This is a genomic window from Lysobacter sp. MMG2, from assembly GCF_016735495.2.
Classification (GTDB): domain Bacteria; phylum Pseudomonadota; class Gammaproteobacteria; order Xanthomonadales; family Xanthomonadaceae; genus Lysobacter_J.
On record NZ_JAERQY020000001.1, the window covers coordinates 859,337 to 915,321 of the forward strand.

The window sequence follows — 55,985 nt, forward strand, 5'->3', positions numbered from 1 at the left end:
CACGACCACCCGGCGCGGCCCGCTGTTGTGCGGGCTCCGAGTGATCGAACGACGAGTCAGCCCACCGCCAACCCACCCCACCCGCGCGCGAAGTCCTGCCACGCCGTCGTGCGCGGCAGCACCTGCATCAGTGCGAAGTGGATCGCGAACAACACGGTCAGCACGATGAACGCGCTCTGGCCATGGCGGCCACGGTCGCGCCAGATCAGCACGCCGAGGATGAGGAACAGCAGGCCGAAGCTGATCAGCGGGATCGCCGGCCCGAGGCCCGGCATCGTGGTGGCCAGCAATCGTGCCAGCGCCGGATCTAGCAGCGTCAGCGTCGTGCCGACCATGTAGCGCGCGTGCAGCGCGGTATCGCGGCGGTGGTAGATCGCCAGCGCCCAGGACAGCAGGAGGATCGTCGCGGCGCCGATGGCGAGGTACAGGATGAACGTCTGGAAGCCGAAGCTCTGTGGCGTCGCGGCGGCCATGCGGATGCGCGAGAGCCACAGGCAGGTCAGCACGATCGCCGGCACCAGCGCATACGAGAACTTGCCGACCTGCCGGTGCAGGGCGAGACGTCGCGTGCGCACCAGCCACGGCTGCACGAACAGCATCGCGAACCACGACATCATCAGCGCGGCGTGCAGGTGCGTGACCGCGTCGGCCTCGCCAATGCGCCGCACGTAGCTGGGCCAGAAGCCCGCCACCGCCAAGGCCAACAGGGCCCAGATCCAGATCGTGCTGCCCGTGCCCCACAGGCCGGGGCGGCGCGTCGCGCCTGCATTCGAGATCACCGCCATCGTGGCCGCTCCATTCACCGTCGCTGGGAGAACGACGGACCGCGCTGGAAGCGGACAATCTTGTCGTCAGGACGCGGGCTTGCCCTGCATGCGCACCGCGAAGGCGCGCGCCGGGTTGTCGACGAACAGCGTGCGGATCGCATCCTCGCCCAGGCCGCTCTGCCGCAGCGCCGGGATCAATGCCGTGAACAGCGGATCGAACGGCTTGAACTCACCGCCACGGGGCTGGCCGGCGTTGTACCAGCCCGCGTCCTGCGAGACGAGCACGCGCGCCAGCAGCCCGGCCTCGCGCATGCGCCCGATCAGCGCCGCATAGTCGGCCTCCTGCCCGGGACGAAAGCCATCGAACGACACCCACGCGCCGCGTCGCGCGGCCTCGACGTGATGCGCGCCTTCGGCTTCATTCTGCGCATGGACCCAGATCCACGCGGAAGGGGCGACGCCCGAGGCTTCCAGCAGATCGAGCTGCGCGAAAGCGCATCGCGCGTTGCGCCCGGGCGCCACCTCGCTCCACGGCCCGGTGTGCGCGGCGATCACCAGTCCCGTTTGCAACTGCGTCCGGGCCGCGGCGCGCAGGACCTTGCGTTCGATCCCGGTCAGCGGATCGCCTTCGATGCCCAGCTTGATGAGGCCCGGCCGCACATCGGTGCCGCCGATGCCGTCGCGCCACTCGCCGATCCAGCGCGCGGCCAGCGCTTCGTCCGTGTCACTGTGCACGTAAGGTGGAATGAAGCGACCGCCGGCGGCGACGTAGGCGCCGGTCACCGTGAGCATGTGCAGGCCGCTTTCCTGCGAAAGACGGCGGATCAGCGCCGGATCGCGACCGAGCGTCGTCGCGGTGCAGTCCACGAGCGTCCGGCAGCCTTGGCGCCGGATCTCGCGCAGGTAAGGCAGGACCACCTCGACGACCTCGTCGATGTCGGGCGTCAGCGGTTGCGCCACTTGCTCGGCATGCGGGCGCAGATCGGCGTAGAGGTGTTCGTGCACCAGCGTCATGCCGAGTGCGTCGGCATCGACCGGACCGAGTACGGTCATCACCGTGCCGCCGTCCGGCCGCACATCACGACCGCTGCGGACGCAGCCCGGCAAGGCCATGGCCAACGACGACGCCAGCGCGCCGAGGAACTGCCTGCGATGCATCGGGCGACTCCGTGCGACAAGGCCCGCCGATCTTACGCCCGGGATTTCGTTACCGCCGAAACGAAACGGCCCGGTTGCCCGGGCCGTTCGCGGCGTGCCAGCGGGCGTGAAACTTCACGCCATCGGCAGCTTGAGCCCCTGCTCCTTCGCGCACTGCTGGGCGATCTCGTAGCCGGCGTCCGCGTGGCGCATGACGCCGGTGCCCGGGTCGTTCCACAGCACGCGCGCCAGGCGCTTGTCCGCTTCTTCCGAGCCATCGCAGACGATGACCACGCCGGAGTGCTGCGAGTAACCCATGCCCACGCCGCCGCCGTGGTGCAGCGAGACCCACGTCGCGCCACCGGCGACGTTGAGCATCGCGTTGAGCAGCGGCCAGTCGGACACGGCGTCGCTGCCGTCCTTCATCGATTCGGTCTCGCGGTTGGGCGAGGCGACGCTGCCGCTGTCGAGGTGATCGCGGCCGATGACGACCGGCGCCTTCAATTCACCGTTGCGCACCATCTCGTTGAACGCGAGGCCGAGCTTGTGGCGCAGGCCCAGGCCGACCCAGCAGATGCGTGCGGGCAGGCCCTGGAAACTGATGCGTTCGCGCGCCATGTCGAGCCAGCGGTGCAGGTGCTCGTCGTCGGGGATGAGTTCCTTCACCTTCGCGTCGGTCTTGTAGATGTCCTCCGGATCGCCACTCAGCGCGACCCAGCGGAACGGGCCGACGCCGCGGCAGAACAGCGGCCGCACGTACGCCGGCACGAAGCCCGGGAAGTCGAACGCGTTCTCGCAGCCTTCGTCCTTCGCCATCTGGCGGATGTTGTTGCCGTAGTCGAACACGGGGATGCCCATGTCCTCGAAGGCGAGCATCGCTTCCACGTGCACGCGCATCGACTTCATCGCCGCGTCGCGCACGCGACCCGGGTCCTCGGTCTGCATGCGCTGCCACTGCTCCACGCTCCAGCCGATCGGCAGGTAACCGTGCACCGGATCGTGCGCGGAGGTCTGGTCGGTGACGGCATCCGGACGCACGCCGCGGCGCACGAGCTCGGGCAGGATCTCCGCCGCGTTGCCCAGCAGCGCGATCGACTTCGCCTCGCCCGCTTCGGTGTACTTCTCGATGCGCGCGAGCGCGTCGTCGAGATCGGTCGCCTGTTCGTCGACATAGCGCGTGCGCAGGCGCATGTCGATGCGGCTCTGCTGGCATTCGATGTTGAGCGAGCACGCGCCCGCCAGCGAAGCCGCCAGCGGCTGCGCGCCGCCCATGCCGCCCAGGCCGGCGGTGAGGATCCACTTGCCCTTGAGGTCGCCGCCGTAATGCTGGCGGCCCATCTCGACGAACGTCTCGTAGGTGCCCTGCACGATGCCCTGCGAACCGATGTAGATCCACGATCCGGCCGTCATCTGGCCGTACATCATCAGGCCCTTCTTATCGAGCGCGTTGAAGTGCTCCCACGTCGCCCAATGCGGCACCAGGTTCGAGTTGGCGAGCAGCACGCGCGGTGCGTCCGGATGCGTGGGGAAGATGCCGACGGGCTTGCCGGACTGCACCAGCAGCGTTTCGTTGTCTTCCAGTTCGCGCAGCGACTTCAGGATCGCATCGAAGCTTTCCCAATCGCGCGCGGCGCGGCCGATGCCGCCGTAGACGACCAGTTCGGTCGGATTCTCCGCGACCTCGGCGTCGAGGTTGTTCTGGATCATGCGGTACGCGGCTTCGGTCAGCCACGACTTGCAGGTCTTGTCGCTACCGCGCGGTGCGCGGATGACGCGGGAAGGGTCTTTGCGGGTCGACATGGAACGCTCCGTCGGCAGGGGCGTCGCGTTCGCGACGCGCGGGGGTGCATGCCGGGAATTATCGCGCCGTGCCCGCCGCGCGGCAGCGCCCGTATCAACACTGGCCGGCGATTGCGTGCGATTTTCCGCCGTACGGCGCCATTTTGTATACGCTGTATACATGAGCCGCCGCCCCGCCACTGCCGACCGCATCCTGCGCGCCGCGCGCACGCTGTTCGAACGCGAAGGCGCGGCCGGCGTAAGCATGCGCCGCGTGGCCGCCGCGGTGGGGCTGACGCCGATGGCGATCTACCGGCATTTCCCCAATCGCGAGGCGCTGCTCAAGCGCATCGGCGACGACAGCTTCGATGCGATCACGCGTCACTGGGACGCGCGCGGCCGCGGCGGTGACGTGCTCGAGCGCCTGCTGGCGGTGCAGCGCATCTATCTGGATTACGCGCTGGCGCATCCGCACCTGTTCGACCATGCGTTCTCCACGGCGCGCGACGATGCGCGGCGGTTTCCGGACGACTTCCACGCGCGGCGCTCGCCGACGCTCAACGTCGTCGCCGACGCAGTGCAGGACGCGATGCATGCCGGCGTCCTGCGCGAGGACGATGTATGGGACGTGGCGATGACGTTGTGGGCGCACACGCACGGCCTGATCGCGCTGTATCGCGCGGGACGTTTCAACTTCGACGATGCCGCATTCCGGCGCTATTACGAAGCGTCGCTGCAGCGGCTGCTGCGGGGATTGCTGACGTAGCGGTCAGCGCCCCGGCTGGATCGCCGGCGCCTTCACTTCGTTGGGCGGCGGCGGCGGCGGAATGCCCTCCACTTCCAGCCGCTGCACCTGCTGCTCCTTGCCGGCACGCCAGGCCTCGTGGTTTGCCACGCGCGCTTCGAATTCCTGGCGCAGTCGTGCGGATTCTTCCGGCGACGCCGCGGCACGGCGCGCGTCGGTGCGCGCGCGATCGGCATCCATCAGCCGATCCTGGCGGTCGACCTGATTGCGCAAGGTGTCGGCCTGCACGCGCCGGCTGGAAACATCGAGCTGCCGGTTCAACTGGTTGAGCGATGCGTTGTCGCGCGAGGTGTCCACGCCCACCGGCAAGGACGGCGGCGTGGCGGGCGAGATCGGCGCCACGCGCGGCGGCTGCAGCGTGTTGGCCTGCTGCGCGAACGCGACCGGCGCCAGCCCGAAGGCCAGCGCGATGACGATCGGCAGACGACGCATCGTCTTCATGCGATCAGTGGATCGATGGATCCAGGCGGCGCAGGGCGTCGGCGAGATCGGTCTGGCCGGTACGGTCGATCTGCTCGCGCGTATAGGAACGGCCCGGGCCGATGCACACCGGCTTGCCGGTCTTCGGATCGCGCGTTCGGATGTTGCTGCCGGTTTCCTTCAGGCAGCCGGCGGTGGGCCGCTTCGTGTCGTTGCGACCGTCGGGGGAGACCTGCGCATCGGAGGCGGCCTGTGCGTCCACGGCAGCCTGCGGAGCATTGGCCTGCGCCTGCGCATCGGCCGACACGGCCTGCGCGGAAGCACTGCCCAGCCCGAGCACGAACAGCCCGGCGGCAAGGAGAGCAGCGCGGTGGTGGGACATGCGGTCCATGGCATCACCAGGAGGAAGGCGGCGTCAGCGCCGCAGGTCCACCATACAACGCCCCGTCTTTGCCGAAAGTGAGGGCGGCGGCGTGATTTAGGGAGTCGTCAGGCTTGTGGACACGTGGCCTGGCGGCCTTCGCGGAAGGCCAGCGCTTCGGCCTGCGTGGCCGGGCGCGGATCCACGCCGTCGTCGAACAGCACGCGCCAGACACCGTCCGCGCCCCGGTGCCAGACCGAATGGAACGCGCCGATGCGGTAGCGCTGCGTGGTCTTCGGGTCCAGGTCCTCGAACAGCGACGGCCCGCTGGACCAGGCGATGTCGCCGACGCCGCCAATCGTGGTGCGGGTGGGATACCACGACAGCTTGAATCGCTTGCCTTCCACGATCCCGGTCCAGCGCTTGGCGATGGCATCGCGGCCGCGCGTCGGCTGCGCCTGACTCGCGCCGAAGGCGGCGTCGGGTTCCAGATGCGATGCGAAGGCGGCGCCGTCGTGGTCCGCGACGGACTGGGCGAAGCTGAGTTCGCGCGTCCACACCTCGCATTCGGCGCGGGTCATGCGCGCCGGCTCGGGTTTCGGCGGCGTCTGTGCCACGGACGCGGCGGACAGGCTCGACAACAGGGCGGCGGCGACAACGGTCGTGACGGTCTTCATGACGGGCTCCCGTGCCGGCGGGGACGTCCCGTCGGGTTGCGGCCACTATTGGCACGGCCGTGCGCAATCGCCAGCGACTAAAGTCATGCCGCAACACACGCTCGTTATGATCGACCGATGCGCTTGCTCCGAATCGCGGCCGTTGCCGCCTGCCTCGTCCTCTCCGCCTGCAGCACCCCTGCCCCGCGCGCCTTCGCTCCACCGCCGCGCGCGCAGGCGGTCATCCTCGTTTCCATCGATGCCTTCCGCGCGGATTACCTCTCGCCGCAGGCAACGCCGAACCTGGCGCGCATCGCACGCGAAGGCGCACACGCGGACTGGATGAACCCGTCCTACCCCTCGCTCACCTTCCCCAATCACTACACGCTGGTCACCGGGCTGCGTCCGGACCATCACGGCGTCATCCACAACCGCATGAGCGATGCCGGCATCGGCGGCTTCGCCGTGGCCGATCGCAACGCCGTGGACGACAGCCGCTGGTGGGGCGGCGAACCGATCTGGGTGACCGCCGAGAAACAGGGCGTGCGCAGCGCCAGCTGGGCCTGGCCGGGCAGCAGCGCGGCCATCGGCGGCGTGCGGCCGAGCCAATGGGTCGCCTACGACGAGCGCGTGCCGCCCGCCCGCCGCGTGGACGACGTGCTCGCCTGGCTCGGCGCACCGCAGGCGCAGCGGCCGCGCCTGGTGTCGCTGTATTTCGAACAGCTCGACAAGGCCGGCCACGACTACGGCCCGGACTCGCCGCAGGTGCGCGCGACGCTGCGCGACCTCGACGCGGTGATCGGCCGGCTGTACGACGGACTGGCTGCGCGCGGCATGCTCGATCGCACCGACCTGATCGTGGTATCCGACCATGGCATGGCGAAGGTCGGCCCCGGCCGCGCGATCGGCGTGGTGGACATGATCGATCCGGCGATCGCGACCGTGGTGTCGGACGGTCAATCGATCGGTGTTGCGCCGCGTCCCGGTCGCGAGCGCGAGGCGGAACAGCGCCTGCTCGGCGCCCACGCACAGTACGACTGCTGGAAGCGCGAGGACCTGCCGGCGCGCTGGCACTACGGAACCAATCCGCGCGTGCCGCCGATCGTCTGCCAGATGCATGAAGGCTGGGACGCGCTGTATCCGGAGAAGCTCGCCAAGCGTCCGCCCGAAGCGGCGCGCGGCTCGCACGGCTTCGATCCCGCACTGCCGTCGATGCGGGCGTTGTTCATCGCGCGCGGCCCTTCGTTCGTGCCCGGTGCGCGCATCGCGCCGTTCGACAATGTGGATGTGTATCCACTGCTCGCGCGAGTGCTCGGGGTGATGCCTGCGGCGAACGACGGTGACGTGGCGCCGCTGTTGCCTGCACTGCGCGAGGCGGCGCCTTAAGGCAGGCCCCCGGGCGTCACGACGGCCTTGCACATTCATGTCCGAATCCGGCGAGTCCGCCTCTGTGCGCGGTGTTAGCCTGACCGCATGCCCAGCCCCGTCCCCCACGTTCACGCCGACACTCTGCCCGCCTGGCAGGTGTGCGAACAGGCCCGCCGCACGCGTGATCCGCGCTTCGACGGTCTGTTCTTCACCGCCGTGCTGAGCACGCGCATTTATTGCCGCCCGGTGTGCCCGGCACCGACGGCGCGGCGCGTCGTCTATTTCCGACACGCCGCGGCGGCCGAGGCGGCGGGCTACCGTCCCTGCCTGCGCTGCCGGCCGGAACTCTCGCCCGACGACGGCAGCTGGCGCCGCGGCGATGCCGCGCTGGCGCGTGCGTTGAAGCTGATCGACGACGGCGCGCTCGCCGAACAGCCACTCGCCGCCCTGGCGCAGCGCGTGGGTGTGGGCGAGCGCCAGCTGCGTCGCCTGTTCGTCGAACGCGTCGGCGTCGCGCCGATCGGCGTGCACGGAACGCGCCGGCTGCTGTTCGCCAAGCAACTGCTGACCGAAACCACACTGCCGATCACGCAGGTCGCGCTGGCCGCCGGCTTCGGCAGTCTGCGCCGCTTCAACGACGCGTTCCGTACCGCGTACCGCCTGGCGCCGCGCGATCTTCGCAAGGGCCGGCGCGAAACCGCTGCGCACAATGCGGGTGACGTCCTCACGCTGCGACTGGGCTATCGCCCGCCCTACGACTTCGCGGCCATGCTGGATTTCCTGCGCGGGCGTGCGCTGCCGGGCGTGGAGGTCGTGGACGAACACGCATACGCGCGCGTGATCGGCCCCATCGAACAGCCCGGCTGGCTGCGCATGAGCGCGTGGCCGAACGGCGAGCACGCGCTGAAACTGGAACTGCACGGCGTGGCCACGGCACGACTGCTGGAGATCGTGCAACGCCTGCGGCGCATGTTCGATCTGGACGCGGACCCGCAAGCCATCGCCGGCGCGTTGTCGTCGGATGCGCGCCTTGCGCCGCTCCTCGCGCAACGTCCCGGGCTGCGTTTGCCGAGCGGCTGGGACGGCTTCGAGATCGCGGTGCGCGCCATCATCGGCCAACAGGTGAGCGTGGCCGCGGCGCGCACGCTGGCTTCGCGCCTGGCGCAGAAGTACGGGCGCGCGTTGCCGCAGCCGTTCGCGCCGGGCCTGGCGCATCTGTTCCCCACGCCCGAAGCGCTGGTCGATGCGGACCTGGAAACGATCGGCCTGATCCGTTCGCGCGCGCAGACCGTGCGCGGCGTTGCCAGTGCGCTGATCGAAGGTCGCGTGGATTTTCGCGCCGAACGCACGCTGGAGGATTTCACCGCACGCTGGGTCGCGTTGCCGGGCATCGGCCCGTGGACGGCGCAGTACATCGCGCTGCGGGCGCTGGGCCATCCGGATGCGTTTCCTGTGGAGGATCTCGTCCTGCAGAAGGCGCTGCCGGCCGACGGCACGCGCATGACCGCGAAGGCACTGGGCGCGCGTGCGCAAGCATGGAGCCCGTGGCGCGGCTACGCGGTGATCCACCTGTGGCGCGACTGCGTGCCGACACCGGTCGCGCGCGCGGAGAAGCCCGCGCGCAAAACACGCACGGCGCGCAGCGATACCCGCGTAGAGGCGACCGCATGACGATCCGCTACGCGCACGTGCCCAGCCCGGTCGGCCCGTTGCTGCTCGCGGCGAGCGACGAAGGGCTGCATCTGATCGAGTTCCAGAACCCGCGTCATCCCATGGCGCACTGCGCGCAATGGGAGGCACGCGAGTGCGACGTGATCCGCCTGGCGGCGCATCAACTGGGCGAGTATTTCGACGGCGCGCGACATGCGTTCGATCTTCCGCTCGCGCCGCGCGGCACGCCGTTCCAGCTTTCGGTGTGGCACACGCTGGACTCGATTCCCTACGGAGCGACGATCAGCTACGCGCAACTGGCGCAGCGCGTGGGCCGTCCGTCGGCGATGCGCGCCGTGGGCGCGGCGAACGGCCGCAATCCCCTGCCGATCGTGCTGCCCTGCCATCGCGTGATCGGCAGCGATGGCAGCCTGACCGGGTTCGGCGGCGGATTGCCGACGAAGGAGTATCTGCTGCGGATGGAAGGGGCGTTGCCGGTGGCGGTGGATCTGTTTGGCTGAGAAGTTCCCTTCTCCCCTTGCGGGAGAAGGTGGCGCGCAGCGCCGGCTTCGGGCACCTTCTCCCGCAAGGGGAGAAGGAAAAGCGCTCTGCGATCACTCCGCCATCAAGCGCGCCATCGCCTCGCGATAGCGTTGCGCGATCGCGTGGCGTTGCAGGTGCGCACCGCCCTCCACCACGCGCCTGCCGCCCACGTACGCCTCGCGCACGAGCGGACGATTGCCGCTGAAGATCCAGCGGTCGACCGCATCTTCGGCCTTCAATCCGTACAACGCCGGTGCATCGGTGTCGAGCACCACCGCATCGGCATACTCGCCCGTCGCGAACGTGCCGATCGCATGGCCCGTCGAATTCCTAGCGCTGCGTGCGACATCGCGCAGCAGCGTTTCGCCCACGCTCGGCGAGTCCGCGCGCACGGCGATGTTGCGATGGCGCGTGGACAGGCGCTGGCCGTATTCCAGCCAGCGCAGCTCCTCCACCGGGGAGACGGAGATGTGCGAGTCCGAACCCACGCCCCAGCGGCCGCCTGCATCCAGGTAATCGCGCAGCGGGAACAGGCCGTCGCCGAGGTTGGCCTCGGTGGTCGGGCAGATCGCCACGGTCGCGCCGCTGCGCGCGATGCCCTGCGTTTCCGCAGCCGTGAGGTGCGTGGCGTGAACCAGCGTCCAACGCGCATCGACCGCGGCGTTGTCGAGCAGCCACTCCACCGGACGGGCGTTGCGCAGGGCCAAGCAGTCCTGCACTTCGCCGATCTGCTCGGCGATGTGGATGTGCACCGGCATCGCGGGCGGCAGGGCGTCGAGCACCGTGCGCATCGCCTGCGGCGGCACCGCGCGCAGGCTGTGCAGCGCGCAGCCGACATGCAGCGACGGGCCGACGTCCTCGCACAGGGTTTCGATCAGGCGCAGGTAGGCGTCGACGTCATGGCCGAAGCGGCGCTGGCGTTCGCCCAGCACGCGGCCGTCGAAGCCGCCGGTCATGTAGAGCACGGGCAGCAGCGTCAGCCGGATGCCCGCATCGCGGGCGGCGGCGATCAGCGCGCGCGACATCGCGGCCGGGTCGTCGTAGGGGCGACCGTCGGGCGCGTGGTGCAAGTAGTGGAACTCGCACACCGTCGTGTAGCCGGCTTCCAGCATCTCAACGTAGAGCTGCGCAGCCACCGCCTGCAGCAGCTCCGGCGTGAACCGCGCGGCGAAGCGGTACATGGTCTCGCGCCAGGTCCAGAAGGAGTCTTCCGGGTTCGTCTGGCGTTCGGCCAGACCGGCCATGGCGCGCTGGAACGCATGCGAGTGCAGGTTCGCCACCCCCGGCACGATCCAGCTGGCGCTGGCGGTGGGCTCGGCCGACTCGATGGCGCGGATGCGGCCATGGTCGTCGATGTCGAAGCCGGCGTCGGGGCGCCAGCCGTCGGGGGTCCAGAGCATCGCGGCGTCGAGGGTCTTCATGCCGGCATTGTCGCCCGAGGGCGCGCTCGTGACGATCCTTCCGCCGATGCCCGGCGGCGATCCGGCCGGCCCGTGGCCCGGCTAGAATCCCGTCATGACCTCCAACGCGCATACAGCCTGGGACGGGCTGATCCTCGGTGCTTCGCTCGCCACGCTCGATGCGCCGCAGGGGTATGCGGACGTCCTGGATGGCGCGATCGCCTGGAAAGACGACACGCTGACCTTCGTCGGACCGCGCTCCGCCCTGCCCGACACGCCGCAGCGGCTGGCGCGCGAGGTGATCGAGAGCAAGGGCTGGATCACGCCCGGGCTGGTGGACTGCCATACGCATCTGGTCTTCGCCGGCGATCGCGCACGTGAGTTCGAACTGCGCCTGCTCGGCGCCAGCTACGAGGACATCGCCCGCTCCGGTGGCGGCATCCTCTCGACGGTGCGCGCCACGCGAGCGGCCGACGAAGGCGAACTGCTGCGACAGTCGCTGCCGCGCGCGCATGCGCTCATCGCCGACGGCACGACCACGCTGGAGATCAAGTCCGGCTACGGCCTGGACTTCGAGAACGAACGCAAGATGCTGCGCGTGGCGCGGCGCCTGGAGCAGCTCGGGATCGGCGTGCGCACCACGTATCTGGCCGCGCACGCATTGCCGCCGGAGTTCGCCGGTCGCGCCGACGACTACATCGATGCGGCGATCGAATGGCTGCCGCGCCTGCATGCCGAAGGGCTGGTCGATGCGGTGGACGCGTTCTGCGAGGGCATCGGCTTCACGCCGGAACAGACGCGCCGCATGTTCGACGCCGCGCGTGCGCTGGGTCTGCCGGTGAAGCTGCATGCCGACCAGCTCAGCGACCTGGGCGGCGGCGCGCTGGCGGCAGCGTTCGATGGGCTGTCGGCGGACCATGTCGAACACACCAGCGACGAGAGCGTGCGCGCGATGGCGCAGCGCGGCACCGTCGCGGTGCTGCTTCCCGGTGCGTACCACGTGCTGCGCGAAACGAAGCTGCCGCCACTGGACACCTTCCGTGCGCACGGCGTGCCGATGGCGGTGGCCACCGACTGCAATCCGGGCACTTCGCCGCTGCAGTCGCTGCGCCACGCGATGCAGCTGGCGTGCACGCACTTCCGTCTCACGCCCGAAGAAGCCCTGCGCGGCGCCACGGTCAACGCCGCGCGCGCCCTGGGCCTGCACGATCGCGGCGTGCTGCGCGTGGGCGCGCGCGCCGACTTCGTGCTCTGGAACATCGGCCACCCGGCCGAACTGTGCTACTGGCTCGGCGGCCGCCTCGCGCAGGCCGTCCATGCCGGCGGGCATCGCGTCACTTGAAGCTTCACTTTCCACGGGGAAACAACATGCGTTTTCGCTTCGCCGCTCTGGGCCTGTCGCTGTCGCTGGCCGCCATTCCCGCCTCCGCCGCAAGCGACGCCGCGCAGCGGCTCGCGCACGACGCGATCATCGTCGACACGCACATCGATGCGCCGAGCATGCTGCTCTCGCATTGGGACGACCTGGGCGTGGCGACGCCGGGCAAGGAGTTCGACTACCCGCGCGCACGCCAGGGCGGGCTCGACGTGGCGTTCATGTCGATCTACACCTCGCCCGACGAAGACGCCGCCGGCACCGCGTGGCAGAAGGCGAACACGCAGATCGACGCGGTCGAGGCGATGGTGGGACGTCATCCGGACAAGTTCGCGATCCTGCGTTCGCCCGCCGATCTGGAGAGACTGCGCAAGGGCGGCCGCGTGCTGCTGACGCCGGGCATGGAGAACGGCGCGCCGATCGGCGACGACCTTTCCAAGCTGGCAGCGCTGCAGGCGCGCGGCGTGCGTTACATCACCCTCGCCCACAGCGCGAACAACCGCATCGCCGATTCGTCCTACGCGCGCGACAAGAAGTGGGGCGGACTGAGCCCATTCGGCGAGCAGGTCGTGGCCGAGATGAACCGGCTCGGCATCATGGTGGACGTCTCGCACATCTCCGACGACGCCGTGCGCGACGTGCTACGCGTCACCGACGTGCCGGTGATCGCCAGCCATTCGGGCATGCGCCACTTCACGCAGGGCTTCGAGCGCAACATCAGCGATGAGCTCGCGCTCGCGGTGGCGAAGGAAGGCGGCGTGGTGCAGTTGGTGTTCGGCACCGGCTTCGTCAATCCGCAGGCGGCATCGGACACGCAGGCGTACTTCATCGCGGAGGCGGCGTTCGACCAGGAGAACGCGAAGCTCGCCGCCGCGGGCAAGCCGGTGAAGTCGAAGGACGCGTTCGACAAGGAATGGGAGCTCGCGCATCCGTCGCCGGAAACGCACATCGATGCGGTGCTGGACCAGATCGACTACGCGGTGAAGCTGATCGGCGTGGACCACGTCGGCATCGGTTCGGACTTCGACGGCGTCAGCGGCCACCTGCCGGTGGAGCTGCGTTCGGTGGCCGACTATCCGAACCTGGTCGAAGGCCTGCAGAAGCGCGGTCATTCCGACGCGGACATCCGCAAGATCCTCGGCGGCAACCTGCTGCGCGTGTGGACGCAGGTGGAGAAGGCGGCCAAGCGCTGACGGGCCGCCTCCCGGCGCCGGAAAAACAAAAGCCCCGCCAAGGCGGGGCTTTTTTGCGGCACAGGCGGGAGGTCCCGCCGGAGCGCTTACTCCTTGGTGGCAGCCTTCTTCACCGCGACCTTCTTGGCGGCCGGGGCCTTGGCCACGGTCTTGGTCGCCTTCTTCGCGACCGGGGCGGCGGCGGTGCCGGCGGCCTTGGTCGTGGCCTTGCGGGCATTGCCGTAGCTGGAGTTGTAGCGCTTGCCCTTGGCGGTCTTGCGGTCGCCCTTGCCCATGTTCTGCTCCTGAACTGTCCAAATCCGCACGGGGTGCGGGGGTTACGAGATTACTGCGGTCGCTTCGCGCGAGGCCGCGCAGTCTACCACGCGGGAGCCTCTGCCCGTTCCGCCGCACACACCTCTCCCACTGGGCCTCGCCTGGAACGGCGAATCAGTGCGCGCAGGTGGCGTCGTGCACGTGGCCGTGGTTCAGGCGCAGGTTCGCCAGATGGGCCAGGCCCACGAGCGTGCCGCCGAAGGTCATTGCGATCGCATGCGGAATCACGCTCTGGTGCAGTGGCTGGTACAGCACGCCGAACCACAGGATCGCCAGCCCCGGCACCATCAGCGACAGCGCTTGCACGGCGCGATGTCGGCGGTAGCCCCAGAACATGCTGAACAGCCCCAGCCCAGTGGCGAACAGAACGAAGGCTTCCTCGAACCCCGTGCCCAGCCATGCCGCGACGCCCAGCGACGGCAGCACGGCGATCACCAGCGGCAGCAGCGCGCAATGGATCGCGCACAGCAAGGAGCCGAAGGCACCGATGCGGTCGAGCAGGCTGCGGGGGCGAAGAGGCGGCATGGAGGCGTGACTTTCGGGAGGGTGCGGAATCCGTTTCGTTATAATATAACATTACGCAACTTCCGCCACCCCACTCTACCTCGACCGATGCCAAAGCGCTCGCTGACCCGCCGACTTCCCCTGGTGCTCGCCCTCGCCGCCGCGCTGCCCCTGGCCGCGCAGGCCGATGACCAGGACCACGCCCATCAGCCCACCGACCTGGCCGGCGTGGAGGTCAAGGCGACGCCGCTGGTCGGCACGGCCGAGGATCTGGTCCGGCCGGTCGAGGTCCTGGCCGGAGAACGGCTCGACGAAGTCAAGGCGAACTCCCTGGGCGAGACCGTCGGCAAACTGCCCGGCGTGCAGTCCTCGTACTTCGGTCCTGGCGTCGGGCGGCCGATCGTGCGCGGCTTCGACGGCGCCCGCGTGCAGGTGCTGAGCGACGGCCTGGGCTCGGGCGACGTCTCCACCGTCAGTGTCGATCACGCGGTCACGCTGGAGCCGTTCCTGGCCGACCAGATCGAAGTGCTCAAAGGCCCGGCCACCCTGCTCTACGGCAGCGGCGCGATCGGCGGCGCCGTGAACGTGGTCGACGGCCGCATTCCCGAGGCAGTGACCGACCAGCCCCTGCAAGGCCGTGCCGAACTGCGCGGCAACACCGTCAACGACGAAAAGACCGGCATGTTCCGCATGGATGGCACGTCGGCTTCGGGCAATTTCGTCTTCCACATCGATGGCCTGCATCGCGAGACCGGCGATTACGACATCCCCAACTACCCGGAAAGCCGCGAGCTGATGGCGCGCGAAGGCGAAACGCCGGACCCGGCCACGAAGGGCACGCTGCCCAACAGCTTCGTGCGCACCGACAGCGGCGCGCTGGGCGTGAGCTGGATCGGCGAGCGCGGTTTCCTGGGCGTGGGCGCAAGCCTGTTCGACACGCGCTACGGCGTGCCCGCCGGCGCCCACGAACACGGGGACGACCACGCCCACGAAGGCGAGGAACCCGCGCACGAGGAAGAAGGCCCGGTCACCATCGGCATGACGCAACACCGTTATGAAGTGCGCGGCGGCCTGGACGACCTGGGCGTGTTCAAGTCGCTGCGCGCCAAGGTCGCCCATACCGAGTACACGCACACCGAATACGAGGGCGGCGAAGCCGGCACCGTCTTCGACAACACCAGCACTGAGGGTCGCCTGGAACTGGTGCACCAGCCGCTCTGGGGCTGGAACGGCGCCGTCGGCCTGCAGTGGGCCCAGCGCGATTTCGAGGCCATCGGCGAAGAGGCGTTCGTTCCTCCGTCCAAGGGACGCGATGCGGGCCTGTTCTGGCTGGGCGAGCGCACCTTCGGCGCGATCAAGACCGAGCTGGGCGCGCGCGTGGACCAGAACAAGATCGACGTGAACGAAGCCGAGGCGATCGGGCCGGATCGCGATTTCCATACGACGAGCCTGTCGGCGGCGTTCAAGTGGGACATCAACGAAGCGTTCCACCTTTCGTTCGGCCTGGACCGCGCGCAGCGCGCGCCAACGGCGGAAGAGCTGTATTCCAACGGCCTCCACGTCGCCACTTCGAGCATCGAACTGGGTTCGCCGCTGATGGACGAGGAAACCGCGAACCGCGCGGAGATCGGCCTGCATTGGCACGGCGGCCCGTTCAAGGCGAGCGCGTCGGTCTATCACGTGAAGTACGACGATTTCATCTACCTGGCCGACACCGGCGTGACGGAGGACGGCAACCCCGTGCGCCTGTGGACGCAGGACGACGCGCGCTTCAACGGTGCCGAAGCCGAGGTCAACTGGAACTTCGCCGACAACGACAGCGGCAGCTGGAACCTGCGCGTGTTCGGCGACGTGGTGCGCGGCGAACTGACCGGCAGCGGGACGCGCGAAGTGAGCTTCGCGGTGCCGCATGGCGATCATGCCCACGACTACACCGTCGATCTTCCGCGCGGCGGCAACCTGCCGCGGATCGCGCCGCAGCGCCTGGGCGGCGAGGTGCGCTGGGAGCTGGGTGCTTGGCGCGCATCGCTTGGCGCGATCCGTTACGCACGCCAGGATCAAGTCGCCGCGAACGAAACGGAAACGCCCGGGTACACGCTCGTCGACGCGCACGTCGCCTGGCACAAGGACACGCCGAAGGGCAACGCGTGGGAAGTGTTCCTCGACGGCAGCAACCTGCTCGACGAGGAGGCGCGCGTGCACACCTCCTTCCTCAAGGACGTGGCGCCGCTGCCGGGGCGTGGCGTGGCATTCGGCGTGCGGGCGTTCTTCTGACGCCCCTGCTGCGAGCGCCCTTCCCCACCTGAACAGCGCCGGCCCATCGCCGGCGCTTTTCTTTTCCGGAAATGGGTGTATATACACGCTTATGGAAACCCCAGCCGCCCCCCACAGCCTGTGTACCTGCTTCCGCCTGCGCAAACTGGCGCGACAGGTAACGCAACGCTACGACCGCGAGCTGGCCCCTGCCGGCCTCAACCTCAACCAGTATTCGATCCTGCGCCGCGCCTCGCGCACGCCGCAAACCGTGAGCGCGCTGGCACGTGAGATCGGCATGGACCGCACCACGCTCAGTCGCGACCTCAAGCCGCTCGTCACCGCCGGCTGGATCGAACTGGCCAGCAGCGACACCGACGCACGCCAGCGCCTAGTGCAGGTGAAGCCCGCCGGCAAGCGCGTGCTCGAGCGCGCGCAGCCGCTCTGGCGCAAGGCGCAGGACGACATCGACGCACGCCTGGGCGCCACGGGCGTGAACGCATTGCACACCCATCTCGACCGCGCGATGGCGCGACTGGACGCCGAATGACCACTGCGCCCCACCCCACCGCGCGCTACTGGCCGCTGGTGCTCGCCGCCACGGCGATGCTGATGATCACCATGGGCGTGCGCCAATCGATGGGCCTGTTCGTCGCGCCGATCGGCCGCAGCACCGGACTGGGCATCGCACAGATCAGCTTCGCGCTTGCGATCGGCCAGTTCGTCTGGGGCGCCGTGCAACCGGTGTTCGGTGCGATCGCCGACCAGCGCGGGCCCGGCCGTGTGCTCGTGGCGGGCGGCATCCTGCTGGCCGCGGGCATGGTGCTCGCACCCACGCTGCCTTCCGAATGGGGACTGCTGCTCACGTTGGGCGTGCTCAGCGCGGCGGGCGCGGGCGCGGGCAGTTTCTCCATCCTGATCGGTGCGACCGCGCGGCAAATGCCAGCTGAAAAGCGCTCGATGGCGGCCGGCGTGATCAATGCCGGTGGTTCGTTCGGACAGTTCGTGTTCGCGCCGCTGGTGCAGGCCGTGATCAGCGCCGCCGGCTGGGCGGCGGCGATGTGGACGCTGGCGGCATCGGCGCTGATGACGCTGCCGCTTGCCTGGCCGCTGCGACGCCGCGCGGACGACGCGCCGCAGGCCGTCACGCCTTCCGCGCCCGGTATCGGCCTGCGCGAACAGCTGCGCATCGCGGTGCGCGATCGCAGTTACTGGATGCTGCACCTGGGCTTCTTCACCTGCGGCGTGCACATCGCGTTCCTGGTCACGCATCTGCCGAGCGAGATCGCACTGTGCGGGCTGCCGGCCAGTGTGTCGGCGGTGTCGCTGGCGTTGATCGGCCTGTTCAACGTCGCCGGCAGCCTCACCGCGGGCTGGCTCGGCCAGCGCTGGCGCATGAAGTACCTGCTCGCGGCGATGTATGCCAGCCGCGCGGTGATGATCGCGATCTACCTGGTCTCGCCGCCGACGCCCCTCACCTTCTTCATTTTCTCCGCGGGCCTGGGCCTGACCTGGCTGGCGACCGTGCCCCCGACCGCGGGCCTGGTGGGCAAGTTGTTCGGGCCGCGTTACCTGGGCACGCTGTTCGGACTGACGCTGCTGTCACATCAGCTCGGCGGATTCTTCGGAGCATGGGTAGGCGGGTTGGTCCTGGAGCGCTTCGGCGACTACAGCTGGATGTGGTACGCCGACATGGTGCTGGCCCTGCTCGCGGCCGCGGCGAACCTGCCGATCCGCGAAGCCGTTCCCGCACTGGTTCGCCCGCAGACGCAGACGGAGCCGACATGAGCACGCAATCCGACGGAGCAATCAATCTCGCGCGCAAACTGGCGACGTTCGACGAGCATTGGCAACCGCGAACGGTTGCGACGTTCAACGGCCACGACATCATGGTCGTCAAGGTGAAGGGCGAGTTCATCTGGCACCATCACGACGACACCGACGATCTGTTCCTCGTGCTGAGCGGGCGCATCCGCATCGAGCTGCGCGATCGCGTCGTGGAACTCGGCCCGGGCGAACTGTTCGTCGTACCGCGCGGCATCGAGCACCGGCCGGTGGCGGTGGAAGAAGCGCACTTGATGCTGATCGAACCGACAGGCACGCCGAACACGGGCAACGCCGCGACCGCGGCTCGGCGGCGTGTCGTCTGACAACGACACGCGGACGCAACGAAGGGATGCGCCGAGCAGCGGATGAGATCGCGCCTATCACATGCACTTCTATTGTGAAATGCGATTTTTTCTCATGCGATTCACATGCATGACGCTAAGACTTTTTCGCAGTATGGCTCCGCGGCGACGTGCCGTGTCTCAGTGGAGCGTCAACATGAACAGCGCCATTCTCCGGCCCTTCGCTTCATCGGATGTGCGGCGGCCGTCGTTCCGCTTGCGTGACGGCCGCTGGCTGTTGGCGACCGCACTTCTTCTGGCCGGCACGCAGAGCTGGGCACAATCCGGGACGATCACGATCCAGGGGGTGATCGTCGACGGAGTCACCGCGAACCACAACGAACAGGGCGTCGCGCCCGCGGGTTACCAGACGCCGCGCGTCACCTCGACGCAGGAGTTGAACGACATCGCAGCGCCGCGTGGGGAGATCCTGGACTACTTCGCCGAACGCTCGAACGAGGCCGGCATCTCCACCGACCGTCTGCGGCTGGTGAAGGTGGATTACCTCTAGGCGGCGGAAGGTGCCGCCGCGCAGCTGGCGCAGACGCCGTGCACTTCCAGCGTCTGCGCCTGCGGGGTGAAGCCGAGTTCGCGCGCGCGGCGGTCGAGCGTCTCGACGATGCGTTCGTCTTCCAGCTCCGTCGCCGACTGGCAGCGGTCGCAGATCAGGAACGGCACCGCATGCTGCGCCGAGCCCGGGTGGTGGCAGCCGACGAATGCGTTGATCGATGCAAGCTTGTGGATGAAGCCGTTCTCGAGCAGGAAGTCCAGCGCGCGATACACCGTCGGTGGGGCGGCGGCATCGTGCGTGGTCTTCATCTGATCGAGCAGTTCGTAAGCCTTCACCGGACGGCCGGCGTCGGCGATCAGACGCAGGGCGTGCGCGCGGATCGGCGTGAGCCGCAAGCCACGCGCCTCACACGCGCGCTCGACCTCGTGCACGAAGGCGTCGCCGTCGTGGACGTGATGCGAGGGATCGGTGCAGGCGTGACCGTGGCTCATGGCGATTCCGTTTGCGGACAGTCCCGATTTAGGCCCCGACCGGCACTTTTGCAAGGGCCGCGTCGATGCGCACCAGCGCTTCGGCCTGCCCTGCCAGGTACACGGTGTGGGAGATATCGGGCGAGACCTGCGTGCCGGTGATCGCCACGCGCATCGGCTGGGCGACCTTGCCCATGCCGATGCCCAGGGCCTCGGCGGTGGCGTGCAGCGCGGCCGACACCGACTCCGCGCTCCATTCCGGCAACGCGGCCAGGCGCTCTCGCGCGTCGGCCAGCGGCGCGCGCGCGGCGGCGGTGAGGTGCTTGGCGACTGCCGCGTCGTCGTATTGCGTGAGCGGGCCGAACCATACGGCGGCGCGTTCTGCCATTTCCTTCAGCGTCTGCACGCGATCGCGCAGCGCAATCACGATATCGGCCGCCTTCGGTCCCTTCGCCAGATCGAAGCCCTGCGCGAGCAGGTGCCATTCCAGGTGCTTGCCCACTTCGACCGGCTCGTCGCTCTTGAGGTACTGCTGGTTGAGCCAGCCGAGCTTGGCCGGATCCAGGCGCGAAGCCTTGGCGTTGACGTCCTTCAGGTCGAACAGCTGCGTCATCTGCGCGATGGAGAAGATCTCCTGGTCGCCATGCGACCAGCCCAGGCGCACGAGGTAGTTGAGCAGCGCGTGCGGGAGATAGCCCATCTCGCGGTACTGCATGACGTCCGCCGCGCCGGTGCGCTTGGACAGCTTGGCGCCTTCCGGGTCCAGGATCATCGGCAGGTGCGCGAAGTGCGGCACGGTCGCGCCGAGTGCGCGGTAGATGTTGATCTGCCGCGGCGTGTTGTTGACGTGGTCGTCGCCGCGCACGACATCGGTGATGCCCATGTCCAGGTCATCGACCACGACGGCGAAGTTGTAGGTCGGGTAACCGTCGGAGCGGAAGATCACCAGGTCGTCGAGCTCGCTGTTGGCGATCTCGATGCGTCCCTTCACCTTGTCGTCCCACGCGACCACGCCGTCGAGCGGGTTCTTGAAGCGGATCACGCGGTTGGGATCGTCGCGGAAGCCTTCATTGCGATCGCGATAGGCGCCGTTGTAGCGCGGCTTGTCGCCGGCGGCCATCGCCTTCTCGCGCATGGCCTCCAGTTCGTCCTTGGTTTCGTAGGCGTAGTACGCCGTGCCGGCGGCGACCATCTGCTCGGCCACCTCGCGGTAGCGGTCCAGGCGGTGCGTCTGGTAGATCGGGCCTTCGTCGTAGCCCAGGCCCAGCCACTCCATCGCCTGCAGGATGGCGTCGATGGCGGCCTGCGTGCTGCGCTCCTGATCGGTGTCCTCGATGCGCAGGATGAACTGCCCGCCGCGGCGGCGCGCCTCCAGCCAGCAGTACAGCGCGGTGCGCGCACCGCCGATGTGCAGGTAGCCGGTGGGACTGGGGGCGAATCGGGTGCGGCAGGTCATGCGGGCGGCTCGGAACGGCGGAACCGGCAATTTTACCGGACCCGGGCGCCAGACCGCGTCGACCCGGCCGCCACCCCCTAGAATTGCCGGCATGACGACCCTCTTCATCTCCGACCTGCACCTGGACGACGAACGCCCCGGCATCACGGATCTCTTCGTCCGCTTCATCCGGTCGGAAGCGCGCGGCGCGGACGCGCTCTACATCCTGGGCGACCTGTTCGAGGCCTGGGTCGGCGATGACGATCCGTCCGAGGCCGGCGCCATCGTCGCGCGCGAGCTGCATGCGCTGCAGGCCTCGGGCGTGCCCGTGTCGTTCATCCGCGGCAACCGTGATTTCCTGCTGGGCGAGGACTTCGCGCGTCGCGCGGGCATGCGCATCCTGCCCGACCCGGCGGTGGTGGTGCTGTACGACGAGCCCACGCTGATCATGCACGGCGACACGCTGTGCACCGACGACGTCGCCTACCAGCAGTTCCGCGCGCAGACGCGCAATCCGCAGTGGCAGGCGCAGTTCCTCTCGCAGCCGCTGGTGGCGCGCGTGGCGTTCGCGCAGCAGGCCCGCGCGGCCAGCAAGGCGCACCAGAGCGGGCTGAAGCAGCAGGGCACGATGGAGTCCATCACCGACGTCGCGCCCGCAACGGTGGACGGCACGTTCAGCCGCTTCGGGCTGGATCGCATCATCCACGGCCATACGCACCGCCCGGCCGTGCATGAACTCCATGTCGACGGCCGCCCGCGCGAACGCATCGTACTGGGCGACTGGTACGACCAGGGGTCGGTGTTGCGGGTGGATCGCAAGGGGTTCGACCTGCGCGGCCTGCCGCTGTAAACGCAGGCCGCTTTTCAGCCTCGAATCAGGTCGACGCCAGGTCCGGGTGAAACGCCGAGTGGGCGGTTTTCCACGCCCACGCCGCATCGTCTTCGCCTTCTTCAACGGTGATCGTCAACAGCAACAGACGGCCGTCCACGGCGACGCTGGTCATCAGATGGCGGGACGTTTCCAGTTCGCTCTCGTCCCAGTAGGCCGCGCCCATGACGTGATGATCGGACCACCGTTCGGCCTGCGTGTCGCCGATCACCTTGTCGATGGCGCTTCCGGCGTCGAGGCCGTCCACCTTCAACGCGCTTACGTAGACCGCGCGCCGGCCGTCGTGAAGCTGGAGGTTGCCTCCGTCGTTGAGCACGTCGGTCTGGAAATGCCCGGGCAGCTCGACCGTCCAGCCACCGAACAGGGGATACGTGCACGTGCCGCGGCGATAGCCGATCGGGCCGGCGCGAGGCGCGTCCGCCGCCGGTTCGCGCAATAGAAGCTCCCGCAGTTCTTCGCGTTCGGGCGACTCGGTGCCGGCGCGCTCGTAGCAGGCCTGGACGAAAGCCATCGTGCGGCGTTCGGACTCGTCCCGCGGCGGAACCCACGCCAGTTCGCACCAGGCCAGGACGTCGGCGATCCCTTTCCAGAAGGCGGCGTCGCGGTCCATGCCCCACCAGGGGAAGAACGTCATCGCCGCAGCACGGCGCACCGAAGCGTCGGTGGCGAAGTCCGCGAACCACTCGCGCGTGCGCGCGCCCATCGGCGTGGCGATCATCCCGGCCAGGCGCGGCGATCGCTCTGCGATCGGCATGCACACCGAGCAGCGAGATTCACTGTCTGCGGCCGATTCATCGTCGGCGACGTGGGACGACAGCGCCGCCAGCCACTTGACCATCTCGTCCTGCAACGCATCGAAGTCACGCGACAGCGCGAAGCCGGATTCGTCGCCTTCGTCTTCTGCGGCCCAGTCCCATTCGACGGACATGTCCTGCGCCATGCGATCAAGCAGACGCACCAGGAGCGCGTGATAGCCCGGGCCGACCGTGCTCGTCTTGGCCTGGGCCTGCAGACGTCCGTCGTCGAGCAGTTCGATGTAGAGCCCTTCCTCCGCGGGATGCCACACGGCCCACACACCGGCGTCGTCCTTGGTGACGGTCAGGCGCTCGGACAACAACGGATCACCCAGGCAATCCCGGTAAATCCGCGTCAGTTCCTGCGCCAGCGCCGCGATCGTGGGCTTCGCCCACGTACGTCGCTTCCACGGTGTGCTTGTGACCAGAAATCCGACGCCCATCTGCCCCTCCTCCTGAAAGGCGATCTTCGCCGCGCGCCCTGTGTCTGGCAATCACCGGGGCGGAGCGTCGTTCCCCGTCAGCGCTTCGAGCGCCGCAAGTTCTTCCGGTCCGAATCCCGCCGCGCCGCGCGCTTCGTGATTGAACGGACCATGGAGAACCGCACGCGCATATTCGGCCAGCAACTCGCGAAAACGCGGCACGGGATCCACGCCCGCGCGTTCGCAATACCAGCGGTACCAGCGCGAACCGGCGGCGACGTGGCCGACCTCCTCGCGCAGGATCACTTCCAGGATGTCGGCCGTGGCGTCGTCGCCCAACGCACGCAGCTTCACGATCATCCCCGGCGTGACATCCAGCCCGCGCGCTTCCAGCACGCGCGGCACCAGCGCCATGCGCGCCAGGCCGTCGTGCGCGGTCTTCTCGGCCATTTCCCACAGGCCGTTGTGTGCGTCGAAATTGCCGTAGTCATGGCCGAACTCGCGCAGGCGATCGCGCAGCATGACGAAGTGTCGCGCCTCATCGTGGGCGACGCCGACCCAGTCGGCGTAGAACGCGCGCGGCAATCCACGGAAGCGGTACACCGCGTCCCAGGCCAGGTCGATCGCGTTGAATTCGATGTGCGCAATCGCGTGGATGAAGGCCGCCCGCCCATCGTTGGTGCCGAAACCGCGACGCGGCAGGTCGCGCGGATGCACCAGCAGCGGGCGCTCCGGACGGCCGGGCATGCGGATGGGTTCGGGTTCGGGCGCATCGTCGGGCATCGACAACTCGCCACGCGCAAAGGCCTCCGCCGCGGCGAAGGTGAGCACCACCTTCTCCTCCGGCGAGGCCGCGTCGAGGCACGCGCGCGCGGTGTCGAACAGCGAAGCGGTCACGTCAGTGCGTGTCGGTGGCCGGATCGCAGCCCCAGCCGTCGGGATAGCCGCGGTACTGCTCCGCAAGCCGGGCCAGCGCGCTTTCCAGCTCGGTAATCGCCTTGTGCTGCGGCGCCATCACGCGCGTCGCGCTGACTTCCCAGATGCCGTCGTCATCGTCGAAATCCGGGCCTTCGACCACCAGGTCGGGCTGCGCCGCTGCCGCGGCGGCGAAATCCTGCGCATCGGTTTCCTCCGCGAACACGTGGAAGAAATCGATCGGGCGCGGTTTTTCGAGGTCGTCGCCGTCCTCGATCATGCGCTTGAGCAGCTGACCGTTTTCGTCGCCCGGAATCAACGCCAGCCGCAACTCGCGCACGTCACGCCCTCCGCGTCTTCTTCGCTTCATCCGAGCGCAGCTGCTTGATGCGCTCGAAATAGCCCGGCTCGATGCCGGTCACGTACTCGCCGTTGAAGCACGAGGAGTCGAAGTGGTCGATGCGGTGCTTCGGGCCCGACACGGCTTCCTCCAGGTCGGACAGATCCTGGTAGATCAGCCAATCCACGCCGAGCAGCTTCTCGACTTCGTCGTCAGTGCGATCGTGTGCGACGAGCTCGTCGGCCGAGGGCATGTCGATGCCGTACACGTTCGGGAAGCGCACCGGCGGCGCGGCGGAGGCCAGGTACACCTTGCGCGCACCGGCGTCGCGCGCCATCTGCACGATCTGCTTGGAGGTGGTGCCGCGCACGATGGAATCGTCCACCAGCAGCACGACGCGATTGCGGAATTCCAGCGGAATCGGATTGAGCTTGCGACGCACCGACTTCGCGCGCTCGCCCTGCCCCGGCATGATGAAGGTGCGGCCGACGTAACGGTTCTTGATGAAGCCTTCGCGGTACTTCACGCCGAGCACGTTGGAGATTTCCAGCGCCGCGTCGCGCGAGGTGTCGGGAATCGGGATGACCGTGTCGATGTCGTGGTCCGGGCGCAGGCGCAGGATCTTCTCGCCGAGCTTCTGGCCCATGCGCATGCGCGCCTTGTGCACCGAGACCTCGTCCATCATCGAGTCCGGGCGCGCGAAGTACACGTACTCGAAGATGCACGGCGTGTGCTGGCGCGGTTCGGCGCACTGGCGCGTGAACAGTTCGCCGCGCGGCGTGATCACGATCCCCTCGCCCGGACGCACGTCGCGAACGCGCTCGAAGCCGAGCAGGTCGAGTGCGACCGACTCGGAGGCGACCGCGTACTCGTCCTGGCCGCCGCTGTGGCGCTTGCCCAGCACCAGCGGGCGGATGCCGTTGGGATCGCGGAACGCCACCAGGCCCAGGCCCAGCACCGTGGCGACCACGGCGAATCCGCCGACGCAGCGACGGGTCACGCCTTCGACCGCGCGGAACGCGGCCTCGGGGTTCAGCGCCTTCTGCGTGTCCAGTTCGTGCGCGAAGACGTTGAGCAGCACTTCCGAATCGGATTCGGTGTTGACGTTGCGGCGGTCCTGCTCGAACACCTCGCGACGCAGCGCATCGGTGTTGATCAGATTGCCGTTGTGCGCCAGCGCGATGCCGAAAGGCGAGTTCACGTAGAACGGCTGCGCTTCGTCGGAGCCTTCACTGCCCGCCGTGGGATAGCGACAGTGGCCGATGCCGACGCGGCCTTCCAGCAGCAGCATCGATGCTTCGTCGAACACATCGCTGACCAGGCCGTTGCCCTTGTGCACGCGCAGCTTGCTGCCGTTGGCCGTGGCGATGCCGGCCGCGTCCTGGCCGCGATGCTGCAGCACCGTCAGACCGTCGTAGAGCTGCGCCGCGACGTCGTTGTGGCCGACGATTCCGAGAATGCCGCACATGGTGATGAGTCCTGCTGTGAAGTTGTGTGTTGCGTGGAGGCCGTCAGGCCTCGCTGACCGGCGCCGGCAGGGCCGGTCCGGTGTCCGGCGTCGCCGCCGGGGATGATTCCTCGTGGCCCGGCGTGCCGCGACCGTCGAGGTCGACATGCTCCGCGGCCCACTCCGGCAGCCATGCGCGCATCCACTGCGCACCGAAAACGAACACCGGCACCACCTGCGAGCGCTGCCATTCCGGCTCGCGCGGCAGGGCCGTCAGGCCCAGCAGCAGCACCAGCGCGCAGGCGACGAACGCGCCGCGTGCGATGCCCAGTGCCAGACCGAGCGCGCGGTCCAGCCCCGACAGGCCGACCGACTGCACCAGCTTGCGCACCAGCCAGCCGACCAGGCCGACCACCACCAGCACGCCGATGAAGCACAGCGCATAACCGCCGAACAGCTCGCCCGCGCCGACGTCACCGTCGCCAGAGAGCATCAGGCCGACGTCCGCACCGAAGCGGAACGCTGCCCAGCCGGCCAGGACCCAGGCGATGAGCGAGGCGAGCACGCCGACGAAGCCGCGCATCAGCCCGAACACTGCCGACATCGCGACCACCGCCAGCAGCACCCAGTCGATCGCGCCCATGTTCCGCCCGGCCTAGATGGGGTCAGGGATGCGGGCGGACAATGCCGCTCACACCCAGCCGGGACGCCACCTGGGCCTTGAGCTGGTCGGCATCGGCGCGGCTGGAGACGGGGCCGACGCGGACGCGGTTCAGGACGCCCTTGTCGGTGCGGACCTGTTCTACGAAGGCGCTGAAGCCGGCGCCGCGTGCGCGGTCGCGCAGCTTGTCGGCCTCCGAGGCGCTGCCGAAGGCACCCAGTTGGACCGCGAACCCCACACCGGCGGCGGCCGGCGTGCTCGGACGCGCGGCGGGCTGCGATACGGGGGTCGCGGGCTTCTCGACCTTCGCGACCGGCTTCTCGGGTGCCGGAGCGGGTTTCGGCGCGGCGGGCTTGGTTTCGGCCGGCAGCGGCTTCGAGGCCACCGGGGCGGGCTGAGATTCGGCCAGCGGGACCGGCGCCGACACGGCGGCGGCCTGGGCCGGCGCCGGCTGCGAGACGGCCGCGACCGGCGCAGCGGTTTCGGCGTCCAGCACCACGACCTTGGCGCCGACGTCGCCGCGCACGCGACCGGACTGCAGGCGCGCGGCTTCGGCCTCGGCCTGCGTGGCGAACGGGCCGATGCGCACGCGGTGCAGCGTGCGGCCATTGCTCGGCACGGGTTCCTGGTAAGCCGCGAGCTGGGCGCCCTGCAGCGCCTTGATGACGCGGTCGGCGTCGCCGGCGCTGGCGTAGCTGCCGAAGCTCACCGCGAAGTTGCCGCCCGCGGTGGCGGCCGGCAGCGCGCCTTCGACCGGCGCAGCCTGCGGCGCGACGGTCGTGTCCACCGTGGGCAGCGTGTCGTTGGCGTTCGCGTCGGCGTTCATGCCCAGTGCGCCGCCTTCCGGCGCCTGGCCCGGGCTCACCAGGGGCAGTTCGCGGGTCTCGAAGTCGCCCTGCGGCGCCTTGGGAAGTTCGAGCGGGACATTGGACGCCCCGCTTTCGGGCGCCGGCCCCTTGATCAGCATCGGCAGGAAGATCACCGCCAGTGCGATCAACACGACCGCACCGATGACGCGCTGTTTCAGGGCAGGTTCCATCGGTTCTCGTTTACCGCAGGCGGATTGCCGCGCGAATTATACCCTCGCGATCCGCCGCGACTGGCACGGCGTCCGCAACGTTCAGTCGCGGGCGAGCGATTCCAGCGCCGCCGCCACGGTGTGGAAGGAACCGAACACGAGCACCCGATCACCCGGTGCCGCCGCCGCGCGGGCCGCAGCGAGGGCCTGCGCGACCGTCGCATGGCGTGCGCCCTCGCCCGCCGGCGTGCCGCGAAGGCGTGCGGCGAGCGCGTCGACGTCGGCGCCGCGCGGGCCGGCCTCGGTCAAACCGGCCAGGTGCCAGGCGTCCACGCCGGACGCCAGCGCCGCGACGACGCCCTCCACGTCCTTGTCCACCAGCGCCGCGTAGACCGCGATGAGGCGACCGGGCGCCGGCTCCGCGCGCAGCCAATCGGCCAGCGCGCGCGCGGCCTGCGGGTTGTGGCCGACATCGACGAGGATCTCCACGCCGTCGCGCTCGAACCGCTGCAGACGGCCACCGACGTGCGCGTTCTCGATGCCTGCAGAGATCGCCGCACGCGGCAGCGGCTGCGGCGGCCGGGGCAACGCGCGCAGCGCGGCAATGGAGACCGCGGCGTTGCGCAACTGCACGGGCGCGGCGAGCCGCGGCATCGGCAAGTCCATGCGACGCCCGACCTCGCGCCAACGCCAGCGCACCGGTTGCGGGCGCCCGTCGGCATCCAGCTCGGGCCCGAGCGGCTCGAAGAAGAAATCGTTGGAGATGCGCCAGGTCGGCGCACCGATGCGATACGCATGGCCGAGCACGCTCGACGGCGGATCGTCGTCGCCCAGCACCAGCGGTTTCCAGGCGCGCGCGATGCCGACCTTTTCCGCGCCGATGGCTTCGCGGTCGTCGCCCAGATAGTCCTGGTGGTCCAGGTCCACGGTCGTGATCACGGCGACGTCGGGGTCGACGAGGTTGGTCGCGTCGAGTCGCCCGCCGAGCCCGACTTCCAGGACGGCCAGGTCCAGGCCCGCGCGCTCGAACAACCACAGCGCCGCGAGCGTGCCGTACTCGAAATACGTCAGGGGCGTCTGGCCGCGTGCGTCTTCAATGGCCTCGAAGGCCGTGACCAGCGCGGCGTCGCCGACGTCCGCGCCGTCGATGCGCACGCGCTCGTTGTAGGCCAGCAAGTGCGGCGAGGTATACGCACCGACCTTCCAGCCCGCGGCCCGCGCGATGGCCTCGATGAAGGCGACCGTCGAGCCCTTGCCGTTGGTGCCCCCCACCGTGATGACGGCCTTGGCGGGCCGGCCCACGCCCAGCCGGTGGGCGACTTCGCGGATGCGTTCCAGCCCCATGTCGATGGTCTTGGGGTGGATGCGTTCGATGTACTGGAGCCAGTCGGGGAGCGTGCGGTTCATGCGGGGATTATCGCCTGCGTGGGCTCCCCGCTCGCACGCCCATCGACACGGCGATCATCGCGACCGCGCGCGGACGCCTGCCCGGCCTTCGACGCCGCGGCCTTCCGGGCGTCCGTTCTCGGCCGGTTCCGATCTAACGGATCGTGTTCTTGAAGATCCGCCCGTCCTTCACGATGACGCGGAAGTTCTGCTGCGGACGCGTGATGAGCGAGATGTCCGACAACGGATCGCCTTCCACCAGGATCATGTCGGCGATCGCCCCCACTTCGATCACGCCCAGCCTGCCGGGATACGGATTGCGCTTGCCCGACAAGGCCAGAAGCTGGGCGTTGGTGCTGGTGGCCATGGTCAGCGCCTCGGCGGGCGTGTACCACTTGGTGAGGCTGGCCAGCAATTCACCCTGCCGACGCGCGAGCGCAGCGGAGAACAGCACGTCCGTACCGAAGGCGGTCTTGAGCTTGTACTTCTTCGCCAGCCGGTACGCATTGTCGGTGCCGGCCAGCACCTCGCGTCCCTTCGCGTATTCCTCCGAATCCGGCGGAAAAGCGCGGATCAGCTCTTCCGGCAGCGGCTGGATGCTCAGCCACGTGCCCTTGTTCGCCATCAGCTGCGCCGTGGTTTCGTCCATCAGGTTGGCGTGTTCGATGCACTGGACGCCGGCTTCGACCGACTGCCGGATGGCATCGGGCATGTAGGCATGCGCCGTCACGTACGTGCCCCAGTTGCCGGCTGCGACGACGGCCGCGCGCAGCTCCTCCGGGCTGAAGGTGACGACATCGAGCGGACTGTGCGGCGAGGAAACACCGCCGCCGGCGGTCAGCTTGATCTGCGACGCTCCGTGCATCAGCTGCTCGCGCACGCGGATGCGAACCTCGTCGGGGCTGTCGGCGATGGCGGTATCGCCCAGGACTTCGGTACGCGATTCGGAGGCGCCGAGCGTGCGCGGCAACTCGATCGGGCTGCGGAAGTCGCCATGGCCGCCGGTGACGCTGATGATCGCGCCCGAAGGATAAATGCGCGGCCCGGCCTGCCAGCCTTCGTCGATGGCGCGCTTGAGACCGAACGAATTGCCGCCCACGTCGCGCACCGTGGTGAACCCGCGCTGCAGCGTGTCCGACGCTTCCGCGCCCGCGAGGAGGTTGAGGTAGCCCGCCGTCGACGTCATCGCCACGGCGATGGTCGGGCGCACGGCCATGGTGTGCCAGTGCATGTCGATCAATCCGGGCATCAGCGTGCGTCCGCCGCCGTCGATGATCGTCATTCCCGCCTCGGCGGGCATGTCGACGTCGCCGATCTCGACGATGCGATTGCCGCGCACCAGCACGTTGCGTGCGGACTGCAGCGACGGATCGATGCCGTTGAAGATGCGGACGTTGCGGAACAGCACACTGGTTTGCGAAGCCGCCGGTCGTGCCGACGCCGCGGCGTCAGCCGGTGCCGTCTTCGCGCTCGTGGCGACGTCGCCCCGCGAAGACTCCGACGGCTTGTCGCCGCAGCCTGTCACGCACAGCACTCCCGCGAGCAGGAGCATCTTGAGCGAGGCCATGCGCGCTACTCCGTGTCGTGAGTAGCGCCTCGTCTACCGGGGCCGCCGTGAATGAGGCGTGATGGTTACCGCGCCGGCGCATGCGTCATGGACGCGCGCGCCGACGACGCGAACCGGCCAGGGCCGCAACGCGCGAAATCCGGCGGCGCTGCCGTGTACTTGCGTCGATTACAGCGCGCGGTGCACGGCTTCGCCGAAGAACGGCGTGTGGTGGCTGCAATCGTTGAGGCGCACGACATCGAGGTGATCGACGTCCGGCCCTTCGAGCAGGTTGATCGTCGTCGGCGCCTGGCGGAAGGTCCACAGTCGCGCGAGCGGAATGCCCAGCACGTGGCACAGCAGCACGCGGTTCACGGCGTCGTGCGCGACGACCAGCAGCGTGTCGTTGTCGCCGAGCCCTTCCGTGGCACGTGCGAAGGCCGGCCACGCGCGATCGAACACGTGCTGCAGCGATTCGCCTTCCGGCATCAGCACTTCGTGCGGTGCGTCGCGCCAGGCTTGCAGGCGCTCGCCATCGCGTTCGCGGATCTCGCTGGCGAGCAGCCCTTCCCACGTGCCGTGGGCGATCTCCATCAGGCCCGGGTCCAGGGTGAGCGGCAGATCGCGATCGCCGAGGGCGAACTCGGCGGTCTGGCGCGCGCGCCCCAGCGGCGAGGCGACGGCGCGCGTGATCGGCACTTCGCGCAGGCGCTCGCCCAGCGCACGGGCCTGGCCGATGCCGACTTCGGACAGCGGGATGTCTTCCTGGCCCTGGTAACGGCCTTCGGCGTTCCAGGGCGTTTCGCCATGACGTGCGAGCAGAATGCGCATGATCGGATCCGTGTGTGGGGCGGTGCGACGATAGCGTCGCGCCGAAGCACCGCAGCCTAGCAAAAGCCGCAGGCCGCACAACGGTTGCACTGGCAACCGCCGCCCGGCTGCGGGACCATGCGCTTCCCCACATGGAACCAGAGCGATGGCACAGGTCAAAGGCGAGTTCGACGTCAAGCGCACGCCGGAAAGCGGGTTCGACCTCGGCGGCGGCACCGTCGCGGGGCACTTCCGCTTCGACAAGCAGTTCCACGGCGCGCTCGACGCCACGGGCGTGGTGCACATGCTCGCGGTGGGCACGCCAGTCGACGGCTCGGCGGCCTATGTCGCGATCGAGCGCATCAGCGGCACGCTCGATGGCCTCACCGGTTCGTTCCTCACCCAGCACAACGGGACGCTGGACCGGGGCGAACCGAGTCTGTCGGTGACGGTGGTGCCCGACTCGGGCACGGACGAACTCACCGGGCTGCGCGGCCGCATCGTCATCGACATCGTCGAGGGCAAGCACTACTACACCTTCGACTACGAAATCAGCGAGGGCTAGGCGACCCCGCCTGCCCGCATCCGGTCGTCAAAGACCGGCTGCCTCGCGATAGCCGCGCAGCGCGAAGTAGAGCCCGACGGCGGTGCGCTCCATGTGGATCGGATCGCGTTCCACGCGGGGCGAGTGGAATTCCATCAGCGCAAGCTCGCGCCATGCCGCGCGCGCCGCCTCCTTGTCAGGGCTTGAGTAGCGAAGCCACAAGCCCAGGATTGCCTGATCCTGGGGGAACTGCCGACGGGCCCGATCCAACTGCGCCAGATCCTCCGCCGTTGGCGCAGGATTGCCGACCAGACGACCGGCCAGGCGGCTGGCCGCGAACCTCACGTCGCCATAGCGCGTCCATCCCAATTCATCCGTCTCCTTGAGGCCCGGGTCGCTCACCCGCGCCTGCATCGCCGCCAGCAGACGCAGCGCACCGATATCGCCCGCGTCCGATCGGGCACGCCCGGCGAGCGATGCCGCGTGCGCCGCGAGCAACTCCTGCGCCGAAGCGATGTCGAGATTGATCGCGGTAACGACCAGCAACCTCGCAAGGGCCGCATCGTCCGGCAGCGGATAGCGCCCCAATGCGAGCCCGCACGTTTCCATGCGCTGCTTCCATTCGGCCTTGACGGATGCGTCGGGATCTCCGCTCGCTTCGGACGCGCTCGCTTCCGCCTCGAACGCAGGACGCAGGCACGCGAGCTGCCCAAATACCGCCGGTGCTTGCGGACTGGAGGGCGCCGCGGCCTGCGCAAGCGCGGCCAGGGCCTTTCCGCGGTCCTGGCCGATACCGAAGCGAATCGCGTTCTCCAGGCCGCCGTCCAGGTCCGCAAGCGAACCCGATGCCCTGAATGCCAGCAGGCGGTCGGCGTGCGCCCTGAGCGCGGGCCGCTCGCCCCACAGTTGTTCGAGCACGTCCTCGAAGCGCCCGTGCAGGCGGCCCTTGACGCGATCGAACATCGCGAATGCGCGCTTGTCGTCGCCGAGCTTCAGATAACAGTATCCGGCGAGCATCGGCATGTAGCCCGTGACCAGGTCGCTGCGTTCCAACGCCGTCCAGGCCTCCAGCGCCTTGGGACACTCCTCGCGCCGCGTGTAATGCAGCGCCAGCTCCAGCCGCACCAGATCGTCGCCCTTGCTCAGTTCGTACGCCTGCGTGTGCCATCGGTAGGACGCGTCGGGGTACAGCGAAAACAGCAGGTTTCCCGCGGTGAAATACGAACGCCAGTCGGCCTTGTCGATCGCCTTGTCGAAGCGCGCAAGGGCCCGGTCCGGATGCCCCTCCAGGTAATCCGGAACGGCGGCACGCTGGACTTCATCGAAACGGCGACCCGATGCCTCGATCCTTGCGATATCCGACGTCCGATCCGAGGCCTCCGATCGAAGGGGAAGCAGCCCGGCCATGGCGAAAACGAACACGATGCCGCACTTGGCAACGTTGAAACTTTGCGAGTTCACTGACTTGTTGGCTCCATGCCTGGCTGCGTTGCAGCACCGTGCGCCACGCTGTCGGGCGACAGCGTGGACATTGTTTTCGCAGACGTGCCCTACTTCTTCGGCGCCACGCCCATCTCGGCCAGCAACTGCGGCGCCGGATACACCTCCTGCATGATCCAGCGCATGTAGCGTTGGTCGACCGCGATCATGCGCGTCATCGCCGGATCGAACACCCAGTTGCTGCTCACCGACTCCCAGTTTCCGTCGAACGCCAGGCCCACCAGCTTGCCCTGCGCATCGAGCACAGGCGAGCCGGAATTGCCGCCCGTGATGTCGAGGTCGGACAGGAAGTTCACCGGCACCGTCTTGAGCTTCTTGTCAGCCAGTCCGCCGTAGTTCTTCGCGGCGATGGCGTCGAGCAGCACTTGCGGCGCGTTGAACGGATCCTTGCCGGTGGCCTTCGCCGCGACTTCCTCCAGGCGCGTGAACGGCACCTGCTTGCTGCCGTCGGTCTTGGTGTAGCCCATCACGTTGCCGAAGGTGATGCGCAGCGACGAATTGGCATCGGGATAGACGAACTGCCCCTTGCTCTTCTTGTAATCGGCCACGGCCTGCAGATAGCGCGGGCGCGCCACGAGCGCGTCGCCGGCGCGCGCCTTGCCTTCCTGCTCCAGCTGCAACACGGTCGGCATGATCGCCACCGCGAACTGCACGGCCGGATCCTTGCTCTTTTCCAGCGTGGCGCGGTCGGCCTTCATCAGCGCGATGCGCTGGTCGGTGCTGCCCAGCTTCGTCTTCGACAGCTTGTCGAGCGCGGCGTTGATCGCCTTCGCGTCGTTTCCGCCCAGCCACTTGTCCAGCGCCGGCACGCGCTGCGCGTCGGGGAGCTTCACGTATTCGCGCAGCCAGTAGGCCTGGAGTTCGCGGTCCATCGCCGGCACGTAACGCCGTTCCATCTGGCGCATCGCGCCTTCGATGGTCGGCAGGTCGCGCTCCTGGTAACCCTGTTCGCGCTCACTGTCGGGCTTGGCGCGCTCCAGCGAGAGACGGTACAGCTGCGTCGCAGCGCCCAGCGTGCCGGTGCTGCGCAATTGGCCGAACACCAGGTCGCGCTCGCGGTGCGTGCGCGCCGCCTCGTCCAGCGACACCAGCTTGGTGTGCGCCGCCAATGCCGCCTCGCCTTCCGCGCCCTGACCGCGCAGCCACTCCAGCACGGCGGCTTCTTCCGAATGCTTGGTCTGCGCCGCGCCGATGCGCTTGAAGCCTTCGAGCTGGCCGTCGTAATTCTTCATCACGTTCTGCCAGCCGCGCACGGTGCTGGCGTACTTCACCGCAATGTCGGGATTCTTCGCGCCTTCGGCCTGCACCAGGGCGACGAGCTTCTTGTAGTGCTCGCCGATGGTCGGGTACGTCCAGTTCGCGGTTTCGTCGAACTCCTCGGCCAGCGCGTAACGCGCGGTGCGGCCCGGGTAGCCGGCGACCATGACGAAGTCGCGCTCGCCCAGCGGCTTGTCGGCCAGCTTGAGGTGGTGCTTGGGCACGTAGGGCACGTTGTCGGGCGAGAACGCCGCCGGTTTGCCGTCCTTGCCGACGTAAGCGCGATAGAACGCAAAGTCACCGGTGTGGCGCGGCCACATCCAGTTGTCCACTTCGCCGCCGTAGTTGCCGATGCTGCCGGGCGGCGCGTAGACCAGGCGCACGTCCTTGATTTCGAGATTGCGGAACAGGCGGTAGCTGTTGCCGCCGGAGAAGCTGTACAGGCGGCAGCGATAACCGGCTTCGCGCTCGCACGAGGCGACCAGTTGCTTCTCGATCTTCTCCAGTGCCTGCGTGCGACCCAGCGCGTCGGGGGCGGCATCGATGGCGGCGTGCACCTGCTTGGTGACGTCCTGAATGGTGTCCAGTGCGTAGATGCGTGCGTTGGGTCCGGCGGACACTTCCTGCGCGAGCGTGGCGGCGTTGAAGCCGTCCTGCATCAGGTTTTTTTCGGGCGTCGAATTGAGCTGGATCGCGCCGTACGCGCAATGGTGGTTGGTGACGACCAGGCCCTGCGGCGAGACGAAGCTTGCGGTGCAGCCGCCAAGCGAAACGACGGCCGCCATCGGATCGCCGGTGAGGTTGGCCAGCTGCGAAGGATTGAGCTTGAGGCCGGCCTTCTTCAACGGTCCGGCGATCTCCGGCAACTGCTGCGGCACCCACATGCCCTCGCCCGCCGCGGCGGTACCCGCAGTGGCGACCAATGCAACGAACACGGCCGCGGCCAACCCCGTATGACGCATGCGCAACTCCTCGCTGAAGTTCAACGGCCGAGTCTAGCCTGCACCGGCGTGGCGCGGCCATGCTGCGGCGCACAGCGACGGGGAGTTCTCACGCGGCCATTCATGCGTCGACGAACGGGCCGGATCGGCAAACGCCGCTGGATCATTCCGCCGGCAGGTTCATTTCCTTCAGCAGATGCGGCGCCGGATACACCTTCGCCAGCAACCAGCGCAGGTAGCGCATGTCGACGTGGATCGCACGCTTGAAGCGCGGATCGAACATCCAGCTGGCGCTCACGGCTTCCCAGTTGCTGTCGAAATTCAGGCCGATGAGCTTGCCTTCCGCATCCAGTACAGGTGAGCCGGAATTGCCGCCCGTCGTGTCGAGATTGGTGAGGAAATCGACCGTCTGCGTCTTCAGGCTGGGCTCGGCGGTGCTGCCGAAATCGCCCTTGGCGATCGCATCGAGCAGCGGCCTGGGTGCGTTGAACGGCTCTTCGCCGGTGTGCTTCTCGACGATGCCCTGCACCGTCGTCAGCGGGCGGTAGTGCACGCCGTCGCGCGGCTCCATCGCGCTGATCCGGCCGTAGCTGACGCGCAACGTGGAGTTGGCATCCGGATACACCGCGCGCCCTTGCGAGTTGCGGTAGGCGATCAGCGCGCGCATGTACGCAGGACGCAGGCGCAGCAGCTCGCCGGCACTGGTCTTGCCCGCGTCGTCCAGGCGCAGGATCGCCGGCATCAGCGTGGCGGCGGCCTTGAGCAGCGTGTCGTTGGATGCGGCGAGCGTCGCCGAATCGGCCTGCATCGCCGTCAGGCGCTTGTCTTCGTCGCCCAGCTGCGTGCCGGCGTACATCGCGTCGAGCTTCTGCTTCAGCTGCGCGGGCGTGGTGCCGAAGACGGCGTCGAACTCCGGCACATGCTGCGCGGCCGGCAAGGCCTGGTACTGCGTGAGCAGCTCGGTCAGCAGCGCTTTTTCGACCTGCGGGGCGTAGCGGCGCTGGGCCTGCTTGAGCTGGCCGGTGATCAGCACTTCATCGCGCTGCTGGTAGCCCGCTTCGCGCTGCGCGTCGGGCTTGGCGCGCTCGTTGGCGAGGCGCTGCACGGTGAGCGCGGCGCGCAGCAGTTGCGTCTGCGACTGCACCAGCCCCAGCAGCTGTTCACGCTCGCGCATGGCCACGCCCTTGTCGAGCACGGCCTGCGCGGCGGCGATGTCGGCGCGTGTGGCGGCCGCATCGGGTTGCTTGTCGAGCCAGGCGAACATCGCCGCCTCGTCCTCGCGCCGCACGCGCGCGGCGTCGCTGCGACGCAGGCCGTCGAGCTCGCCCTGCGCGCGCTTGAGCGTGTTCTTGAAGCTGCGCACTTGCGAGGCGTACGCCACGCGCGCGGCTTCGTCCTTCGCCGCCGTGCCTTCGACCACGTCGATCATCTTCTGGTACACCGCCACGCGCGAGGGCAGCTGCCAGTCGATCTGATTGGCGAACTCCGAGGCCATGCGATGACGGAACGTCACGCCGGGATAGCCGGCGAGCATGGCGAAATCGCCTTCCTTCACGTTGCGCGTGGACACCTGCAGGTGCGCCGGCGGCACGTAAGGCACGTTGTCGGGCGAGTAGTCGGCGGGCTTGCCGTCCTTGCCGACGTAGGCGCGCAGCAGGGTGAAATCGCCGGCGTGGCGCGGCCAGACGAAGTTGTCGACTTCGCCGCCGAAGTTGCCGATGTCGTTGGGCGGCGCGTAGACCAGGCGGACATCGCGCAGCTCGAGCTGGCGCACGAGGTAGAAATCCGTGCCGTAGTACATGTTGGCGACGCTGCATCGGTAGCCGGGCTCGCGCTCGCAATCGGCGATGGCGGCCTTGGTCGCGGTGTCGACGGCGTCGTAATAGGCGCGACCCTGCTTGCCGCGTGCATCGGCGAGGATGCGGTCGGTGATGCGGTCGAAGCCGGTGGTCACCAGGACGCGGTAGTCGGGGTTGGCCGGCAGCTCGCCGGCGCGGTCGGCGGCGATGTAGCCGTCCTGGATCAGGTCGCGTCCGGGCTTGGCGTTGTACTGGATCACGCCGAAGGCGACGTGGTGGTTGGTCAGCACCAGGCCGTCCTTCGACACGAACGCGCCGCTGGCGCCGCCGACCTTGACCACCGCATTCATCGGCGGCTTCGCCAGTTCGGCCAGGTCCTGGGCCTTGCCGCGGAAGCCGGCGGCCTTGAGCTGCCTGGCGATGTCGGGCAGCTGCGAGGGCATCCACATGCCCTCGTCGGCCTGGGCGGCGTTCAGGCCGGACGCGAGGCCGAAGACCAGCGGGATCGAAAGGGACAGGCTCAACAGACGGCGGCGCATGGTGTGGGCGGGGCTCGCGGGGCGGTTCGGAGAGCCCGGGACGATAGGCGAACCCGCCCGTCCACGGCAAACCGCCTCCCGGTCAAGGGCGGGGCGGCGCGTATAATTCGCCCCTTCTTTCCCGCCAGTCGCGGACGATTCCCACATGACGCAAACGATGAAAGCCCTGGTCAAGCGCGAAGCCGGCAAGGGCATCTGGATGGAAGAGGTGCCGATCCCCTCGCCCGGCCCGAACGAGGTCCTGGTCAAGCTCGAGAAGACCGCCATCTGCGGCACCGACCTTCACATCTACCTGTGGGACGAGTGGAGCCAGCGTACGATCAAGCCGGGCCTGGTGATCGGACACGAGTTCGTCGGCCGCGTGGTCGAACTCGGCGCCGGCGTGACCGGCTACAAGATCGGCCAGCGCGTGTCGGCCGAAGGGCACATCGTCTGCGGCCATTGCCGCAACTGCCGCGCCGGCCGCCAGCACCTGTGCCCGAACACCGTCGGCATCGGCGTGAACCGCAACGGCGCGTTCGCCGAATACATCGTGATGCCGGCCAGCAACCTGTGGCCGATCCCGGACCAGATTCCGTCGGAACTGGCCGCGTTCTTCGATCCCTACGGCAACGCCGCGCACTGCGCGCTGGAGTTCGACGTGGTCGGCGAGGACGTGCTGATCACCGGCGCCGGCCCCATCGGCATCATCGCCGCGGGCATCTGCAAGCACATCGGCGCGCGCAATGTCGTCGTCACCGACGTCAACGACTTCCGCCTCAAGCTCGCCGCCGACATGGGCGCCACGCGCGTGGTCAACGTCGCCAAGACCTCGCTCAAGGACGTGATGGCCGACCTGCACATGGAAGGCTTCGACGTGGGCCTGGAAATGAGCGGCAACCCGCGCGCGTTCAACGACATGCTCGACTGCATGTACCACGGCGGCAAGATCGCGATGCTGGGCATCATGCCCAAGGGCGCGGGCTGCGACTGGGACAAGATCATCTTCAAGGGCCTCACCCTCCACGGCATCTACGGCCGCAAGATGTACGAGACCTGGTACAAGATGACGCAGCTGGTGCTCAGCGGTTTCCCGCTGGGCAAGGTGCTCACGCACCAGTTGCCGATCGATTCGTTCCAGGAAGGCTTCGAGCTGATGGAATCGGGCAAGGCCGGCAAGGTCGTGCTGAGCTGGAATTGATCGCGGCCGCTCCGTAACGACCCGTCGATCCCGCATGTAGCTGTCATCCCCGCGAAGGCGGGGATTCAGCTCGCAGTTCCGATTCCGCTCTCCGGAGAGCGTGACGCTTTCAACGTTGGATGGTGCCGCCATTCGGCGGCCCAACAGCCCCGCCTTCGCGGGAATGACGGCAAGAGCGACGCCCATGTTCGCAGCGCTCACACCAGCGTGACGCGCAACCCCTCGCGCCACCAGCGCCATGCCAGCACCGCGAACATCGCGGTCAGCCACAGGCCCAGGTGCCACTCCAGTACGTTCTCCCAGCGGTCGAGCAGGGCCGGATCGCTCAGCGTGTAGCGCACCGTCACGCTCGCCACGCCCAGCGCCATGAAGCCCAGCGCGACCACGAGCAGCGAACGGTAGCCCGGCACCTTCGGCCCCATTTGCGACAAGGCGTGCAGCGTCGCCAGCAGGGCGAAGTACGTGAAGGCGAAATACAGGCTGATGCCATAACGCCGCATCGCTTCGTAGGCGCGGCCGTCCGTTCCCAGGAACGTCGCGTACAGCGCCAGAAACAATCCGGCCAGCAGCCCCAGCCACGGCAGCAACCGCGCGCCCGCGGGCGTGCGGCGACGCAACCACAGGGCCGCCGCCAGCCAGCACAGCACCTGCACCGTGGCGCACGGCAGCATCACCAGGCGGAACAGGTGGTTCCCGAGTCCGTACCGGGCAGCACGGCTGATCGACACGCATCCGTCCCAATACAGATTGCAGTCGGGGATCAGCCCGGCATGGACCGACAGCCACCATGACAGATGCCCCACGGCCAGCGGCAGCACTGCCGCCAGCATCGGCAAGGGCCACAGCGGCACGGACATGGCGGCGCGCGTGTTCATCGCGGCGGATGCTAGGGCATCGGCGCGACCTGCGCGTCAAGACGCCCGGTAAACTGGCCGCCTTCAGAACGCCCGCACGGACCCCGCAATGACCACCGACGCCTCCCCCACCGCCCGCTACGCGCAGGAACTGGATTCGATCCGCGACGCCGGCCTGTTCAAGTTCGAACGCATCATCACCTCACCGCAGTCGGCGGAGATCACGCTGGAAGACGGCCGCACGGTGCTGAACTTCTGCGCCAACAACTACCTGGGGCTGGCCGATCACCCTGATGTCATCAAGGCGGCGAAGGACGCGCTGGACACGCACGGCTTCGGCATGGCGTCGGTGCGATTCATCTGCGGCACGCAGGACCTGCATAAGCAACTGGAGAAGACCATCGCGGACTTCTTCGGCACGCAGGACACCATCCTCTACGCCGCCTGCTTCGACGCGAACGGCGGCCTGTTCGAGCCGTTGCTGGACGAGAACGACGCGATCATCTCCGACGCGCTCAACCACGCTTCGATCATCGACGGCGTGCGCCTGTGCAAGGCCAAGCGCTACCGCTACGCCAACTGCGACATGGCCGACCTGGAGAAGCAGCTGCAGCAGGCCAAGGCCGACGGCGCGCGCACGATCCTGATCACCAGCGACGGCGTGTTCTCGATGGACGGCTTCATCGCGCCGCTGGACGAGATCACCGCGCTGGCATCGAGGTACGGCGCGCTCGTGCACATCGACGAATGCCACGCCACCGGCTTCCTCGGCAAGAGCGGTCGCGGTTCGGCCGAAGTGAAGGGCGTGATGGACAAGATCGACATCTTCACCGGCACGCTGGGCAAGGCGATGGGCGGCGCGCTGGGTGGTTTCACCACTGCGTCGAGCGAAGTCGTCGAGCTGCTTCGCCAGCGCTCGCGCCCGTACCTGTTCTCCAACTCGCTGCCGCCGCACGTGGTGGCCGCGGGCATCAAGGCCTTCGAGATGCTGTCCGCCGCGGGCGAACTGCGCGAACGCCTGGTCGAGAACACCGCCTACTTCCGGGACGAGATGACGAAGGCCGGCTTCGACATCAAGCCCGGCGTGCATCCGATCAGCCCGGTGATGCTGTACGACGCGCCGCTGGCGCAGAAGTTCGCCGCGCGTCTGCTGGAAGAAGGGATCTACGCGATCGGCTTCTTCTTCCCCGTGGTGCCCAAGGGCCAGGCGCGGATTCGCACGCAGATGTCGGCCGCGCACACGCGCGAACACCTGGACCGCGCGATCGCGGCGTTCATCAAGATCGGCCGCGAGCTGGGCGTGATCAAGGGCTGAACCCTGCGGTCGTCGCGGTCCGAAGTCGCGAGAAAAGAAAAGGCCGGTCGATGACCGGCCTTTTTTCTGGCGCTTGTTCTACCGCGTCCGGGCTTACTTGCCCTTCGCTTCAGCCGCGACCTGCGTACCGGCCGGGGCCGGCGCCGCACCACCCGACGCAGGGGCACCCTTCGCCACGCGGATGCCGCGCGACTTCATCCAGGCATCGAATTCCTCGGCGGTCATCTTCTTGCCGTTCTGGTGCATGTTGAAGCGGTACGGCGTGTTGTCGAACTGAGTCTTGGGCTTGTACTCATTCGGATTGAGGTTGGCCGTTTCTTCCTTGGCCGGTTCGGCGGCCTTCGCCTCTTCGGCCTTGGCGGCCGGCTTGGCGGCGGCCTTCTTCTTGCCGGCGAACGCCACGGACTGCGCGGCGTCGAAACGCACCATCGAATGCTGCGAGACCTGCTTGCCTTCCACCTTCACCTGCGTGCCGGTGTTCGCCGTAGCGGCGGCCGACACGAGCAGCAGCGAAACCGCCATCGTTACCTTGAGCATGTTTGTTTCCCCACGACGAAGTTCGCGGAAGTGTCTGCCCAAGACGGTGCGCAGCGCAAGCAGAATTGTCGGAAAAACAGTGATTTCCCCCACACTCCTGCATTGATCTGGCAGGGCGCTCCATCAATCCTTCACATCGACATTGCTGAATAGCGTCCTGACCTCATCGGCAGCGAGTTCGCGCCAGCCGCCCTTGGGAAGCTCGCCCAGCGCGAGCGGACCGATCGCCACGCGCACCAGCCGCAACACGTCGATATCGAAGGCAGCGAGCAATCGACGGATCTGCCGGTTGCGGCCTTCGTCGAGGACGATCTCCAGCCACGCATTGCGTTCGCCTGCGCGCAGCAGCCGCGCCGACGCGGCCCGCAAATGCTCGCCGTCGGCGATGGCGCCTTCCATCAGCGCAGAAAGGAGTGCCGCGTCCGGCACGGCGTTCACCTGCACGTGGTAGGTCTTGAGCGGCCCGCTGTCCGGGTCGGTGATGCGCGCGGCCCAAGCGGGATCGTTACTGAACAGCAGCAGGCCTTCGCTGGCCTTGTCCAGGCGGCCCACCGGCGCGAGCCACGGCAGCCCGGCACCGTCGAAGCAGCGATAGACGGTGTCGCGCCCGCGTTCGTCCTGTGTCGTCGTCACCAGCCCGCGCGGCTTGTTGAGCATGAGGTAGACGCGCCGCGGCGCATCCAGCTCGCGGCCGTCCACGACGATGCGTTGGCCGCCGTTCTGGACGATGGGGAACTCGGGATCGCGCACGATGCGTCCGTCGATCTCGACGCGACCGGCCTGGATCCAGCGCGCGGCCTCCGCACGCGAACACAGTCCCTGCTTCGACAACACGCGCGCCAGCCCGTGGCGCGTTTGCGGCGCAGTGGCACTGCTGCGGGTGTTTCGAGCGCCGCCCGGCGCGCGCGGTGCGCGACTCACTTCTTGACGGGTTCGCTCTTCGGCGCTTCGACGGCGGGCGGCGGCGTTGCGACCGTCTTGGCCTTCACCACGCGCACGCCCTTGGCCTTCATCCATGCATCGAACTCTTCGGCGGTCATGCGCTTGCCATTCTGGTTCATGTCGAACCGCCACGGCGTGTTGTCGAACTGCGTCTTGGGCTTGTACGCCGCAGGATCGTTGGCGTTCGGCATCGCTGCCGGTGCGGCGGGCAGCGCCTTGGCGACCTGGCACCCTTCCACGCGCAACCGGAACAACACCTGGTCCACCGACAGTGATTCGTCGAACGCCTGCGACAGCACGCCCGTCGGCGCGCCGAGCTGGTGACTGGGCACGACGAGTTCCGGCGCGATGGGCGCCACGACGGTCGGGCGAATCGGCAGCGACTTCGGCGCGGCCATCGAACCGCATTGCGCGCTCTGCGCCTGGACGGCGCCGGCAAGCAGCAGGCAGGACAAACCGATCAGGGTGCGCATGGCGGTTTCCTCGAATCCCGGGCGCCGGCAGTGTACGCCTGTGGTACCGCGAACGGCCGTGAACGCGCGCCGGCATGCACCTGACCGCAAGAACGACGAAGCCCGGCGCGAGGCCGGGCTTCGACGTGTTGCCGCGGAGAACCCGCGTCCCCCTGCCGTTTAGCGGGCGAGGTTCAACTCGGTACGGCGGTTCTTCTCGCTCTTGCAGGCCGGGAAGGCCTGGCCCATGTCTTCCAGCGGACGGCTTTCGCCGTAACCGATCGGACCGGCCAGACGCGAAGCGTCGACGCCGTTGCGGGTCAGGTAGTCGTACACCACGCGTGCACGGCGCTCGGACAGCTTCTGGTTGTAGCCTTCCTTGCCGCACTGGTCGGTATGGCCGGCCACTTCAGCACGCAACTCCGGATGGTTCCTGAGGATATCGGCCGCTGCGGAAAGCGTTTCGATCGAACCCGGGCGCAGCGTCGCCTTGTCGAAGTCGAAGTTCACGCCGCGCAGATCGATGGACACCGCCGGCACCGGGCAACCGTCCGGACCGATCAACTCGCCGGCCTTCGAGTTCGGGCAGCGATCGTCGCAGTTGTTGACGCCGTCGCCGTCGTCATCGAGATCCTTGCAGCCCGGGGTGCGCGGCGGCGGCGGCGGCGGGACGGCGGCCGTGGCCGGCGCACCCAGCGGGATCACCACGCCGATCGAAGCCAGCAGGTCACCGTACCGGTCATCGCCGTTCAGGGCGGAGCTGCCGGAACGCGAACTGAAATCGCGATCGTCGAAGTCCGCGCGGTAAGCCAGCTCGGTGCGGAGCGCGGCGCGCTTGCCGAACAGCCCGCTCTGGATGCCGATGCCGACCTTCGCGGCGAGGTTGCCTTCCTCGCGCTGCTCAAGCGGTGCCGGAATGCCGGCGCCGAGGAACTCCTCTTCCGAACGCTGGTAACCCAGGCCCATCAGGATGTAAGGCGCCCAGTCGCGACCCTCGGCGGTGAAGTGGCGACGCAGATCGAGCGAGATGCCGTACTGCGACCAGTTGAGGTCCTGGTTGTCCTCGAAATTCGGGTTCTGGTAGTTCAACTCTCCGTCGAGCGACCAGTTCTCGTTGAGGAACTTGCCCACGCCCAGGGTGCCGAACGGCGCATTGCGCGTCTCGCGGTGGCTGTCCTGAATGTTCATGCCGGCCGAACCAGTCAGGTACCAGCGGTCATCGAATTCCTGCGCGCTTGCCGCATGGGCAAACGAAAGGCCGGCCATCACGGCCATACCCAGTAGACGAATCTTCAAAGTGTCACTCCTTGCAGCAAGGGAATCAGCGGGGGATCTTCTGAAAGTGCTGCGCCGAACGGAAAGCTCTTGCTGCCGGCGCGCATTCACAAAGCGCAGGAATGATAAGAAATGGTTAGCCCGATTCCTCCGAGAAAGCTTCTCAGCCCGAAACGACGAAGCCCGGCACGAGGCCGGGCTTCGAAGCAACGCGGAATGCTCCGCGTCTATTCCAACGTCCGTTAGTTCTGGACGTTCAACTCGGTACGACGGTTCTTCTCGCTCTTGCAGCCCGGGAAGGCCTGACCCATGTCTTCCAGCGGACGGCTCTCGCCGTAGCCGATCGGACCGGTCAGACGCGAGGCGTCGACGCCGTTGGTCGTCAGGTAGTCGTACACCACGGTGGCGCGACGCTCCGACAGCTTCTGGTTGTACGCATCCTTGCCGCACTGGTCGGTGTGGCCGGCCACTTCGACCTTCAGCTCCGGATAACGCTTCAGGATCTCCGTCGCTTCCGACAGGATCGAGACCGCGTCAGGACGCAGCGTCGCCTTGTCGAAGTCGAAGTTCACGCCCTTCAGGTCGATCGACACCGGCACCGGGCAACCGTCCGGACCGATCGTCTGGCCGGCCTGCGAGTCCGGGCACTTGTCGTCGCAGTTGTTGACGCCGTCGCCGTCGTCGTCCAGATCCGCGCAGCTCGGCGCGGCCGGAGCCGGCGGCGGAGCCACGGCCGGAGCACCCAGCGGGATGATCACGCCGACCGAGGCCAGCAGGTCGCCGAACCAGTCTTCGTCCGGGGCATTGATGCTGCCGTCGTCGAAGTCGGCGCGGTAGGCCAGCTCGGTGCGGATGGCGGCGCGCTTGCCCGCGATGGCGCTCTGCACGCCGACGCCGACCTTGGCGGCCAGGTTGCCTTCCTCACGCTCGCCCGGGGAGACCGGGTTCGGGAACGCGTCGAACTCTTCTTCCGAGCGCTGGTAACCCAGGCCCATCAGCAGGTACGGCGCCCAGTTGCGGCCTTCGGCCAGGAAATGACGACGCAGGTCGAGCGAGACGCCGTACTGCGACCAGTTGAGGTTCTGGTTGTCGTCGTTGTTGGGGTTCTGGTAGTTCAGCTCGCCGTCGAGCGACCAGTTCGGATTGAGGAATCTGCCAACACCCAGGCCACCGAACGGCGCGTTGCGCGTGCCGCGGTCGTTGTCCTGGATGTTGAAGCCGGCCGTGCCGGTCAGGTACCAGCGGTCATCGAATTCCTGCGCGCTGGCGACTTGGGCAAACGCCAAACCGGCCAGCATCGCGGTGCTCAACAAACGGATCTTCATCTGTCACTCCTTGGATCAGTAAGGAAGGTTGGGGGGAACACGTCCAAATACTGCAGGCGGCGCACACACCCGGCAGGACCGCTGAACGGGGGCCAGAGGGGCTCGCCGCGGGTCACTGACGGGCGAAATGATACACCCGTCAAGACGATTGTTAATACTAGTTAACGTTATTTCAGAAGAAAGTCTGCTAAACGACGAAGCCCGGCGGCTGCCGGGCTTCGAAGTGCGGTTCCCCGCGACGTCCCCTTAGTTCTGGACGTTCAACTCGGTACGACGGTTCTTCTCGCTCTTGCAGCCCGGGAAGGCCTGACCCATGTCTTCCAGCGGACGGCTCTCGCCGTAGCCGATCGGACCGGCCAGACGCGAGGCGTCGACGCCGTTGGTGGTCAGGTAGTCGTACACCACGGTGGCGCGGCGCTCGGACAGCTTCTGGTTGTAGTCGTCCTTGCCGCACTGGTCGGTGTGGCCGGCCACTTCGACCTTCAGCTCCGGATAACGCTTCAGGATCTCCGTCGCTTCCGACAGGATCGAGATCGCGTCAGGACGCAGCGTCGCCTTGTCGAAGTCGAAGTTCACGCCCTTCAGGTCGATCGACACCGGCACCGGGCAACCGTCCGGACCGATCGTCTGGCCGGCCTGCGAGTCCGGGCACTTGTCGTCGCAGTTGTTGACGCCGTCGCCGTCGTCGTCCAGATCCGCGCAGCTCGGCGCGGCCGGAGCCGGCGGCGGAGCCACGGTCGGGGCCCCCAGCGGGATCACGACGCCGACCGACGCCAGCAGATCGCCGTACCAGTCGTCGCCGTCATCGGCGGTGACACCGCCCGGCCGCGAGCTGAAGTCGCGATCGTCGAAGTCGGCGCGATAGGCCAGTTCGGTGCGGATGGCAGCGCGCTTGCCGGCCAGGGCGCTCTGGATACCGACGCCGACCTTCGCGGCGACGTTGCCTTCCTTGTCTTCGCCCGGCGAGTTCGGATCCGGGAAGCGGTCGAACTCGGCTTCCGAACGCTGGTAGCCCAGGCCCATCAGGACGTACGGCGCCCAGTTGCGGCCTTCGGCGTTGAAGAAGCGACGTGCATCGAACGAGATGCCGTACTGCGACCAGTTGAGATCCTGGTTGTCGTCGAAGTTCGGGTTCTGATAGTTCAGTTCACCGTCGAGCGACCAGTTGTCGTTGAGGAACTTGCCGACGCCCAGCGTGCCGAACGGCGCGTTGCGCGTATCGCGGTCGTTGTCCTGGATGTTCATGCCGGCCGATCCGGTCAGGTACCAGCGGTCGTCGGCGACCTGTGCATTGGCGACCTGGACCAGACTCAGACCACCCAGCAGGGCGGCGCAGAGGAGTTTCTTATTCATGTATCAAGCTCCTTGATCAGAAAATCGGGAACGGCGCCTGCGATGTCCCCATGGCGTTCCATGGTTGACGGCCGCCCTACGACGCCATCGGGACGCAGGTTAAGTTTGCAGATGTGAAAGCGGTGTTAACGGTGAACTAACAAACATGAGAGTTCCCGGGGCTGTTTTTTCGGCTTGGAAGCAGTTCATCTGTCGAACAACGCCATGAATTGCGTGATCGGCATGGCGTCGAATCCACCTGGAGACGACGCCAGCGTCAACAGCGTGCGAGCCTGCATTTCAGGCAATTTCGAGGCGATCGCGTCCTCGAACTTGCGCATCAGTACCGGCATGCCTTCGCTGCGCCGCCGACGGTGGCCGATCGGATAATCGACGCACACGTTCGGCGTCGATGTTCCATCTTTGAAGAACACCTGAACGGAATTGCCGATATACCGCTTGTCGGGATCGAAGTACTCCTGGGTAAACCGGGGGTTTTCGACGACGGTGGTCCGGGCACGCAGCGCATCGATCCGGGGATCGGCCGCGACGGCATCGGTGTAGTCCTCCGCGGTAAGACGGCCGAAGAGCAGCGGAACGGCCACCATGTACTGCAGGCAGTGGTCGCGGTCGGCGTAATTGGCCAGCGGGCCGGTCTTGTCGATGATCCGAAGCGCGGCCTGCTGGGTTTCGATGGCGATGCGCTCCACGGCATCCACGCCCCCGCGCGCCAGCTTGGACGCCACGTAGGGGTGCAACTGCATCGCGCACTCCACCGCCGTCTGGGCATGGAACTCGGCGGGGAAGCTGATCTTGAAGAGCACGTTCTCCATCACGTAGCTGCCGAAGGGGCGTTCGAACTCGAACGGCTTGCCGTCGAAGGCGACGTCGTAGAAGCCCCACGTCGGCGCCGTCAGCGCGCTGGGATAGCCGACCACGCCCTTGAGCGCATTGAGCGCATGGATCACCGCGCGGCGGCATGCGTCGCCCGCCGCCCAGCTCTTGCGCGGCCCCGTGTTGGGCGCATGCCGGTAGGTGCGCAGCGCACCGTTGTCGATCCAGCTGTGCGAGACGGCGGTGATGATCTGTTCGCGGTTGCCGCCGAGCATCGCCGTCGCCACCGCAGTCGATGCCAGGCGAACCAGGATGACGTGGTCCAGCCCGACACGGTTGAAGGCGTTGCGCAGCGCATAGCCGCCCTGGATCTCGTGCGCCTTGATCGCCCAGCCCAGCACTTCGCGCACGGTCATCGCCGGTTTGCCCTGCGCTTGCGCCTGATGGCCCAGGTAGTCGGCGACGGCGAGGATCGCGCCCAGGTTGTCGGAGGGATGCCCCCACTCGGCGGCGAGCCAGGTGTCGTTGAAGTCGAGCCAGCGGATCTGCGTGCCGATGTTGTAGGCAGCCTGCGCGGGATCGAGCCGGTACCGCGTGTACGGCACGCGCGCGCCGCCGGGCATCTGCGCACCGGGTACTAGCGGTCCGAGATGCTTCACGCACTCGGCATGGTCCATCGCCAATGCCGCGCAGGCGAGCGAATCCAGCAGCATGAAGCGCGCGGTCTCGTAGGCCTCGCGCGATCCCACGGCGGGGTCGAGGACGTAGTCGGCGACCTGCGTCATCGGGGCATCCGGCGGCGGGCGGACGGCGGAACGGATCGGAGCGTGGCTCATGCGGTGGGGTCCACGACGGCAAGCGCGTAGCGTGGTCCACCGCGTGCGGCCCCGCCGTGAAGCCGCCGTGGACGGAACGCACCGACGCGCAGGGCACGCTTGGAAAAGCCACGGCACAGGCACACCCTTATCGACATGGACGCTCCCAGCCACCTGCCCAGCCTGTTCCTCTCGCACGGCTCGCCGATGCTCGCCGTGCAGGATTCCCCTGCCGGCCGTTTCCTCGACGGTCTTGGCCGCCAGTTGCCCTGGCCCAAGGCGATCGTGGTCGCTTCCGCGCATTTCATGACCGAGCGGCCGATGGTCGGCGGCCACCTTCAACCGCATACCGTGCACGACTTCGGCGGTTTTCCCGCGCCGCTGTACGAGATCCGCTACCCCGCGCCAGGCGCGCCGGATCTGGCCATCGACATCGCCGAACGTCTCGCCGTCGCCGGCCTGCCCGCACGCGTGCGCGAGAACCACGGCCTCGACCACGGCGTCTGGGTGCCGCTGCGTCGCATGTATCCCGATGCCGACGTGCCGGTGGTGCCGCTATCCGTGATGCCGCACGGCGACGCTGCACAGCACTTCGCACTCGGCCGCGCACTCGCGCCGCTGCGCGACGAAGGCGTGCTGATCGTCGGTTCGGGCGGATTCGTGCACAACCTAGGCGATCTGGACTGGCAGCATCCGGACGCGCCGTTCGCACCGTGGGCGAGTGAGTTCGCGCAGTGGATGCACGAACAGCTGGACGCGGGCGACATCGATGCGCTGCTCGACTGGCAGGCGCGCGCGCCGCACGCGCATCACGCGCATCCGACCGTGGAACATCTGATGCCGTTGTTCGTCGCGCTCGGCGCCGGCGGCTCGGCACCGACCGCGCGCACGCTGCATCGCTCGCATGAGTTCGGGTCGCTCGCACTGGATGCGTTTGCGTTCGAGTGAGCGGCGATGCAGGTCGCCCGACACCGTTCGCCCTGAGCGTAGGCCGCAGGCCGAAGTCGAAGTGTGGACGGCACATCACGGTTGAGGTCCGCTCCCCCTTCGACTTCGGCGCGTCGCGCCTACGCTCAGGACGAACGGAGTAGCGCCCTCGCGGCCACCCCAACCCCTCCCCCGGCGGGAGAGGGCCTCTGATGCTCACCTGCGCAGACAACTCTCCCACGGCGGATCCAAGAACCGCTCCGCCAGGAAATCCGCAAACGCCCGCACGCGCGGTGGTACGAGCCTGCGCTGCGGCATGACGGCGTAGATGCCGCTTTCGGCAATCGGGTAATCGGCCAGCACCTGCACCAGGCGCCCTTCGCGCAGGTCGTTGCACACGTGCCAGCTCGAATGGATGGCGATGCCCAGTCCCGCCACCACGGCATCGCGCACGAGCTCGCCGTAGTTGGTTTCCATGTGCCCGCGCACGCGCACCGCGATTTCGCCCCCGGCGCCGTCGCCGAAGCGCCACACGTCCTGCCGCCCCTGCGTGCCGACCAGCAGCACGCATTCGTGTTCGGTCAGTTCCTGCGGTGTGCTCGGCATGCCGTGGCGGCGCACGTAGTCCGGCGAGGCGCAGAGCACGCGCTGGTTCACCGCGAGCTTGCGCGCCACCAGCGAGGAGTCGTCCAGCGCGCCGATGCGGATCGCCATGTCGAAGCCGGCACTCACCAGATCGACCATCTGGTCGGTCAGGTTGATGCTCAGCTTCACGCGCGGGTGCAGCGCGAGGAACTCCGGCAGCAGCGGCGACAGGTACTGCCGCCCGAACGACGCCGACGCGGTCACGCGCAGCGTGCCGGTGATCTCCTCGGCCGCCTGGCGCAGCCCGCCGGTCAGCGCCTCCAGGTCCTCCACCAGCGGCCGGCCCTGCTCGGCGAGCGCAGCGCCCTCGGGCGTGGCGTGCAGGCGGCGGGTGGTCCGGTGCAGCAGGCGCACGCCCAGGTCGCGCTCCAGCCGCTTCAGGCGCTGGCTGGCCACCGCCACCGACAGGTCCAGGCTGCGCGCTGCCGCGCTGATCGAGCCCAGGTCCAGCACGCGCAGGAACAGGGCGATGTCGCCGATGCGGTCCATGGCGGGCTCCTTCGTGGATTCTCAACGATCCATTGAAACTGATTAGCCATCCTGCCGGTTTCCGAAGAAGATTCAAGCCCCTAGGCTGCCGTCCTCCCTCAGGACCCGCCGCCATGGCCGCCCCTTCCCTACCCGCTTCCCTCTCTGCCGCACCCGGCCCGACGCCCACCGGCCGCCTGCCGCTGGCGCTGTACGCCCTGACCGCCGGCTCCTTTGGCATCGGCTGCGCCGAGTTCGTGATCATGGGCCTGCTGCTGCAGGTCGCCGCCGACCTGCATGTCTCCATCGCCGCCGCCGGCATGCTCGTGTCCGGCTACGCGCTGGGCGTGTTCGCCGGTGCGCCGATCCTGACGCTGCTCACGCGTCGCATGCCGCGCAAGGCCGTGCTGATGGCGCTGATGGGCATCTACACCGTCGGCAACATCGCGTGCGCACTGGCACCGGACTACACCACGCTGATGATCGCCCGCGTGATCACCTCGCTCACGCACGGCACGTTCTTCGGCGTCGGCGCGGTGGTCGCCACCGGGCTGGTGCCGGCCGAGCGCAAGGCCTCGGCGATTTCGATCATGTTCTCCGGCCTTACGCTCGCCACGCTGCTGGGCATGCCTGCCGGCGCGTGGCTGGGTCTGCACCTGGGCTGGCGTTCGACGTTCTGGGCGATGGGCGCGGTGGGCGTGATCTCGTTCGCCGTGATCGCATTGTTGGTGCCGCGCAGCCGCGACACGGCCGAGCCGGTCGCACTGCGCGACGAACTGGCGACCATCGCGCGTCCGCAGGTGCTGCTGGGCCTGCTGATGACGATGCTCGGCTTCGCCGGCGTGTTCGTGGTCATCACCTACGTGCAGCCGTTGCTGACGCAGCTCACCGGTTTCGCCGAAAGCGCGGTGTCCCCGATCCTGCTCGTGTTCGGCGGCGGCATGGTCGTGGGCAACCTGCTCGGCGGCCGCCTTGCCGACCGCAAGGCCACGCCGGCGCTGATCGGCACGCTGCTGGCGCTCGCCGTCGTGTTGGCGGTGATGAGCTTCGCGTTGCGCAGCCAGATCGCGATGGTCGCCTTCGTCGGCCTGCTCGGCATCGCCGCCTTCGCCACCGTGTCGCCGCTGCAGCTGCGCGTGCTGGGCTTTGCCGAAGGCGCCGGACAGAACCTCGCCTCGAGCTTCAACATCGCCGCATTCAACCTCGGCAACGCGATGGGCGCATGGCTGGGCGGCGTGGTGATCGACCGCGGGCCGGGGCTGGCGGCGATCACCTGGGTCGCATCGACCGTGACCGTCGCCGGCTTGCTGGTGGCACTGTGGAGCGTGTGGCTCGAACGCCGCGCGCCGCGTGCACAGGCGCTGCCCGTCGACTGCGTGCCCGAAAGCGCCTGATATCGCCTTGCTCGTCGTTCCCGCGAAAGCGGGAACCCAGCGACTCTCGCGCCGTCGTAGGGCAAAGACACTGGATCCCCGCTTTCACGGGGATGACGGAATCAGAATGGATTCGCTCCTGGAGAATGCCGTGTCGAAACGCTCCGCCCGCCTCGCCTTCATGGCCGCCTCGCTGCTCACCTTCGCGGCGCTCGCACCGCTGCACGCCACGCAAGCTCCGCAACCGACGTGGATCCCCACCTGGACCGCCAGCCCGCAGCCGCGCTGGGACGGTGACTTCGCGCTGCCGACCAACCTGCCCTTCCAGTTCTGGAACCAGACCGTGCGTCAGACCGCGCGCGTCAGCCTCGGCGGCAAGCGCGTGCGCGTATTGCTGTCGAACGAATACGGCACCACGCCGCTTGTCATCGGCGCCGCGCATGTCACCAAGGCCGGCAAGGACGCGACGATCGTCGCCGGCAGCGACCGCGCGCTCACCTTCGGCGGCAAGTCCAGCGTGACGATCCCCGCCGGTGCGCCAATGCTCAGCGATCCGGTCGAACTCGATGTCGCGCCGCTGACGGAGGTCTCGATCAGCCTGCACCTGCCAGAACCCACAGCGCCGGCCACGTTCCACTGGGATGCGCGCCAGACTTCGTACGTCGGCGCGGGCGATCAGACGGCGGCGGTGAAGTTCAAGCACGACACCACGCTCACCACGCGCGTGTTCGTCAGCGCCGTGCTGACCGAGGCGACGCCCGGCGCGCGCACCGTCGTCGCCATCGGCGATTCGATCACCGACGGCAACATGGCGACGATGGAAGCCAACACGCGCTGGCCCGATGCGCTTGCGCAACGATTGGCCCCGCGCAACGTCGCCGTCGCCAATGCCGGCATTTCCGGTGCGCGCCTGCTGCGCGACCGCATGGGGCTCAACGCGCTCGCGCGTTTCGACCGCGACGTGCTCGCCCAGCCCGGCGTGAGCAGCGTGATCGTGCTGCTGGGCATCAACGATATCGGCTGGCACGGCACCCCGCTCGGCCCGGACGAGCCCATCGCGAGCGCCGACGAGCTCATCGCCGGCTACCGCCAGCTCATCGCCCGCGCGCATGCACACGGCGTGCGCATCGTCGGTGGCACGCTGACGCCGTTCGAAGGTGCGCTGCAGGACACGCCGATGCGCGGCTACTTCAGCCTCGACAAGGAACGCGTGCGCCAGGCGGTGAACGCATGGATACGCGACAGCGGCGAATTCGACGCCGTCGTCGATTTCGACGCGATCACGCGCGACCCGGCAAACCCGCGACGCTTCCTGCCGGCGTACGATTCGGGCGACCACCTGCATCCGGGCGACGCGGGCTACCGCGCGATGGCGCAGGCGATCGATCTGGACGCACTGCTGCGCGACTGAGTTCGCATTCCCTCCCCCTCTTTCCCCACCAGAGGATGCATTCGATGGACTACCGTTATCTCGGCAATTCCGGCTTCCGCGTTCCCGCGCTGAGCTTCGGCACCGGCACGTTCGGCGGCAAAGGCGAACTGTTCGGCTCATGGGGCAACACCGACGTGGCCGAAGCGTCGCGCCTGATCGACGTCTGCCTGGACGCCGGCCTGAACCTGTTCGACAGCGCCGACGTCTACTCCGGCGGCGTGGCCGAAAGCATTCTCGGCGCGGCCATCAAGGGCCGGCGCGACAAGGTGCTGATCTCGACCAAGGCCACGTTCCGCTTCGACGAGAACGATCCCAACGCGGTGGGCTCCTCGCGCTTCCACCTGCTGCGCACCGTGGACGCGCAGCTCAAGCGCCTGGGCACGGATTACATCGACCTGTTCCAGCTGCACGGCTTCGATGCGAAGACGCCGGTGGAGGAAACGCTGCGCACGCTCGACGACCTCGTGCGCGCGGGCAAGATCCGCTACCTGGGCGTGTCGAACTTCTCCGGCTGGCACCTGATGAAATCGCTCGCCGCCGCCGATCGCCACGGCTGGACGCGCTACGTCGCCAATCAGGCGTACTACTCGCTGATCGGCCGCGATTACGAGTGGGAACTGATGCCGCTGGGCATCGACCAGGGCGTCGGCGCGGTGGTTTGGAGCCCGCTGGGCTGGGGGCGCCTCACCGGCAAGATCCGCCGCGGCCAGCCGCGTCCGGAAGTGAGCCGCCTGCACGCCAGCGCCGACTACGGCCCGCCGGTGGACGAGGAACATCTGTATCGCGTGGTCGATGCACTCGACAAGGTTGCCGAGCAGACCGGCAAGACCATTGCGCAGATCGCGCTGAACTGGCTGCTGCAGCGACCCACGGTGTCGACCGTGGTGATCGGTGCGCGCAACGAAGAGCAACTGAAGCAGAACCTCGGCGCGGTCGGCTGGAACCTCACACCGGAACAGGTCGCGCTGCTGGACGAAGCCAGCGCGCGCACGGCGGTGTATCCGTACTGGCATCAGGCGGGGTTCTCGGAGCGGAATCCGTCGCCGGTGTGAGTTAGTTCGGCCACCGCTCCCTTCGCCCCTCCCCTCCAGGCGATCGCCCCTCTCCCCTTGCGGGAGAGGGACAGGTTCGCGAAGCGAGCCAGGGAGAGGGGTGTGGCCGCTGTAATGGCACGCGCTTCGCGCGCCCCCTCTTCCGCCCCTTCAGGGCACCTTCTCCCGCAAGGGGAGAAGGAAATGCCGGAGTTCCAGAATGAAAGCCATCGCCCTCACCCGCTACCTCCCCATCGACGACGCGCAGTCACTGGTCGATATCGAACTGCCCGACCCGCCCAAGCCCACCGGTCACGACCTGCTAGTGCGTGTCGAAGCCGTCTCGGTCAATCCCGTCGACACGAAAGTACGCTCGCCCAAACCGCAGGTCGAAGCGCAGCCGAAGGTGCTCGGCTACGACGCCGCGGGCATCGTCGAAGCCGTCGGCGACAAGGTCACGGCTTTCAAGCCCGGCGATCGCGTGTATTACGCCGGCGATATCACCCGTCCCGGCAGCAATGCGCAATTGCAGCTCGTGGATGCGCGCATCGTCGGTCGTCCGCCGTCGTCGTTGGACCAGGCGCAGGCCGCCGCGCTGCCGCTCACCGCGCTCACCGCGTGGGAGCTGCTGTTCCAGCGCATGCCTTACGACAGCGAGAACGGCGGCAAAGGCAAGACGCTGTTGATCATCGCCGGCGCCGGCGGCGTGGGTTCGATCGCGATCCAGCTTGCACGCCGCGCCGGCTTCACCGTCATCGCCACCGCTTCGCGCGAGGACACCATCGCGTGGGTGAAGGAGATGGGCGCGCACCACGTCATCGACCACCGCCAGCCGCTCGCGCCGCAGCTGTCGGCGCTCGGATTCGATACGGTCGATGCCGCGCTGAACCTGTACGACACCAGCGGCTACTGGGAGCAGCTGGGCGAAGTGCTCGCGCCGCAGGGCCATGTCGGCCTCGTCGTCGAGCCGAAAGAACCCGTGCGCCTGGGCGACCCGTACAAGTTCAAGTGCATCGGCATCCACTGGGAAATGATGTTCGGCCGCCCGCGTTTCCAGACGGCGGACATGGACGAACAGGGCCGCATCCTCGATCGCGTCGCCCAGCTGATCGATTCCGGCGAGCTGCGCGGCACGCATCACGACACGCTGTCGCCGATCAACGCGCAGAATCTGCGCGAGGCGCATCGCCGCCTGGAGTCGGGGACGACGATCGGGAAGCTGGTGTTGGCGGGCTGGTGAGTGGCGCTTGCGCAGCCGGCGTGCAGCACGCCAACTGCAACCTGACGCGGGGAATTCCTGCCGTCTCCCAATTCCGTCATCCCGGCGAAA

The 55,985-nt window shown here is 68.1% G+C and carries 52 protein-coding genes; 20 read left to right on the plus strand and 32 right to left on the minus strand.

Annotated elements, in window-relative coordinates:
* Positions 1–56 precede the first annotated feature (56 nt).
* The 3 genes from JI752_RS03760 to hutU form a co-directional block, all read right to left on the minus strand.
* Positions 57–785 carry a hypothetical protein gene (locus JI752_RS03760; RefSeq protein WP_216959389.1) on the minus strand — a complete coding sequence of 243 codons (729 nt, stop codon included), beginning with the start codon at positions 783–785 and terminating at the stop codon, positions 57–59.
* Positions 786–851: 66 nt separating this feature from the next.
* Positions 852–1,925, minus strand: a complete 1,074-nt coding sequence (locus JI752_RS03765; RefSeq protein ID WP_216959392.1) for a hypothetical protein — start codon at positions 1,923–1,925, stop codon at positions 852–854.
* 114 nt (positions 1,926–2,039) lie between these two features.
* Positions 2,040–3,704, minus strand: a complete 1,665-nt coding sequence (gene hutU / locus JI752_RS03770) for a urocanate hydratase (protein ID WP_216959395.1) — start codon at positions 3,702–3,704, stop codon at positions 2,040–2,042.
* Between the two features lie 160 nt (positions 3,705–3,864).
* On the opposite strand from hutU, the gene JI752_RS03775 reads away from it, so the two are divergent.
* The gene (locus JI752_RS03775; protein WP_216959397.1) at positions 3,865–4,449 is read left to right on the plus strand and encodes a TetR/AcrR family transcriptional regulator; all 585 of its coding nucleotides are present in this window, start codon (positions 3,865–3,867) and stop codon (positions 4,447–4,449) included.
* Between the two features lie 3 nt (positions 4,450–4,452).
* On the opposite strand, the gene JI752_RS03780 is transcribed toward JI752_RS03775, so the two are convergent.
* The 3 genes from JI752_RS03780 to JI752_RS03790 all read right to left on the minus strand — a co-directional run bounded on the left by JI752_RS03780 (position 4,453) and on the right by JI752_RS03790 (position 5,946).
* A complete protein-coding gene (locus tag JI752_RS03780; RefSeq protein ID WP_216959400.1) occupies positions 4,453–4,929 on the minus strand; it encodes a hypothetical protein in 477 nt (158 codons plus the stop codon).
* A gap of 4 nt (positions 4,930–4,933) precedes the next feature.
* Positions 4,934–5,299, minus strand: coding sequence for a hypothetical protein (locus tag JI752_RS03785; RefSeq protein ID WP_216959403.1), 366 nt, complete (start codon positions 5,297–5,299; stop codon positions 4,934–4,936).
* Between the two features lie 98 nt (positions 5,300–5,397).
* A complete protein-coding gene (locus JI752_RS03790; RefSeq protein ID WP_254200180.1) occupies positions 5,398–5,946 on the minus strand; it encodes a DUF4440 domain-containing protein in 549 nt (182 codons plus the stop codon).
* Positions 5,947–6,063: 117 nt separating this feature from the next.
* Between JI752_RS03790 and JI752_RS03795 the strand changes: the two genes are divergently transcribed.
* The 3 genes from JI752_RS03795 to JI752_RS03805 all read left to right on the plus strand — a co-directional run bounded on the left by JI752_RS03795 (position 6,064) and on the right by JI752_RS03805 (position 9,464).
* A complete protein-coding gene (locus JI752_RS03795; protein WP_216959406.1) occupies positions 6,064–7,311 on the plus strand; it encodes an ectonucleotide pyrophosphatase/phosphodiesterase in 1,248 nt (415 codons plus the stop codon).
* 87 nt (positions 7,312–7,398) lie between these two features.
* Positions 7,399–8,964 (plus strand): DNA-3-methyladenine glycosylase 2, encoded by a 1,566-nt coding sequence (locus JI752_RS03800; RefSeq protein WP_216959409.1) that lies wholly within the window; start codon positions 7,399–7,401, stop codon positions 8,962–8,964.
* The gene (locus tag JI752_RS03805) at positions 8,961–9,464 is read left to right on the plus strand and encodes a methylated-DNA--[protein]-cysteine S-methyltransferase (RefSeq protein WP_216959412.1); all 504 of its coding nucleotides are present in this window, start codon (positions 8,961–8,963) and stop codon (positions 9,462–9,464) included. The genes JI752_RS03800 and JI752_RS03805 overlap by 4 nt, the downstream gene beginning before the upstream one ends.
* 93 nt (positions 9,465–9,557) lie before the next feature.
* Here the strand turns inward: JI752_RS03805 and JI752_RS03810 are convergent, their stop codons facing one another.
* On the minus strand, positions 9,558–10,907 hold the full coding sequence (locus JI752_RS03810) for a formimidoylglutamate deiminase (RefSeq protein ID WP_216959415.1): 1,350 nt from the start codon (positions 10,905–10,907) through the stop codon (positions 9,558–9,560).
* A gap of 94 nt (positions 10,908–11,001) precedes the next feature.
* Between JI752_RS03810 and hutI the strand changes: the two genes are divergently transcribed.
* Together hutI and JI752_RS03820 are read left to right on the plus strand one after the other, a co-directional pair.
* On the plus strand, positions 11,002–12,228 hold the full coding sequence (gene hutI / locus JI752_RS03815; RefSeq protein ID WP_216959417.1) for an imidazolonepropionase: 1,227 nt from the start codon (positions 11,002–11,004) through the stop codon (positions 12,226–12,228).
* A 26-nt stretch (positions 12,229–12,254) separates the two neighbouring features.
* Positions 12,255–13,454 carry a dipeptidase gene (locus tag JI752_RS03820; RefSeq protein ID WP_216959421.1) on the plus strand — a complete coding sequence of 400 codons (1,200 nt, stop codon included), beginning with the start codon at positions 12,255–12,257 and terminating at the stop codon, positions 13,452–13,454.
* An 86-nt stretch (positions 13,455–13,540) separates the two neighbouring features.
* Here the strand turns inward: JI752_RS03820 and JI752_RS03825 are convergent, their stop codons facing one another.
* Positions 13,541–13,729 (minus strand): 30S ribosomal protein THX, encoded by a 189-nt coding sequence (locus JI752_RS03825; protein WP_216959424.1) that lies wholly within the window; start codon positions 13,727–13,729, stop codon positions 13,541–13,543.
* A 154-nt stretch (positions 13,730–13,883) separates the two neighbouring features.
* Complete coding sequence (locus JI752_RS03830) at positions 13,884–14,294, minus strand: MerC domain-containing protein (protein ID WP_216959426.1); 411 nt, start codon at positions 14,292–14,294, stop codon at positions 13,884–13,886.
* Between the two features lie 87 nt (positions 14,295–14,381).
* Between JI752_RS03830 and JI752_RS03835 the strand changes: the two genes are divergently transcribed.
* The 5 genes from JI752_RS03835 (at position 14,382) to JI752_RS03855 (ending at position 19,205) form a co-directional block, all read left to right on the plus strand.
* Positions 14,382–16,547: a TonB-dependent receptor gene (locus tag JI752_RS03835; RefSeq protein WP_216959428.1), complete on the plus strand. Its 2,166-nt coding sequence runs from the start codon at positions 14,382–14,384 to the stop codon at positions 16,545–16,547.
* A 91-nt stretch (positions 16,548–16,638) separates the two neighbouring features.
* On the plus strand, positions 16,639–17,076 hold the full coding sequence (locus JI752_RS03840; protein WP_216959432.1) for a MarR family transcriptional regulator: 438 nt from the start codon (positions 16,639–16,641) through the stop codon (positions 17,074–17,076).
* Positions 17,073–18,314, plus strand: coding sequence for an MFS transporter (locus JI752_RS03845; RefSeq protein WP_216959435.1), 1,242 nt, complete (start codon positions 17,073–17,075; stop codon positions 18,312–18,314). The genes JI752_RS03840 and JI752_RS03845 overlap by 4 nt, the downstream gene beginning before the upstream one ends.
* Positions 18,311–18,676, plus strand: a complete 366-nt coding sequence (locus JI752_RS03850; RefSeq protein ID WP_216959436.1) for a cupin domain-containing protein — start codon at positions 18,311–18,313, stop codon at positions 18,674–18,676. The genes JI752_RS03845 and JI752_RS03850 overlap by 4 nt, the downstream gene beginning before the upstream one ends.
* 175 nt (positions 18,677–18,851) lie before the next feature.
* Positions 18,852–19,205, plus strand: coding sequence for a hypothetical protein (locus JI752_RS03855; protein WP_216959438.1), 354 nt, complete (start codon positions 18,852–18,854; stop codon positions 19,203–19,205).
* Here JI752_RS03855 and JI752_RS03860 read toward each other — a convergent pair.
* Entirely contained in the window at positions 19,202–19,696 is a 495-nt protein-coding gene (locus tag JI752_RS03860; protein ID WP_216959441.1) for a transcriptional repressor, read from the minus strand. The two genes, JI752_RS03855 and JI752_RS03860, sit on opposite strands and share 4 nt — an antisense overlap.
* 28 nt (positions 19,697–19,724) lie before the next feature.
* On the minus strand, positions 19,725–21,131 hold the full coding sequence (gene gltX / locus JI752_RS03865) for a glutamate--tRNA ligase (RefSeq protein WP_216959445.1): 1,407 nt from the start codon (positions 21,129–21,131) through the stop codon (positions 19,725–19,727).
* Between the two features lie 91 nt (positions 21,132–21,222).
* Here gltX and lpxH point away from each other — a divergent pair, with 91 nt between their 5' ends.
* Positions 21,223–21,960 carry a UDP-2,3-diacylglucosamine diphosphatase gene (gene lpxH, locus JI752_RS03870; protein WP_216959460.1) on the plus strand — a complete coding sequence of 246 codons (738 nt, stop codon included), beginning with the start codon at positions 21,223–21,225 and terminating at the stop codon, positions 21,958–21,960.
* Positions 21,961–21,985: 25 nt separating this feature from the next.
* Here lpxH and JI752_RS03875 read toward each other — a convergent pair whose 3' ends face one another.
* From JI752_RS03875 to JI752_RS03915, 9 genes are all read right to left on the minus strand, one after another.
* On the minus strand, positions 21,986–23,236 hold the full coding sequence (locus tag JI752_RS03875) for a hypothetical protein (protein WP_216959462.1): 1,251 nt from the start codon (positions 23,234–23,236) through the stop codon (positions 21,986–21,988).
* 51 nt (positions 23,237–23,287) lie between these two features.
* Positions 23,288–24,112 (minus strand): ferritin-like domain-containing protein, encoded by an 825-nt coding sequence (locus JI752_RS03880; RefSeq protein ID WP_216959465.1) that lies wholly within the window; start codon positions 24,110–24,112, stop codon positions 23,288–23,290.
* A gap of 1 nt (position 24,113) precedes the next feature.
* Positions 24,114–24,470, minus strand: coding sequence for a ribonuclease E inhibitor RraB (locus JI752_RS03885; RefSeq protein ID WP_216959468.1), 357 nt, complete (start codon positions 24,468–24,470; stop codon positions 24,114–24,116).
* A gap of 1 nt (position 24,471) precedes the next feature.
* Positions 24,472–25,938, minus strand: coding sequence for an amidophosphoribosyltransferase (purF, locus tag JI752_RS03890; RefSeq protein WP_216959470.1), 1,467 nt, complete (start codon positions 25,936–25,938; stop codon positions 24,472–24,474).
* A 43-nt stretch (positions 25,939–25,981) separates the two neighbouring features.
* Positions 25,982–26,560 carry a CvpA family protein gene (locus JI752_RS03895; protein ID WP_216959473.1) on the minus strand — a complete coding sequence of 193 codons (579 nt, stop codon included), beginning with the start codon at positions 26,558–26,560 and terminating at the stop codon, positions 25,982–25,984.
* A gap of 22 nt (positions 26,561–26,582) precedes the next feature.
* Positions 26,583–27,617 (minus strand): SPOR domain-containing protein, encoded by a 1,035-nt coding sequence (locus JI752_RS03900; protein ID WP_216959476.1) that lies wholly within the window; start codon positions 27,615–27,617, stop codon positions 26,583–26,585.
* An 81-nt stretch (positions 27,618–27,698) separates the two neighbouring features.
* On the minus strand, positions 27,699–29,003 hold the full coding sequence (gene folC, locus JI752_RS03905; protein WP_216959479.1) for a bifunctional tetrahydrofolate synthase/dihydrofolate synthase: 1,305 nt from the start codon (positions 29,001–29,003) through the stop codon (positions 27,699–27,701).
* A 133-nt stretch (positions 29,004–29,136) separates the two neighbouring features.
* A complete protein-coding gene (locus tag JI752_RS03910; RefSeq protein WP_216959483.1) occupies positions 29,137–30,549 on the minus strand; it encodes an amidohydrolase family protein in 1,413 nt (470 codons plus the stop codon).
* A 168-nt stretch (positions 30,550–30,717) separates the two neighbouring features.
* The gene (locus JI752_RS03915; protein ID WP_216959486.1) at positions 30,718–31,359 is read right to left on the minus strand and encodes a histidine phosphatase family protein; all 642 of its coding nucleotides are present in this window, start codon (positions 31,357–31,359) and stop codon (positions 30,718–30,720) included.
* Between the two features lie 145 nt (positions 31,360–31,504).
* On the opposite strand from JI752_RS03915, the gene JI752_RS03920 reads away from it, so the two are divergent.
* The gene (locus tag JI752_RS03920; RefSeq protein ID WP_216959489.1) at positions 31,505–31,903 is read left to right on the plus strand and encodes a DUF3224 domain-containing protein; all 399 of its coding nucleotides are present in this window, start codon (positions 31,505–31,507) and stop codon (positions 31,901–31,903) included.
* Positions 31,904–31,930: 27 nt separating this feature from the next.
* On the opposite strand, the gene JI752_RS03925 is transcribed toward JI752_RS03920, so the two are convergent.
* The 3 genes from JI752_RS03925 to JI752_RS03935 all read right to left on the minus strand — a co-directional run bounded on the left by JI752_RS03925 (position 31,931) and on the right by JI752_RS03935 (position 37,828).
* Positions 31,931–33,007 (minus strand): hypothetical protein, encoded by a 1,077-nt coding sequence (locus tag JI752_RS03925; protein ID WP_216959491.1) that lies wholly within the window; start codon positions 33,005–33,007, stop codon positions 31,931–31,933.
* A gap of 425 nt (positions 33,008–33,432) precedes the next feature.
* Complete coding sequence (locus JI752_RS03930; protein WP_216959494.1) at positions 33,433–35,601, minus strand: S46 family peptidase; 2,169 nt, start codon at positions 35,599–35,601, stop codon at positions 33,433–33,435.
* Positions 35,602–35,743: 142 nt separating this feature from the next.
* Positions 35,744–37,828, minus strand: coding sequence for a S46 family peptidase (locus JI752_RS03935; protein ID WP_216961782.1), 2,085 nt, complete (start codon positions 37,826–37,828; stop codon positions 35,744–35,746).
* A gap of 235 nt (positions 37,829–38,063) precedes the next feature.
* Between JI752_RS03935 and tdh the strand changes: the two genes are divergently transcribed.
* Positions 38,064–39,098 carry an L-threonine 3-dehydrogenase gene (gene tdh, locus JI752_RS03940; protein ID WP_216959497.1) on the plus strand — a complete coding sequence of 345 codons (1,035 nt, stop codon included), beginning with the start codon at positions 38,064–38,066 and terminating at the stop codon, positions 39,096–39,098.
* A gap of 197 nt (positions 39,099–39,295) precedes the next feature.
* Here tdh and JI752_RS03945 read toward each other — a convergent pair whose 3' ends face one another.
* Positions 39,296–39,973, minus strand: coding sequence for a hypothetical protein (locus JI752_RS03945; protein ID WP_216959500.1), 678 nt, complete (start codon positions 39,971–39,973; stop codon positions 39,296–39,298).
* A gap of 88 nt (positions 39,974–40,061) precedes the next feature.
* Here JI752_RS03945 and kbl point away from each other — a divergent pair, with 88 nt between their 5' ends.
* On the plus strand, positions 40,062–41,267 hold the full coding sequence (gene kbl / locus JI752_RS03950; protein ID WP_216959503.1) for a glycine C-acetyltransferase: 1,206 nt from the start codon (positions 40,062–40,064) through the stop codon (positions 41,265–41,267).
* Positions 41,268–41,360: 93 nt separating this feature from the next.
* Here kbl and JI752_RS19495 read toward each other — a convergent pair whose 3' ends face one another.
* The 7 genes from JI752_RS19495 to JI752_RS03985 all read right to left on the minus strand — a co-directional run bounded on the left by JI752_RS19495 (position 41,361) and on the right by JI752_RS03985 (position 48,800).
* Positions 41,361–41,804 carry a hypothetical protein gene (locus tag JI752_RS19495; RefSeq protein ID WP_342317102.1) on the minus strand — a complete coding sequence of 148 codons (444 nt, stop codon included), beginning with the start codon at positions 41,802–41,804 and terminating at the stop codon, positions 41,361–41,363.
* Between the two features lie 123 nt (positions 41,805–41,927).
* Positions 41,928–42,647: a pseudouridine synthase gene (locus JI752_RS03960; RefSeq protein WP_254200347.1), complete on the minus strand. Its 720-nt coding sequence runs from the start codon at positions 42,645–42,647 to the stop codon at positions 41,928–41,930.
* 74 nt (positions 42,648–42,721) lie between these two features.
* Complete coding sequence (locus tag JI752_RS03965; RefSeq protein ID WP_216959509.1) at positions 42,722–43,219, minus strand: hypothetical protein; 498 nt, start codon at positions 43,217–43,219, stop codon at positions 42,722–42,724.
* 159 nt (positions 43,220–43,378) lie between these two features.
* Positions 43,379–44,494: an OmpA family protein gene (locus JI752_RS03970; RefSeq protein WP_216959512.1), complete on the minus strand. Its 1,116-nt coding sequence runs from the start codon at positions 44,492–44,494 to the stop codon at positions 43,379–43,381.
* 221 nt (positions 44,495–44,715) lie between these two features.
* On the minus strand, positions 44,716–45,798 hold the full coding sequence (locus JI752_RS03975) for an OmpA family protein (RefSeq protein ID WP_216959515.1): 1,083 nt from the start codon (positions 45,796–45,798) through the stop codon (positions 44,716–44,718).
* 246 nt (positions 45,799–46,044) lie between these two features.
* Positions 46,045–47,151, minus strand: a complete 1,107-nt coding sequence (locus tag JI752_RS03980) for an OmpA family protein (RefSeq protein WP_216959518.1) — start codon at positions 47,149–47,151, stop codon at positions 46,045–46,047.
* Between the two features lie 185 nt (positions 47,152–47,336).
* On the minus strand, positions 47,337–48,800 hold the full coding sequence (locus tag JI752_RS03985; RefSeq protein WP_216959535.1) for a bifunctional 2-methylcitrate dehydratase/aconitate hydratase: 1,464 nt from the start codon (positions 48,798–48,800) through the stop codon (positions 47,337–47,339).
* A gap of 135 nt (positions 48,801–48,935) precedes the next feature.
* On the opposite strand from JI752_RS03985, the gene JI752_RS03990 reads away from it, so the two are divergent.
* The gene (locus JI752_RS03990) at positions 48,936–49,727 is read left to right on the plus strand and encodes a class III extradiol ring-cleavage dioxygenase (protein ID WP_216959538.1); all 792 of its coding nucleotides are present in this window, start codon (positions 48,936–48,938) and stop codon (positions 49,725–49,727) included.
* Positions 49,728–49,922: 195 nt separating this feature from the next.
* Here the strand turns inward: JI752_RS03990 and JI752_RS03995 are convergent, their stop codons facing one another.
* Positions 49,923–50,840 carry a LysR family transcriptional regulator gene (locus JI752_RS03995; RefSeq protein ID WP_216959541.1) on the minus strand — a complete coding sequence of 306 codons (918 nt, stop codon included), beginning with the start codon at positions 50,838–50,840 and terminating at the stop codon, positions 49,923–49,925.
* 113 nt (positions 50,841–50,953) lie between these two features.
* Here JI752_RS03995 and JI752_RS04000 point away from each other — a divergent pair, with 113 nt between their 5' ends.
* The 4 genes from JI752_RS04000 (at position 50,954) to JI752_RS04015 (ending at position 55,895) form a co-directional block, all read left to right on the plus strand.
* A complete protein-coding gene (locus JI752_RS04000) occupies positions 50,954–52,213 on the plus strand; it encodes an MFS transporter (protein ID WP_216959544.1) in 1,260 nt (419 codons plus the stop codon).
* A gap of 130 nt (positions 52,214–52,343) precedes the next feature.
* Positions 52,344–53,603, plus strand: coding sequence for an SGNH/GDSL hydrolase family protein (locus JI752_RS04005; protein WP_345777317.1), 1,260 nt, complete (start codon positions 52,344–52,346; stop codon positions 53,601–53,603).
* Between the two features lie 44 nt (positions 53,604–53,647).
* Positions 53,648–54,676 carry an aldo/keto reductase gene (locus tag JI752_RS04010; protein ID WP_216959550.1) on the plus strand — a complete coding sequence of 343 codons (1,029 nt, stop codon included), beginning with the start codon at positions 53,648–53,650 and terminating at the stop codon, positions 54,674–54,676.
* A 199-nt stretch (positions 54,677–54,875) separates the two neighbouring features.
* A complete protein-coding gene (locus JI752_RS04015) occupies positions 54,876–55,895 on the plus strand; it encodes a zinc-binding alcohol dehydrogenase family protein (RefSeq protein ID WP_216959554.1) in 1,020 nt (339 codons plus the stop codon).
* Positions 55,896–55,985 lie beyond the last annotated feature (90 nt).

What these genes read in the sequence shown, in the direction of transcription:
- tdh (WP_216959497.1), top strand. Translation starts at nt 38,064, where the DNA reads ATGACGCAAACGATGAAAGCCCTGGTCAAGCGCGAAGCCGGCAAGGGC.
- JI752_RS03990 (WP_216959538.1), top strand. Translation starts at nt 48,936, where the DNA reads ATGGACGCTCCCAGCCACCTGCCCAGCCTGTTCCTCTCGCACGGCTCG.
- JI752_RS03840 (WP_216959432.1), top strand. Translation starts at nt 16,639, where the DNA reads ATGGAAACCCCAGCCGCCCCCCACAGCCTGTGTACCTGCTTCCGCCTG.
- JI752_RS03875 (WP_216959462.1), bottom strand. Translation starts at nt 23,236, where the DNA reads ATGGGCGTCGGATTTCTGGTCACAAGCACACCGTGGAAGCGACGTACG.
- JI752_RS03795 (WP_216959406.1), top strand. Translation starts at nt 6,064, where the DNA reads ATGCGCTTGCTCCGAATCGCGGCCGTTGCCGCCTGCCTCGTCCTCTCC.
- JI752_RS03965 (WP_216959509.1), bottom strand. Translation starts at nt 43,219, where the DNA reads ATGCGCACCCTGATCGGTTTGTCCTGCCTGCTGCTTGCCGGCGCCGTC.
- lpxH (WP_216959460.1), top strand. Translation starts at nt 21,223, where the DNA reads ATGACGACCCTCTTCATCTCCGACCTGCACCTGGACGACGAACGCCCC.
- JI752_RS03920 (WP_216959489.1), top strand. Translation starts at nt 31,505, where the DNA reads ATGGCACAGGTCAAAGGCGAGTTCGACGTCAAGCGCACGCCGGAAAGC.
- JI752_RS04010 (WP_216959550.1), top strand. Translation starts at nt 53,648, where the DNA reads ATGGACTACCGTTATCTCGGCAATTCCGGCTTCCGCGTTCCCGCGCTG.
- JI752_RS03800 (WP_216959409.1), top strand. Translation starts at nt 7,399, where the DNA reads ATGCCCAGCCCCGTCCCCCACGTTCACGCCGACACTCTGCCCGCCTGG.
- JI752_RS03775 (WP_216959397.1), top strand. Translation starts at nt 3,865, where the DNA reads ATGAGCCGCCGCCCCGCCACTGCCGACCGCATCCTGCGCGCCGCGCGC.
- JI752_RS04015 (WP_216959554.1), top strand. Translation starts at nt 54,876, where the DNA reads ATGAAAGCCATCGCCCTCACCCGCTACCTCCCCATCGACGACGCGCAG.
- JI752_RS03980 (WP_216959518.1), bottom strand. Translation starts at nt 47,151, where the DNA reads ATGAATAAGAAACTCCTCTGCGCCGCCCTGCTGGGTGGTCTGAGTCTG.
- JI752_RS03995 (WP_216959541.1), bottom strand. Translation starts at nt 50,840, where the DNA reads ATGGACCGCATCGGCGACATCGCCCTGTTCCTGCGCGTGCTGGACCTG.
- JI752_RS03910 (WP_216959483.1), bottom strand. Translation starts at nt 30,549, where the DNA reads ATGGCCTCGCTCAAGATGCTCCTGCTCGCGGGAGTGCTGTGCGTGACA.
- hutU (WP_216959395.1), bottom strand. Translation starts at nt 3,704, where the DNA reads ATGTCGACCCGCAAAGACCCTTCCCGCGTCATCCGCGCACCGCGCGGT.
- JI752_RS03790 (WP_254200180.1), bottom strand. Translation starts at nt 5,946, where the DNA reads ATGAAGACCGTCACGACCGTTGTCGCCGCCGCCCTGTTGTCGAGCCTG.
- JI752_RS03850 (WP_216959436.1), top strand. Translation starts at nt 18,311, where the DNA reads ATGAGCACGCAATCCGACGGAGCAATCAATCTCGCGCGCAAACTGGCG.
- JI752_RS03845 (WP_216959435.1), top strand. Translation starts at nt 17,073, where the DNA reads ATGACCACTGCGCCCCACCCCACCGCGCGCTACTGGCCGCTGGTGCTC.
- JI752_RS03765 (WP_216959392.1), bottom strand. Translation starts at nt 1,925, where the DNA reads ATGCATCGCAGGCAGTTCCTCGGCGCGCTGGCGTCGTCGTTGGCCATG.
- JI752_RS19495 (WP_342317102.1), bottom strand. Translation starts at nt 41,804, where the DNA reads ATGCTCAAGGTAACGATGGCGGTTTCGCTGCTGCTCGTGTCGGCCGCC.
- JI752_RS03860 (WP_216959441.1), bottom strand. Translation starts at nt 19,696, where the DNA reads ATGAGCCACGGTCACGCCTGCACCGATCCCTCGCATCACGTCCACGAC.
- JI752_RS03780 (WP_216959400.1), bottom strand. Translation starts at nt 4,929, where the DNA reads ATGAAGACGATGCGTCGTCTGCCGATCGTCATCGCGCTGGCCTTCGGG.
- JI752_RS03985 (WP_216959535.1), bottom strand. Translation starts at nt 48,800, where the DNA reads ATGAGCCACGCTCCGATCCGTTCCGCCGTCCGCCCGCCGCCGGATGCC.
- JI752_RS03825 (WP_216959424.1), bottom strand. Translation starts at nt 13,729, where the DNA reads ATGGGCAAGGGCGACCGCAAGACCGCCAAGGGCAAGCGCTACAACTCC.
- JI752_RS03835 (WP_216959428.1), top strand. Translation starts at nt 14,382, where the DNA reads ATGCCAAAGCGCTCGCTGACCCGCCGACTTCCCCTGGTGCTCGCCCTC.
- JI752_RS03930 (WP_216959494.1), bottom strand. Translation starts at nt 35,601, where the DNA reads ATGCGTCATACGGGGTTGGCCGCGGCCGTGTTCGTTGCATTGGTCGCC.
- gltX (WP_216959445.1), bottom strand. Translation starts at nt 21,131, where the DNA reads ATGACCTGCCGCACCCGATTCGCCCCCAGTCCCACCGGCTACCTGCAC.
- purF (WP_216959470.1), bottom strand. Translation starts at nt 25,938, where the DNA reads ATGTGCGGCATTCTCGGAATCGTCGGCCACAACGACGTCGCGGCGCAG.
- hutI (WP_216959417.1), top strand. Translation starts at nt 11,002, where the DNA reads ATGACCTCCAACGCGCATACAGCCTGGGACGGGCTGATCCTCGGTGCT.
- JI752_RS03975 (WP_216959515.1), bottom strand. Translation starts at nt 45,798, where the DNA reads ATGAAGATCCGTTTGTTGAGCACCGCGATGCTGGCCGGTTTGGCGTTT.
- JI752_RS03915 (WP_216959486.1), bottom strand. Translation starts at nt 31,359, where the DNA reads ATGCGCATTCTGCTCGCACGTCATGGCGAAACGCCCTGGAACGCCGAA.
- JI752_RS03820 (WP_216959421.1), top strand. Translation starts at nt 12,255, where the DNA reads ATGCGTTTTCGCTTCGCCGCTCTGGGCCTGTCGCTGTCGCTGGCCGCC.
- JI752_RS03855 (WP_216959438.1), top strand. Translation starts at nt 18,852, where the DNA reads ATGAACAGCGCCATTCTCCGGCCCTTCGCTTCATCGGATGTGCGGCGG.
- JI752_RS03945 (WP_216959500.1), bottom strand. Translation starts at nt 39,973, where the DNA reads ATGAACACGCGCGCCGCCATGTCCGTGCCGCTGTGGCCCTTGCCGATG.
- JI752_RS03760 (WP_216959389.1), bottom strand. Translation starts at nt 785, where the DNA reads ATGGCGGTGATCTCGAATGCAGGCGCGACGCGCCGCCCCGGCCTGTGG.
- JI752_RS04000 (WP_216959544.1), top strand. Translation starts at nt 50,954, where the DNA reads ATGGCCGCCCCTTCCCTACCCGCTTCCCTCTCTGCCGCACCCGGCCCG.
- JI752_RS03895 (WP_216959473.1), bottom strand. Translation starts at nt 26,560, where the DNA reads ATGGGCGCGATCGACTGGGTGCTGCTGGCGGTGGTCGCGATGTCGGCA.
- JI752_RS03935 (WP_216961782.1), bottom strand. Translation starts at nt 37,828, where the DNA reads ATGTGGATGCCCTCGCAGCTGCCCGACATCGCCAGGCAGCTCAAGGCC.
- JI752_RS03805 (WP_216959412.1), top strand. Translation starts at nt 8,961, where the DNA reads ATGACGATCCGCTACGCGCACGTGCCCAGCCCGGTCGGCCCGTTGCTG.
- JI752_RS03830 (WP_216959426.1), bottom strand. Translation starts at nt 14,294, where the DNA reads ATGCCGCCTCTTCGCCCCCGCAGCCTGCTCGACCGCATCGGTGCCTTC.
- JI752_RS03810 (WP_216959415.1), bottom strand. Translation starts at nt 10,907, where the DNA reads ATGAAGACCCTCGACGCCGCGATGCTCTGGACCCCCGACGGCTGGCGC.
- kbl (WP_216959503.1), top strand. Translation starts at nt 40,062, where the DNA reads ATGACCACCGACGCCTCCCCCACCGCCCGCTACGCGCAGGAACTGGAT.
- JI752_RS03785 (WP_216959403.1), bottom strand. Translation starts at nt 5,299, where the DNA reads ATGGACCGCATGTCCCACCACCGCGCTGCTCTCCTTGCCGCCGGGCTG.
- folC (WP_216959479.1), bottom strand. Translation starts at nt 29,003, where the DNA reads ATGAACCGCACGCTCCCCGACTGGCTCCAGTACATCGAACGCATCCAC.
- JI752_RS03900 (WP_216959476.1), bottom strand. Translation starts at nt 27,617, where the DNA reads ATGGAACCTGCCCTGAAACAGCGCGTCATCGGTGCGGTCGTGTTGATC.